The 57,671-nt window shown below is 58.6% G+C and carries 43 protein-coding genes and 1 tRNA gene (1 of these 44 running past the window's edge); 9 read left to right on the top strand and 35 right to left on the bottom strand.

The annotated features are described in order from the left end of the window. Window positions 1-1,526: the end of a hypothetical protein gene (locus FYK55_RS26095; protein WP_235908990.1), read on the top strand. It extends 1,705 nt beyond the left edge of the window; the window shows 1,526 of its 3,231 coding nt (coding positions 1,706-3,231); its start codon lies off the left edge, out of view; the stop codon is at window positions 1,524-1,526. 89 nt (window positions 1,527-1,615) lie between these two features. Here FYK55_RS26095 and FYK55_RS26090 read toward each other — a convergent pair whose 3' ends face one another. The 17 genes from FYK55_RS26090 to FYK55_RS26010 form a co-directional block, all read right to left on the bottom strand. Further along, complete coding sequence (locus FYK55_RS26090; protein ID WP_150079578.1) at window positions 1,616-3,478, bottom strand: heparinase II/III family protein; 1,863 nt, start codon at window positions 3,476-3,478, stop codon at window positions 1,616-1,618. Beyond that, window positions 3,475-4,833, bottom strand: a complete 1,359-nt coding sequence (locus FYK55_RS26085) for a glycosyltransferase family 4 protein (RefSeq protein WP_150079577.1) — start codon at window positions 4,831-4,833, stop codon at window positions 3,475-3,477. Before FYK55_RS26085 ends, FYK55_RS26090 begins: the two co-directional genes overlap by 4 nt. Window positions 4,834-4,854: 21 nt before the next feature. Continuing rightward, on the bottom strand, window positions 4,855-6,879 hold the full coding sequence (locus FYK55_RS26080; RefSeq protein ID WP_201743815.1) for a bi-domain-containing oxidoreductase: 2,025 nt from the start codon (window positions 6,877-6,879) through the stop codon (window positions 4,855-4,857). 184 nt (window positions 6,880-7,063) lie between these two features. Next, window positions 7,064-8,239, bottom strand: a complete 1,176-nt coding sequence (locus FYK55_RS26075) for a glycosyltransferase (protein WP_150079575.1) — start codon at window positions 8,237-8,239, stop codon at window positions 7,064-7,066. 33 nt (window positions 8,240-8,272) lie between these two features. After that, complete coding sequence (locus FYK55_RS26070; protein WP_150079574.1) at window positions 8,273-9,190, bottom strand: O-antigen ligase family protein; 918 nt, start codon at window positions 9,188-9,190, stop codon at window positions 8,273-8,275. Window positions 9,191-9,669: 479 nt separating this feature from the next. Then, window positions 9,670-10,887, bottom strand: coding sequence for a glycosyltransferase (locus tag FYK55_RS26065; protein WP_150079573.1), 1,218 nt, complete (start codon window positions 10,885-10,887; stop codon window positions 9,670-9,672). Then, the gene (locus FYK55_RS26060) at window positions 10,884-11,429 is read right to left on the bottom strand and encodes an acyltransferase (protein ID WP_150079572.1); all 546 of its coding nucleotides are present in this window, start codon (window positions 11,427-11,429) and stop codon (window positions 10,884-10,886) included. The genes FYK55_RS26065 and FYK55_RS26060 overlap by 4 nt, the downstream gene beginning before the upstream one ends. After that, complete coding sequence (locus FYK55_RS26055; protein ID WP_150079571.1) at window positions 11,426-12,316, bottom strand: glycosyltransferase family 2 protein; 891 nt, start codon at window positions 12,314-12,316, stop codon at window positions 11,426-11,428. The genes FYK55_RS26060 and FYK55_RS26055 overlap by 4 nt, the downstream gene beginning before the upstream one ends. A 59-nt stretch (window positions 12,317-12,375) precedes the next feature. Continuing rightward, a complete protein-coding gene (locus tag FYK55_RS26050; protein ID WP_161604760.1) occupies window positions 12,376-13,464 on the bottom strand; it encodes a glycosyltransferase family 4 protein in 1,089 nt (362 codons plus the stop codon). A 40-nt stretch (window positions 13,465-13,504) separates the two neighbouring features. Continuing rightward, entirely contained in the window at window positions 13,505-14,248 is a 744-nt protein-coding gene (locus FYK55_RS26045; RefSeq protein WP_150079569.1) for a class I SAM-dependent methyltransferase, read from the bottom strand. A gap of 107 nt (window positions 14,249-14,355) precedes the next feature. After that, complete coding sequence (locus FYK55_RS26040; protein WP_150079568.1) at window positions 14,356-15,735, bottom strand: oligosaccharide flippase family protein; 1,380 nt, start codon at window positions 15,733-15,735, stop codon at window positions 14,356-14,358. Then, window positions 15,726-17,687: an O-antigen ligase family protein gene (locus FYK55_RS26035; protein WP_235908988.1), complete on the bottom strand. Its 1,962-nt coding sequence runs from the start codon at window positions 17,685-17,687 to the stop codon at window positions 15,726-15,728. Before FYK55_RS26035 ends, FYK55_RS26040 begins: the two co-directional genes overlap by 10 nt. Window positions 17,688-18,533: 846 nt before the next feature. Then, complete coding sequence (gene gmd, locus FYK55_RS26030) at window positions 18,534-19,565, bottom strand: GDP-mannose 4,6-dehydratase (RefSeq protein WP_150079566.1); 1,032 nt, start codon at window positions 19,563-19,565, stop codon at window positions 18,534-18,536. A 295-nt stretch (window positions 19,566-19,860) separates the two neighbouring features. After that, window positions 19,861-20,847 (bottom strand): GDP-L-fucose synthase family protein, encoded by a 987-nt coding sequence (locus tag FYK55_RS26025; protein ID WP_150079565.1) that lies wholly within the window; start codon window positions 20,845-20,847, stop codon window positions 19,861-19,863. A gap of 114 nt (window positions 20,848-20,961) precedes the next feature. Next, entirely contained in the window at window positions 20,962-22,371 is a 1,410-nt protein-coding gene (locus tag FYK55_RS26020; RefSeq protein ID WP_150079564.1) for a UDP-glucose 6-dehydrogenase, read from the bottom strand. A 335-nt stretch (window positions 22,372-22,706) separates the two neighbouring features. Continuing rightward, window positions 22,707-23,291, bottom strand: a complete 585-nt coding sequence (nusG, locus tag FYK55_RS26015) for a transcription termination/antitermination protein NusG (protein WP_390621782.1) — start codon at window positions 23,289-23,291, stop codon at window positions 22,707-22,709. Window positions 23,292-23,906: 615 nt separating this feature from the next. Further along, a complete protein-coding gene (locus tag FYK55_RS26010; protein ID WP_150079562.1) occupies window positions 23,907-25,505 on the bottom strand; it encodes a glycosyltransferase family 4 protein in 1,599 nt (532 codons plus the stop codon). A gap of 626 nt (window positions 25,506-26,131) precedes the next feature. Here FYK55_RS26010 and FYK55_RS26005 point away from each other — a divergent pair. Continuing rightward, window positions 26,132-27,142: a hypothetical protein gene (locus tag FYK55_RS26005; protein WP_150079561.1), complete on the top strand. Its 1,011-nt coding sequence runs from the start codon at window positions 26,132-26,134 to the stop codon at window positions 27,140-27,142. Between the two features lie 160 nt (window positions 27,143-27,302). After that, window positions 27,303-28,712: a polysaccharide biosynthesis/export family protein gene (locus tag FYK55_RS26000; RefSeq protein ID WP_150079560.1), complete on the top strand. Its 1,410-nt coding sequence runs from the start codon at window positions 27,303-27,305 to the stop codon at window positions 28,710-28,712. Between the two features lie 83 nt (window positions 28,713-28,795). Here the strand turns inward: FYK55_RS26000 and FYK55_RS25995 are convergent, their stop codons facing one another. The 6 genes from FYK55_RS25995 to FYK55_RS25970 all read right to left on the bottom strand — a co-directional run bounded on the left by FYK55_RS25995 (window position 28,796) and on the right by FYK55_RS25970 (window position 35,286). Next, window positions 28,796-29,521 carry a class I SAM-dependent methyltransferase gene (locus FYK55_RS25995; RefSeq protein ID WP_161604757.1) on the bottom strand — a complete coding sequence of 242 codons (726 nt, stop codon included), beginning with the start codon at window positions 29,519-29,521 and terminating at the stop codon, window positions 28,796-28,798. Between the two features lie 381 nt (window positions 29,522-29,902). After that, on the bottom strand, window positions 29,903-30,829 hold the full coding sequence (locus FYK55_RS25990; RefSeq protein WP_150079558.1) for a hypothetical protein: 927 nt from the start codon (window positions 30,827-30,829) through the stop codon (window positions 29,903-29,905). 117 nt (window positions 30,830-30,946) lie between these two features. Beyond that, window positions 30,947-31,621 carry a phosphonatase-like hydrolase gene (locus FYK55_RS25985; RefSeq protein ID WP_150079557.1) on the bottom strand — a complete coding sequence of 225 codons (675 nt, stop codon included), beginning with the start codon at window positions 31,619-31,621 and terminating at the stop codon, window positions 30,947-30,949. Next, window positions 31,614-32,786 (bottom strand): TIGR03364 family FAD-dependent oxidoreductase, encoded by a 1,173-nt coding sequence (locus FYK55_RS25980; RefSeq protein WP_150079556.1) that lies wholly within the window; start codon window positions 32,784-32,786, stop codon window positions 31,614-31,616. The genes FYK55_RS25985 and FYK55_RS25980 overlap by 8 nt, the downstream gene beginning before the upstream one ends. Before the next feature lie 12 nt (window positions 32,787-32,798). Then, window positions 32,799-34,100 carry a DUF5690 family protein gene (locus tag FYK55_RS25975; protein WP_150079555.1) on the bottom strand — a complete coding sequence of 434 codons (1,302 nt, stop codon included), beginning with the start codon at window positions 34,098-34,100 and terminating at the stop codon, window positions 32,799-32,801. 22 nt (window positions 34,101-34,122) lie between these two features. After that, window positions 34,123-35,286 (bottom strand): phosphonoacetaldehyde reductase, encoded by a 1,164-nt coding sequence (locus FYK55_RS25970; RefSeq protein WP_150079554.1) that lies wholly within the window; start codon window positions 35,284-35,286, stop codon window positions 34,123-34,125. A 381-nt stretch (window positions 35,287-35,667) separates the two neighbouring features. Between FYK55_RS25970 and FYK55_RS29285 the strand changes: the two genes are divergently transcribed. Then, entirely contained in the window at window positions 35,668-35,874 is a 207-nt protein-coding gene (locus FYK55_RS29285; protein WP_161604756.1) for a hypothetical protein, read from the top strand. A 351-nt stretch (window positions 35,875-36,225) separates the two neighbouring features. Here the strand turns inward: FYK55_RS29285 and FYK55_RS25960 are convergent, their stop codons facing one another. The 7 genes from FYK55_RS25960 to FYK55_RS25930 all read right to left on the bottom strand — a co-directional run bounded on the left by FYK55_RS25960 (window position 36,226) and on the right by FYK55_RS25930 (window position 43,771). Further along, window positions 36,226-37,428, bottom strand: coding sequence for a PepSY-associated TM helix domain-containing protein (locus tag FYK55_RS25960; RefSeq protein WP_150079552.1), 1,203 nt, complete (start codon window positions 37,426-37,428; stop codon window positions 36,226-36,228). Between the two features lie 72 nt (window positions 37,429-37,500). Beyond that, a complete protein-coding gene (locus FYK55_RS25955) occupies window positions 37,501-38,034 on the bottom strand; it encodes a hypothetical protein (RefSeq protein ID WP_150079551.1) in 534 nt (177 codons plus the stop codon). After that, window positions 38,031-38,951 (bottom strand): DUF1559 domain-containing protein, encoded by a 921-nt coding sequence (locus tag FYK55_RS25950; RefSeq protein ID WP_150079608.1) that lies wholly within the window; start codon window positions 38,949-38,951, stop codon window positions 38,031-38,033. The genes FYK55_RS25955 and FYK55_RS25950 overlap by 4 nt, the downstream gene beginning before the upstream one ends. 399 nt (window positions 38,952-39,350) lie before the next feature. Beyond that, the gene (locus FYK55_RS25945; RefSeq protein WP_150079607.1) at window positions 39,351-39,578 is read right to left on the bottom strand and encodes a hypothetical protein; all 228 of its coding nucleotides are present in this window, start codon (window positions 39,576-39,578) and stop codon (window positions 39,351-39,353) included. A 677-nt stretch (window positions 39,579-40,255) separates the two neighbouring features. After that, entirely contained in the window at window positions 40,256-41,521 is a 1,266-nt protein-coding gene (locus FYK55_RS25940) for a hypothetical protein (protein WP_150079550.1), read from the bottom strand. Window positions 41,522-41,976: 455 nt separating this feature from the next. After that, window positions 41,977-42,049, bottom strand: a tRNA-Lys gene (locus FYK55_RS25935). 144 nt (window positions 42,050-42,193) lie between these two features. Continuing rightward, on the bottom strand, window positions 42,194-43,771 hold the full coding sequence (locus FYK55_RS25930) for an anthranilate synthase component I family protein (protein ID WP_235908987.1): 1,578 nt from the start codon (window positions 43,769-43,771) through the stop codon (window positions 42,194-42,196). Window positions 43,772-43,988: 217 nt separating this feature from the next. Between FYK55_RS25930 and FYK55_RS25925 the strand changes: the two genes are divergently transcribed. Next, window positions 43,989-44,567, top strand: a complete 579-nt coding sequence (locus FYK55_RS25925) for a class I SAM-dependent methyltransferase (protein ID WP_235908986.1) — start codon at window positions 43,989-43,991, stop codon at window positions 44,565-44,567. 190 nt (window positions 44,568-44,757) lie between these two features. On the opposite strand, the gene FYK55_RS25920 is transcribed toward FYK55_RS25925, so the two are convergent. From FYK55_RS25920 to efp, 3 genes are all read right to left on the bottom strand, one after another. Then, the gene (locus tag FYK55_RS25920; RefSeq protein ID WP_150079548.1) at window positions 44,758-46,182 is read right to left on the bottom strand and encodes a class II fumarate hydratase; all 1,425 of its coding nucleotides are present in this window, start codon (window positions 46,180-46,182) and stop codon (window positions 44,758-44,760) included. A gap of 180 nt (window positions 46,183-46,362) precedes the next feature. Further along, the gene (gene mgtE / locus FYK55_RS25915; protein ID WP_150079547.1) at window positions 46,363-47,712 is read right to left on the bottom strand and encodes a magnesium transporter; all 1,350 of its coding nucleotides are present in this window, start codon (window positions 47,710-47,712) and stop codon (window positions 46,363-46,365) included. Window positions 47,713-48,078: 366 nt separating this feature from the next. Then, window positions 48,079-48,648, bottom strand: a complete 570-nt coding sequence (gene efp / locus FYK55_RS25910) for an elongation factor P (RefSeq protein WP_150079546.1) — start codon at window positions 48,646-48,648, stop codon at window positions 48,079-48,081. A gap of 176 nt (window positions 48,649-48,824) precedes the next feature. On the opposite strand from efp, the gene epmB reads away from it, so the two are divergent. From epmB to FYK55_RS25895, 3 genes are all read left to right on the top strand, one after another. After that, the gene (epmB, locus tag FYK55_RS25905) at window positions 48,825-49,955 is read left to right on the top strand and encodes an EF-P beta-lysylation protein EpmB (RefSeq protein WP_201743814.1); all 1,131 of its coding nucleotides are present in this window, start codon (window positions 48,825-48,827) and stop codon (window positions 49,953-49,955) included. A gap of 57 nt (window positions 49,956-50,012) precedes the next feature. Then, window positions 50,013-51,647 (top strand): ABC transporter permease subunit, encoded by a 1,635-nt coding sequence (locus tag FYK55_RS25900; RefSeq protein WP_150079545.1) that lies wholly within the window; start codon window positions 50,013-50,015, stop codon window positions 51,645-51,647. A 372-nt stretch (window positions 51,648-52,019) separates the two neighbouring features. After that, window positions 52,020-52,673, top strand: coding sequence for a glycine zipper domain-containing protein (locus tag FYK55_RS25895; protein ID WP_161604755.1), 654 nt, complete (start codon window positions 52,020-52,022; stop codon window positions 52,671-52,673). A 265-nt stretch (window positions 52,674-52,938) separates the two neighbouring features. Here FYK55_RS25895 and nadB read toward each other — a convergent pair whose 3' ends face one another. Both nadB and FYK55_RS25885 read right to left on the bottom strand, forming a co-directional pair. After that, on the bottom strand, window positions 52,939-54,594 hold the full coding sequence (gene nadB / locus FYK55_RS25890) for an L-aspartate oxidase (RefSeq protein WP_150079543.1): 1,656 nt from the start codon (window positions 54,592-54,594) through the stop codon (window positions 52,939-52,941). A 326-nt stretch (window positions 54,595-54,920) separates the two neighbouring features. Next, window positions 54,921-56,030 carry a DUF1570 domain-containing protein gene (locus FYK55_RS25885; protein ID WP_150079542.1) on the bottom strand — a complete coding sequence of 370 codons (1,110 nt, stop codon included), beginning with the start codon at window positions 56,028-56,030 and terminating at the stop codon, window positions 54,921-54,923. A 204-nt stretch (window positions 56,031-56,234) separates the two neighbouring features. Between FYK55_RS25885 and FYK55_RS25880 the strand changes: the two genes are divergently transcribed. Continuing rightward, window positions 56,235-57,566 carry a hypothetical protein gene (locus tag FYK55_RS25880; protein WP_150079541.1) on the top strand — a complete coding sequence of 444 codons (1,332 nt, stop codon included), beginning with the start codon at window positions 56,235-56,237 and terminating at the stop codon, window positions 57,564-57,566. Window positions 57,567-57,671 lie beyond the last annotated feature (105 nt).

Here is a 57,671-nt window from a genome sequence, read left to right as displayed (position 1 = left end):
TATTACGAGCGAGTGACCAGCAACCCATTCATTCGATCCCACCGCAACTGGCCCGACTGCATCGGGTAACCGTCGTGCGAGGCGATTGGCATCGTCCTGCGCCAGGCTATTCGTTCGAAGTGGATCAGCCCGTGACGGTCTTTTTGGCCGTCGACAAGCGGGGCGGTCCAGAACTTGACGACAAGTGGGAAGCGACCGATTTAGAAATCACCTGGGGCAAGAACCATGCGGACAACGTGTACTCGAGGGAGTTTGCCGCCGGTGTCGTGACGATTCCGGGCAATGCGACGGAACACACACCGGGTGCCTTCGGCATGCCACACACGGCCTTCGTTGACACCGCCACGGGGTCGCCATTGAACATTGTCCCGCGCGACAATGCGTCCATCGCCGCTCCTGAGGTCGTCGCAACCGATGCAACGCCAGTGACATTCACGATCGAAGTCGATCGGCAAGGCGACGGACGATGGACATCGATGCAGACGGTTGCCGTCCCCGGTGGCGGCTACGTCGCCGATGAATTGCCCGAAGATTTTCAGGCGGTGTGGCTACGGTTGAAGACCGATCGCGATTGCATCGCTACGGCATTCCTGCACCAAACCACCGCCAGTTACGCCGACGGAGACGCGAAACAGAACCGTGACCTGTTCGCTGGGCTGGCCGAGGTGGGCGATTCCGATGTGGTGGGCGGCTTGGTCTATGCGGCCAAACGCAATCGGAATCTCAGGGTCGTGACTTCACCAGAGAAGGCTTACGAGTTCACCAAGGCACAGTTCGAGTTTGAATCTGTTCAACCGGAATCGGAACTGACGGAACGGTTGCAGGTCGAACCCGAGTTCACGGTCGATCGCGCTTCGGTGGTGCTGAAGAGCGGCGGGTTCACGTTACGGCTTCCCAAAGGCGAATCGGGTTTCGACCAGCCCTTTGCGTCAGGATGGCCGAGAGCTTCGCGGGAAGTCGAGTCGGAGCGACATCTCGCAAATATTCACGGGACCTTTTATGAGGTCCCGCTGATCACCAACGGTAGCCCGCCGGCATTTCATTTGATGCGTCCAATTTCCAGTCATTCAAAGCAGATCACGGATTTCTGTTCCTGGAACGGATTGCTGGTGTTGGCGGGAATCCGCAAGTCGGCGAAGAACGATGGTCACATCTTCACGGACACCGACAAACAGGTCGGGCTGTGGTTCGGAGGCATTGATGATTTGTGGAAATTGGGGAAGCCGATTGGTCGGGGCGGACCGTGGCTGGATAGCGACGTGCAAGCCGACGTGCCGTCGGATCCCTATTTGATGCGTGGCTATGACCAGAAGTCTTTGGAGATTTCGCACCGTTCGTCCGAGCCTGTCACGATCACGGTGCAGGTGGACATCGACGGCAACGGGCTTTGGGTCGACTATTGGGAGTTCAAGGTTGCACCTGGTCAAACGGTGCAGCACGCCTTTCCCACGGCCTTTTCGGCGTGCTGGGTGCGGGGCGTCAGCGACCACGACACGACTGCGACGATGATGTTGGACTACAAGTAGCTCGCTGAGGCGGCGTTGCTGTCGCCGCTTCACGGCTGCAGTCAAGGAATCGCAGAGAAAGCGAAGAATGCCCGTGTCGAGCGGGAAAGCTACGCCTGGCGGGGCAGAAAATCTGGCGGCAATGCACCGTTTAGCCGCCAGCCAAGCGTTCGGCCATCGCGAAGTTCGATGGAGAGTTCGTGTTGGAGGAGCTGGATCTTTGGTAGCGAGATTTGCGGCTGCGACCGCAAATTGAGGAAGAGACCAAGAACGCCGGAGCGAGTTGGCGAGCCGCTGTAAACCAGAACCTGGTTTTCATGGCGAACTCCGAAGTCGGGGCAGTACCAACCGCTCTCGATTGCAAGGCTTCCATCGATCCCCAGTGGGTGCACCAGCGAGTGACAATCGGGCATGTGACGCACAGACGCACGGACGGCGTCCGGCTGGCCGTCCAGGCTGAGCACCCAGTCGGGGTGCCAATGAAGACGCGTCACCGCTCGAGCGGGTTTGTTCGCCCCGTCGAACCAGTCCACAAAGATCCAACCATCCTCGCAAGCGACGATCAAGCGACCCGCCGGAAAGCGGTGTACATCGTGAGCCGCGATGCACCACTTCAAGTCGGAGTCCGTGCCAGATTGACGCCAGACGGGATGACCACGTCGCCCCATCCGAAAGCTGGACCAAACGTCACAGTGATCGACCGAATCGATCATCATCACGTTGTGCGCCGCCGAACGCCGGCAATGTTGCCGCATGGAGGTGGGGGCATATTCGAAGTTCCCCGTATCGACGATGGCGTCGCGTCCTTTGAGCGTCGCAACGACTTGAAACAGGTCGGCGTGACCATGCGCCGGCAGATGGTCACACGCCAAGGGCCCCGTGTCGAGAATCAATCGGTCACCCGACGAGCTCTCGAATACCGAATAGTCCGACGAGGGATCCGCGGTGCAGTGACCGTGGAATTCGTCGGCCCATTCCAGCAGGTGATCGACATTCGGAGTTTCCTGAACCGTCGAATCGGCAAGCAGCGGAATTTTGCCGTCAGGCTGGCGAATCCATTTTAAAAACCCTGCCATTGACGTCGCCGCCTCCTCGAGATCGGTCGAAGGCCGACGGCAGAATCGATCGGCTTCAAGGCAGTGCAAAACGCACTGAAGCATCAATGCGTGATACGTCGGCGTTCGTTCGAAATGCTCGCCCGACGGAAGAACTTGCTGCCGGAGTTGTTGCCGAAGTTGCTGGTCAACGAATCGAAGATCGATCGAAGGTGTGATCGCCACGAAACTGTCGATGACTTGCAACGTGGCCAGGTTTTCAAGCAGATGGTTTCCTCCGAGGTCCCATTCGCAGTTTCTCGCCAGCCAAGCGGTTTGGTCGGCGATCGATTTCCAAAATGCAACGTGGATTTCTGACGGAGGGTCGGCCAGAGCTGCCAGGGTCAGCCAAATCGGCAATCGGCGTGAGATGCAGAACGGGTGCCAGGCGTCCGGATCAAGCGTCGGATGGGCATGAACCGGGACGCTCAACCACTGTTGCACAAAGTGCCACGCATCGCTGTGTTGATCTCGATTGACGAGTTCAATCAGCCATTCATGACACTGCAGATGAAAACGCCACAGGCGAGGCGCCTCGAGATTCCACCGCAGCGGCGATCCATTCGAGGGGCCTTCGCGGAGACTTTTGCGTTGATTGAGAAAGCAGAAGGTCGCTCCGTCGACATCCAGGACCTGCGGCTTGCGACCGCTGGCGAGGGAAGATCGATGTCGTGCGACGGTCAAGAAGGCATCACGCGCACCCGGATTCCAATCGGCGGTGTGCTTCTGTGTTTCGAAAGCCCAGCGTTTGGGGATCCGACGTCGCAGTTCGCGTTCGGCGAGTCGCCTCAAACGCCAAGCGAACTGAGACGGGCGATGGTAGCGTGCCAGCGACGCGATGCGGGAGATTCGCCCGCCGGAAGGGGCGATCAAATTCATCGCAACGGCTGGCCGGCAGTCTTGCGAGCGTTCTTGGTGCCGGCTTCGCCGTCTGGTTCGACCGAATGGTCGGGACTGTTCCAATCGCGGTCGGGCAGAGCACGTGAATCTCCTGCGGCGGTCCGTTGGATCACCGTCAGCATGTCCGCGGCGAGCGTGTCACGATTGAAATGCCGAACCACGAACTGACGCCCGCATTGGCCCATCCGCCGTGTCGCTTGCGGATCAGATTCCATCTGGTCCAGGATCTGGATCAGTTGTTCGTCGTTTTCCGGTTCAAGGGCGACGCCACATCCGGCTTCCAACACGATGTCACGTGCCCGGCCACGGACACCCATGATGATGGGCCGTTCCATCGCCATCGTTTCGAAGATCTTGGACGGGATAACGTGTTGAAACAAATCGACTTTGTTCAAATGCACCAGACAAACATCCGACGCAGCGAGCACGTCAGGAATCAAAGATTTGTCGACGCGTCCGGTCAGTTTCAAGAAATGACCGAGGTTCTGAGATTCGACTTGGGAACGCAACTCCTCCAGACGCGCGCCTCCGCCCGCGATCAGAAAGACGACGTCATCGCGCCCAGCCTGCTGATAGCGCTTCGCGGCTCGAACCAGAATGTCCAAGCCGTGGGCCATGCCGACGGTACCGACGTAGGAGCAAACAAACCGCTTTCCCAAGTCGTAACGTTGCCGAACATTCTCGCAATCGGCGCGGGGCAGAAACGCGGTCGGATCAACGCCGTTGGTGACGACCGACAGGTGGTCGGCGACGTCGGCTTTGGAGAGGATGTTGTCGCGATATCCGGGGCCGACGGCAACGATGTGATTCGCCTGTCGGTACATCCAGCGTTCCATCGATTCAAGCGCTTTGACGATCCAGCCGCGTCGGAGGGCCCCGACGGTCACAATCGATTCCGGCCAGATGTCACGGACCTCCAGAACCAACGGTCGCCACTTCAGCCAACTGGCAAGGACGCCCGCGATGCCACAGAAAAACTGAGGCGTGGTGGCAACGATCACGTCGGGACGACGGACGAAGAACACGAAGGCGAACAGTGAGGAAACGAGGTACGACAGGTAATTGACGATCAATCCAACGCGACCTGGGTTTGGACGAATGTACGTCCAGACGCGCACAACTTGAACACCATCGACGACTTCACGCCGCGGCCAAAGAGGGTTTCGATAGCCGTCGTAAACCTGCCCGTCGGGAACGTTGGGAGCGCACGTCACCACCGTCACCGACACGTTGCGTTCCGGATCGTTGACCCACCGGACGCAGTGGTCGTACGTGCGCGACGCAGGCGCGTTGCCTTCCGGTGGAAAATAGTGCGAAAAAAATACGATGCGCATGACTGGCGTGGGGGACGCGAATTATCGCTCCAGATTGCTCGGAGTGAATGCGCGTAGTTGCGATTGAATTTGATCATTTGCTTCAATCGTGATGCGCGAAACTTCTACCAGCTCGTCCAGCGGAATGGGGGGTGAAGTCGGTTCTGTTAGGCTGTCGAGAAACCTCTGGATTTCGTTGTGATGTCCCTTATCTTGACGACGTGTTCTTAGGTTTCTTCGTTGCCCCAGCACGCGAGATCGGCGGAAATTCTCGATGCAATGCACCTGGCCTCCGGCGAAAATCTCAACCCGTTCCTTGGGAAATGACTTATTCCCGTTTGCAAGGTAGTGAATCGTCGCGATCGATCCATCTTCGAATTTCAGGTGGATTGAGGCGCAATCGCCCTGCGCCCCCTCACCGCCGAGCATCGCGATAGAGGAGACCTGCGTGATGGGACGGGCAATCAGAAACCGCGACAGATCGATGAAGTGACACGCTTCGCCGAGGATTCGGCCGCCGCCCAATTCACGATTCTGCGTCCAGTGTTCCGGTGGTATCGAGCCGGCATTGACCGTGATGATGACCGCTTTTGATCCTGGAGTGGCTTTCATCCCGTCGACGATCGACTCAGTGTGGGGAGAGAATCGCCGATTGAATCCGACCATCAGGCTGAGGCCAGAGTGTTGTTCGGCACACTCCCTGACGCGTGTCAATTCGTCCTGATTCAGGGCCAGCGGCTTTTCGACGAACACGTGCTTGCCACGTTCCAAAGCCGCACAGACGAGATCGGCGTGCGTATTGTGGGGCGTGGTGATGAAGACGGCGTCGACGCCGGAATCGTCCAGCAGCGCGTCCACATCGGTGCCGCATCGAGCAAATCCGAATTTATTTGCCGCGTGCGCAGCCGAGACGCCTCGCTGGCTGACAATCCACTCACGAACAACGCCATTTCCGGTCAGAGCCGGCAGCAGTGTTCGCGTGGTAAATGATCCTGCCCCGATGATTCCAATTCTTGGGACCGCGTCGGATCGCACTGCTCGTGAGGTGGTGCTCTGGAGCGTGAGTGTTCGTTCCTGGACGGGGCGGTTGCCAGTGGAATCGTATTCCAACAGCATGCCCATTGCGTGCTGGCCGTTCATCGTTTGGTAGGCGCCCAACGCGTCATCGAATCGGAACCGGTGTGTGGTCAGGGTTTCCGTCTGGATCAGTCCCCGCTCCATCAAACTCAGCACGGCTTCAAAATTTCGCTTTTCAGTCCAGCGAACGAATCCGATCGGATAGTCCAAACCGTGCTTTTCGTAAGTCGGATCGTATCGCCCCGGACCGTAGGAGCACGAAACTTGGAAGGACAGTTCTTTTTTGTAGAAGTCGTCTCGTCTGAGTTTCAACCCGGCGACGCCAACCAGAACGATTCGGCCCCGTTTCCGGCACATGTCGGCGGATTGATGCATCAATACGTCACTTTGTGTCGATGCCGTGATCAAAACGCCATCGACGCCGTGGCCACAGGTCCAATGGAGTGACGAGCGGACCGGGTCTTCTCCGCTGGTCAAGTCAACCGTTCTGGCGCCGAACGAGCGTGCAAGCTCCAGTTTTTTCGGGTCGAAATCCATCCCCAGCACTTCGCAACCGTTGGCTCGCAGGATCTGGACACAGAGTTGCCCGATCAGTCCCAACCCCGCGACAACCACGCGTTCACCCAGCGTGGGGTTCAGCAGCCGAATGCCCTGCAATCCGATCGCGGAGGTAACACCGTACGCGGCGACTTCAGAAGAGACGGCCTGCGGGATCTTGGCGACCAGGTTTTTCGGAACGCTGACGATCTCGGCGTGGGGTCCATTGCTGACGACGCGATCGCCGACCATCAAGTCGGATCGCGTCGGAGCGTCGATCACCGTCCCCACGTTGCAATAACCAAGCGGAATCGGCGTCTCCAGTTTTGCCCGGACGGCGTCGATCGTCGTCCAGATGCCGTCGGTTTTGATTTTCTGTAGGACTTGTTTGACTTTGTCTGGTTGCGACCGCGCCTTCGCCAGATAGCCTTTGCGTCCGAAATCAACGAGCATTTTTTCGGTTCCAAGGGAAACGAGCGAATGCGTGGTTCGGATCAAAACCTCTCCGACGCCGCGATGCGGACAAGGCGTCTCCGCGAGCAGTGTCTCGCCGGAGCCCAAATTCTGCAGTACCTGTTTCACCCGATTCTCGATGTGGCTTGACGAAAATTTTGAATTGATTGAAGCACAGCCAGTATCAATCCATGATGACGTGGTCTGGACGCTCGGTTTCACCTTGCAACCACGCATAAGTCTCAAGCAGCTTTTGCGCAATCATTTTCCAGCTGAAAGTTTGCATGATCCACGTCCTGCCGCGTTTTCCCATCTCGGCCAGCTTCTCAGGAGAGCATCCGAATGCTTCGGATAGAACCTCCGACAATCCGTCGACGTCCGGCCGGCAGGTCCATCCGCAACCGACCTCCGCAAGCTCCGACCATGGTGTTCGGGTGGTCGCAATGGCAGGGCATCCGCAAATCAATGCCTCACCCACCGTGTTGCCAAAGTTCTCTGAAAAGGACGGAAGAACGTAAAGATCCGAATCCGTGTACACACGAAACCGATCGTCTCCGAAAACAGGACCTTCGAAGACCACGTTTTTGATATCACGCGATTCGACAAGGCTCTCCAGTTCGGACCGATGTCCACCGTCGTCGACTCCGCAGATTCTCAGTCTCCAGTCCGGATGACGAGCCTGGAGCCGAGACCACGCCTCAATGAGATTGACAAGACCTTTGATCGGGTGAATGCGTCCAAAGTACAACAAAGTCTTCTTCTTGTTGGATTGCTTCGATTGCCAATCCGGATTCCATTGTGGGATGTCAATGCCGTTCGGCAACAACGCGACGGGAACGCGAACTCCTCGGTTGCGGACATCCTGATACTCCGATCGCGATGTCACGTGCACACAGTCGGCAGACGCTAGCAGCTGCCGTCGGCTCAGTTGCCACACGATCGCTTTTCGGACCGGTTTGATCTTCAAAGCTTCCGCCGACAGAGTGCCTCTGGGTGAGACGACGAAGGGCTTACCGGCGCTTTTGGCCGCGGAAAACGCGTAGGAACAGGACATCGTCCAGAGATCATGTGCGTGAAAGACGTCCGCACGCGGGGCGATCGAACAGAGTTCGCGGTGCAAGCCGGGGCAGAATCCAAGTTTCTGAAACGCTTTTGGGGTTGAGACCTCGAGCAGTTCAAACGTGTTGTCTCGCCACTCGTCGCGAGCACAGTTCACAGCCAGAGTGACCGAGCGTCCAAGGTCAGCCTGGGCTCGACAAAGCGCGGGGACGGACTCTGTGATTCCGCTTCCGTACAGATTTCGAAAGTTGAGTACATGGACAATCACGATGGGAGCGGCCAGTCTCGATGCGTGGTCCATTGACGGACGGATGGAAACAACGACGTCAACACTTTAAGCAGCGGCGGGCTCCGCCAAGGCTAGATCGGATTCGCAATCCTGCGATGCCGCCGAAAAGTCGGCGAACTGATGTGACGCCATGTAGAGGGCGATCATTTGCCACTCCCATGCCCCGACGCCCGAAGGTGAGAAGAAGGCCGCCTCTGTGACATTGGTAAACAGAACCGCGATCAACAGCACATTGGCCGGGTCGTCTCGCCGCCGAAAAACGGGGCCAATCAGGATCGCAAAGAAAAGGAAGACGGGGATCGAACCGATCAGGCCCAGTTCGACGAAAATCGATGTGTAGAGGAATCCGTTTTCAACACTCGCAGAAATGGGAATTTTTTTCCAAATGGGGTCATAGGTGACCTCTGGCAATGCGTCTGAACGGGAGTTGATGACCTGGAAACCCCGTCCGAACGCGACATTTCTGCGAAGCGACCGCATATGGTATGCGATCGCGCCACCGCGAGACTTGCGGAAATTTGCGACCAATCCGCTTTCGGAGGTCCGCCCTGACTTCGAAACAAAGTACGAAACGGATTCTTGCACTGTAGAGGAACTGGCAATGATCACCGGAGTCGCGATCGCGATCAGAATGATGCCTCGACCAACGACCCGCGCGCTACGACCACTGAAGCGGGTGAATAGGCATCCGCCCCACACAACCAACGCCAGCAGGAGGCTGAACATTCCTCCGCGGGCTTCAGTAAGGTACAACTCGATCAATCCCAGACTGATCGTGATTAGTTTCCATCTCTCGATCCTATGACTCGCCAAGGCATGAGCGATCATTGCCGCTAATGCAATTCCCAGAAACACGCCTAAGAGGTTCGGGTGCGAGAGGATCCCGTTGAAGCCGGTCGCATTTCGCGTTCGCCCGAGGCCAGAAAATATCAGGGGAGCGCTGGCAAAAATGATCAGTGCCACAAAATGTTCGTACCATCGCGCAATCGTATTCAGTTCCTCCGCGGAAACGCTGGAGACCGCCAGAACACAACTGAGGGCATAGATGACGAATCCGATCGATTTGAGCAACGAAATCGCCGGCAGCACGCTCACCAGATAGCTGTGCAGCGTCAACCATGCGCCCACCAACAAGAGTGATCCGACAAGTGGCCGAATCGTTGGCGTGATGTTGATTCGCCGATCGTAAAACAGACGCGCCAGTACGGCACACGGGAGGATGTGATGCAATCCTACCGTGCTGACGGAACCGAACACCTCCGGATTCAGATTCATTAACCCGAATTGGAGGGTTAGCGCCGCGGCATGGCGGAAACCGGATCCCGAAAGGCTCCATCCGATCAGCGCGAGAAAAACCAGTGCATCCAGCGATCCCGGTAGCACCGCAACCGCTGCCAGCGACGCGACGATGATCGAGAGATGAATCAAGGTTTGATGACGATTCACGACCCGTCACCGATGCCATCAGGTGGCGATTGAGTATCCAACGAGCTGCTCGACGAAATCCAAGGCGGTTCTGTGGAATTCCCGGAAAGGATTTCAATCAAGTAGTCCGCCCCTGCCGCGGGGGCCAATGCTTGTCGGTACCAGTTCTGTAAGCATTCCCGGTGCTTCTTGGTGGGTGGGCCCTGCCGGATTTGACGCAGCAAAGAATCCGTCAAAGACTGTTCACAGCCGCTCCGGAATACTGCACCATGAATCGGTTTGCAAACGGTGGTGGCCGCTCCGCAAGCACCGCTAACGACAACCGGTGTCCCGACGGAGAATGCTTCGTTGATGACGGCGCCCCAACCGTCATAGTCGCTGGGTAGAACAAGAAGATCGCTGCCCTGTACGATCGACTGCACGTCATTGTGAGAAAGCGTTCCTGTCCAATGCACGCGGTCCGACAGTCCGAGCGAGGCTGCCAGCTTCTTGTTTTGGCCGAGCAGCGGACCATCGCCGACAATGGAAGCCTGCCAGTCGAATTCGGAAAGGTGACGAAGGGAATGAATCAGGAGGTCAATTCGCTTGAGCGGTACCTGTCTCGCAACGCACGCAATTTGAAAACACTTCGAAACAGTTTTTTGGGGCGATGACGCGGCGCAATCATGGAAATAGCCAAAGGTGCGAACCTGTTCACGTGCAAATCCGATTTGCCGGTAGTATTGGTTCGCCAAATCACCGACGGCCAGAACTCGATGGATTCGATTTCGCCAACGTCGAGCATTGACACGTCCGCGAATCTGGGAGTGCATTCGTCTCACCAGTGTCCGGGCATCGGGGCGCTCCGCGTAGACATTCAAACGGGCTTCGGTCTGACTCGCGGTTTTCAAACCGTGATAGACGCCGCGATACGCATCGATCCCGCTGAAAACGTGGTGGCAGTCCGCTGTGGAGTAGTTTTGGCAGATTGTGGCAATCTCATGATTATCCGGACTGACAATCAGGTCCACGCCCGAGGGCGTTTCCACGCTCCAACCCTGGTCGATGCGTTTCTGGTTGAACGCTTGATCAACGATCAATGAAACTCGTCCTGGCAGGCGTTTCGCAGCAGCTTCCAGCAGCCCCACCTGGTGAAGGCTGACGACGTTCTGCCAAAACACCAGTTGGCGAATGCTATTGGGCTCTCCCGTCCGGGGAGCGAAACGACGGGAGCCGGTCGTGGGGGCGGTTGTCATTCTTTTTGCAAAGGCAATTCAGCCTCTGCGTCGGCATGATCGGAAAAACTGCGAATCAACCTCGCGGGAACGCCTCCCACCATCGACCTTGCCGGGATCGAACGAGTGACGGTCGCCCCGGCCGCCACGAACGATCTTGGCCCGATGGTTACACCCGCCAGAATGGTCGAATTGGCGCCGATCCAGCATCCGTCTCCGATGACGATGTTCTCCGACCGCCCTGGGCCCGCGACCTTTTCGTTCTGGGGTGTCAGTTCATGAGTCCCCGCGATGATCAGTACGCGTGTCGAGATATCGCAGGACGCGCCGATCAGAATCTCACAATCGCCGCCGGTGATAAGCGTTTCGTGACCAATGAACGTGTTTGCACCGACTTTCAGTCTAAAGGTTCCTAGGATCTGGGCGGATCCACACAGCCGCGCCGTCGGATCAACGTCAAAACCCGCCTTTCTAATCAGCCAACTACGTTGCCGATAGCAACGTGTTGCAGGAAGAAGACGTGCCAACCTGAGAAAGATGGCTTTGCGGAAGGACCTCATCATGGCCGTCTCGAAGTCCGTGACAGCTTCTCGACGGTAGCTTGCACCAGATTCCCCGATTGAGCCAATTCGAATAGTCGGCGAATCGTGAACACGTGCTTCTTCCACCGGTGATTCTTTAGCTCGATTCCTTCGCGTCTCAAGACTGAATGCCACTCCGCTCTTGAGTCCTCCGAGTGGGCAATTGTCTTCGCGTCTTCATGGCGGCGATAGGCTCCGAGAAACTTATTGACCAAGTAGAACGGGAATCCCGCTCGCGAAATCGAAAGAATGAACTCTCCGTCCATCGCATACGTCAACGACCTGTCAATCCGGTGCGTCTTGGCGATCTCGTGTCCGAAAAAGAGAGCTTGGGTTGCAAAGTTGATTCCTCGATAGATCAAACTATCGCGTGAGAATCGACAAAAATACTTGCGACCAATCACCCGCGAATCTTCGACGACCGCGATGTGGCCCAGGAAAACGGATGATGAGAGGGCCGGTACCTGCAACGCGCGTTGGGCGACGTGCCAGAACGCGTTTGGCAGATAGAAGTCATCGGCATTTTGCCAACCCACGAGATCGCCTGTCGCGATATCGAGCCCTTTGTTCAACGCATCGCTTTGCCCTTCATCGGGCTCACTGATCCAGTAGTCGATGAACTGGGAGTATTTCTTCAATATCTCCGTGGTCTCGTCACTGCTGCCGCCATCGATGATGACAAGTTCCACATTGGGATAGCGTTGAAACACCACGGACCGGATGAAGTCTTCAATGAATGCCCCTTGCTGGAAGCTTGGACAAACAATCGATATCCGGGGCAGTTCACTCGCGGGGAGGTCTGCGGCGAATGACGCGATGCCCGGCGGCTGTTCTGGCCAACCGGGAAGTGCTTTGTATTCGATTGACACGGGTAAGGATTAGTTCGAGATCATCAGCGCTTGGGCGTCCTCAGCAAACGATCGCCCTGTCATGCGACGAGCGATGAATACAGTTCCAAGTGTTTCTCCACGCATCGGTCCCAGGTGAACAAGCGGACCCGATGGTCGCCGGCTTCGATCAGGCGTCCGCGGTACTCGCGATCTTCCCAAACTCGCTCCATCGAATGAGCAACGGCTTCGCTATCCGTCGGGTCAACAAGGACCGCGGCGTCGCCGGTCACTTCGGGAATCGAACTGGTGTCAGACGCAATGACCGGACATCCACAGGCCATTGCTTCGAGCGGCGGAATGCCGAAACCCTCATATTTCGAAACGTAAATCAGCATCTCGGCATGCCCATAAAGCATCGCCAATTCCTGCTCCGACGGTTGAACATGCGTCATGCGATCGGGATTTAAACGATGTTGATTCCAGTGTTCAAGCTCGTGGGGTTGCAAAGGAGGGCCGCCGGCGCAAACAACCTGAAGATCCGCCCGGACATTCCGTGTCATCGCGAACCCCTCGACAAACGTTTTAAAATTCTTGTAACCGTTTCGATTGCCCACCCACAAGATATAGGGGGCGTTTGAGTCCAGCGGGAAACGCTGCGATTGTCGTTTCATGTCGGTCGCGAGATAAATGACTTCGATTTTTTGAGGATCGATCGAAAGGAGATCGACCATGTCACGCTTGGTTGACTCTGAAATTGCAATCAATTTGTCGGATTCCTGTACCGTTTGCAGTTTCGCATCCCGCATCGACAAATCGTTCATGAACTTTTCGCTGATCATGTCGTAGAACGATGCCACGCGTGGGATCGATTTCTTTTGAAGGTTGCCGGATTCAAAAAAGCCTTCGTGGATGATGTCCGGTGCGGTGCGGACGGTCGAATTTGCCAGGCGACAAGCGATGTGATTGATTTGACTCAGCCCACGCGGACGTCGGTTCACATGGACTCCCGGATGCTGTAAAGCCTTTGCCGCGTCTCTCAAATAGGCATTGCTGTACAGGAGTGCGTCAAGTTGAACATTCCAGTCGGCAGTCGCCGCAACCCCCTTGGCCAGTTCGACAAGATAACGCGAGACTCCGCCGTAGCGCTGATTCGCGAAAACGGATCCGCAGAGTCGGAGAGTCTTCAATTGTGAATGGATTGTTGAGTGAGAGGTCTGGTGCGGCGTGTTAGGCACGACTCGCGCGGAGCACGGCGCGTCGAATCTTGGAAATCATTCCGGGGCGAGCCGCCGAAAACGAGAGCGGTCGTTTCGAAATCGCGTGCAGAGTGGAACCGTTCGAATAAAGACTGCAATCGAACTGCCTTGCCAAGCTTTGCAGACTTGCGAGGTTGAAAAATGAGATGTGCTGTCCGATTTCCGGATGAAAGTAGTACCACGAATCGATCGACTCGGGTGGCGGCGATGGCTGAAGGACAGTTGAAAAGAAGACGACGTCCGTACTGTCGAGCAACTCGCGAAGGACTTCCCTCGGCTGGGACAAGTGTTCGAAGACTTCAAATGCCGTGATGGCCGCGTAACGTCTCGACAGGTCGGCTCCGAAGTCGGTGGCGAAAAGATTCTGGCACATCGGATCGTAGTGATGAAAGGCGTAGCCGTCGTCTCGCATCAAACGCGTGAAAACTCCGTAGCCTCCGCCATAATCCAAGAATTCATCATTCGGTTCGAAGTTGTCCTTGATCAGCAGGGATGTCACGGTTCGGAAGGCAAGGCAACGTGCAAGCAAACCTGAATCCTGTTGGGCGATCACATCCGCATAAGCTTCCTCCAGCCAATAGGGTTCTTCCGTTTGAATGAATCCCGTTTCGTCGCAGCGGTAGAAGTTGACGTCATACTTCCCCAGTATGCGACCTGTGAACAGGAATGATGCGGTGCAGTCGGCGACGCGACTCCTTGGTTCACTGGGGTTCACGCGAACGGATTCCTTTGAGTATCGCGAATGAACACGGAGATCTGCTCCACATGCAGTCGGTCAGCGGTGGCCATCAGTCTCTTGATTCCTTCTATGATGCACGTCACTTAGTTCAGCGCCGGTGGGTCGGGAACCAGATGAGTCTTGGAGTCCATCAAACCAGGGAGCAGCCAAAGATACGGGACGACAATAACGATCGTGTAAGAGACAATGGAGCCGATCACCACGCCCGGTGCTCCGAGAGAACGCGTGAGCCAGATTGAAAGAAACACGTTAAGGATTGCCATGGCTGTGGAACAAATCACTTGCAGCCGAATGACATGCAAGCCGTTTAGCAACATTGCCATAATTCGGCCGAGTACCTGAAGATTGCTCCATATGCAGACTGACAGGATCAACAGGATGCTCGGTTTGCATTCTCCTCCGGTCCACAATTGGTTGATCGGATTAAAGAACACGGCCAAGATTCCTGTCAGCACAATCGAAACCGCCAGGCAACGCGTTGTCGCTTTGTAGTAGGTCTTTTTGACCCACTCGGTATCGCCCAACAAACTGGCTTCGCGGAATGCCGGCCACAACGGTCCGGTCAGCAGCACCGTCGCTGAATTCACAAAGAGGAACAATCGGCTGGTCAGGCCGAGTTTGGCGGCCGCCTCCAGCCCTGAAAAATGGGAAACGATGATCGCGTCGGTCTGGTAAGCGGCTGCAGCGCACAATTGCAGTACGAAGAAAAGGCTTCCTGCCGAGAGCAGCGTCGAAACCTGTTTGCGGCTCGCGACCGAGAAGTCGGGACGGAATCTGCCGCCCTCGCTTGTGAACACGATCGCGGTGTTGATCAATCCCGACAGGATGGGTTGCGCCGCGAAGCACAAGACGAATACCACCAGACTGGCACCAAAATACCAGGCCAAGACCGTAGCGAACACCGTAAGTACATGGGCGATGGAATTGGACGTCGCGACGATGTGAGTACGCTGCAATCCGACTAAGATTCTGGAAGCAAGTGACAGCGGCATTGCGGCGAAATAGCTGGTGCAAGCTGCGATCGTCACGACAGCAACCTCCTCCGCGGGAATCGCGTCCGGCAGTGACAGTAGCCATTTCCAGTCGATGATTGGAATGACAACGAACTGAAGACAAAAGCAGGCGGCGGCCATCGCACCGACAAACACGTAGCCGCTGGCGATGAGGGACCGCATCCGCGTTGCCCTCGTCTCTTGCGCCAACTCCGCCACCATGTTGATGATCGCGTTTCCGACTCCGCCATCCAGGATTCCGAAAAGGCTGAGCAGGGTTGTCAGCGTGATCCAAATCCCAAATCGCTCTGCACCGAGGGCGTCGATGGCTAGTGGGACACAAACGAGCGTGACGAGGAGGGCGGGGAACTTGCTAAGAAATCCCGCGGCTGCTCCCAGCACTAGGTAACGATCACGCCGCCCGCGTTGACCCTCCAGGGTTGAGGCTTTGTCCCCGTGGGCTAGCACCATGGGTGAGCAAACCTGGCGTGATTTGCCGTCGACGGTAACATCTGGCTCACGTTCGCGACACGGTCCCCGCCTGTCACCGGCCCAGCGTTATCGTTCGGTGTTCCGGATGCGGAATTTTGGTCGATTTGATGTTCAATGTGTCGGATCAATTGCTCCAGTTGTGAATCTTCCGGTAGTGCCTCCTCCGCAGCGGTTGCGGCCTCCATCGCGGCGGCGAACTTTCCGTGTTTGATCAGGCCGAGGATCAGGCCGATGTGGTAAGTGCGTTCTGTTGGCACCAGTTCGATCGCCAATCGATTTGCTTTCTCAGCTTGCATGGGCAAATCAATCTCGAACAACGCGCGGCTCTTCAAATAATGACATTTTGCTCGTGCGGCTCGCGAGGGCTCGGCATCGCAATCAAGGAAGTCGATGGAATGTTTGATGAACGAATGATACCGATCGGAAGAATTCGGAGTCTGTTTTAGCAGTGCGAGAACGTGATGGACGCTGCGACGTCTGGAAGCGGGCGAAAGGCTGATGCATCGATCAAGTTCGAGCGTTGGGCTACGGATCGCCAAATTGATCGCGTCGGGGACGTTCGCAGCCCGAAGCGTCGTTGCCTGGTGTAAAAAGCTCTCGGCTAGTCGAGGCGCGTTCCGGACGACCGCCAATTCGGCTAGCCTCAAATGCAGGTCACTGTTTCGCGTTTGGAGCGTGCTGATTTGCCTGAGCAAGTCCAGCGACGTTTGTTCTCGGTTTGGAAGGAAATCGGTTTGGATGAGCACGAGGCGTGCTTCGACGGAAAGCGGGTTTTCCTGTAGAGCTCGCACGGCCGTCGAAGCGGCGAGCGTGTAGGTGTCAATTGCCGGTGGTTCGGGAAGAAGGCCAGTCGACCGGCGTCCAAGGCGAGTCGCATTCGTCGCTTGCTCCAAATCAGCAAGCGTGTCGAGTTTCATTGATTCGATTTCTTCCACGCGTGCGAGGTGGACCAGGCACCTCGCCCTAGAAAGGTCAAGGTCGGCGTTAGAATCCGATCGAGCGAGTTGGTTCAGCAGCTGAAGTGTCGGCTCGAGTTGATCTCTGCTCCACGGATCGCTTCGAAGCACCATCCGTCCCTTCGCGACCGCATGATCGATGAGGGCGTCCGAACGGAGGGGCCCGAGTGCAAAAAGACTGGCCGCAAGACCAACAGCGCAGAAGGTGACGCGCATCCAGGGGGATGATTCTTGAGCCGTAGCGAGATCATCGGGGTGTTCGAAAGTTGCATGAGAATCGACACAAGGGCACAGGGCCGCTCGCGCCACAATCACCGAAACGAGAATGGCGAAGAAGTATGCGTTGGAAGATAGCAGCAGACCGAAGTCAACGATTGCGTTGGTGCCGACGACGGCGACAGCAAACCAACCGGTTGCGCAGAGTGCACGATCGATCGGGAAGATCGAATGGCGGAGGCGGGACAGCGAGAAGACGACGGTGCCAAAAAGCATTGCAGCTAGGAGTATGCCTGGTACTCCTTGTTCGACCATCAGCTCCAGATAGAGATTGTCTGCATTCGCAAATGTCTGATTGTCACCCAGGTCTTGATAGGGAAGATATGCGTAGCGATAAGTGCCTCCGCCGCTACCGAAGGGTAGATAATCGACTGCGGCCGCCCACGAGTCGTGCCAATGCCGGATGCGAGTTGATTCGGAGATTTCGCGCAGGAACTGCCGAGGAGTTACTTGGCTGATCCGACGGATTGTCGTGAGCTCCATGCCAAAGGAAAACACGGTCGCCAACGCGAATACCAGGCAGGCAACGATGACGCCGCCAGCTGTGGCCAGTTTTTTCCTCGCTGAAACCAACGGGATCAAAACACAGAAACCGAACACCGTTGAGAGGATCCCGCCGCGGGATCCGCAGAAGAATAGAGCGGCAATATTGGCGGCGATGCAACACGCCGCAATTGTCGTTGCCGGATCGCGAATCAAGTCACCGAGATCGGACGTGTCAACCATGTCGTCATCGTCGGGCAGGCTCATCGAAAACAACCGCCACGTGATCAGCCCGATGCCGCAGGCAATGCCCAGGTTTAAAAACAGGGCCGCGTTGTTCCGATTCACAAATCGTCCAAAGCTGGTCGTAATTGTGGAAACAACCAGTCGCTCTCCAGCGATCTCCAGATCGGTGAATACGCCGTAGAGGGCATGGATGGTCGTTCCGAACATCAGCAATGCCAACAGCATTGCGATTCGGCGTTGACGCGAGATCGATAGCGCGACCAACACGAGCAGCGGAAGCAGGCTCAAGAGAAAGTGAAGACGATGCCGCGTGCTGTCGGGATGAATCGAAATAGGATGATCGTTCGGTGCAGGTTGCCCCAAGATCATCCAAATGGGTTGCATCCAATCATGATAGGCGCGGTTGGCCCCCTTGCTGAGCCATTCCACCCAATTGCCGGGTAGAGACGCATTTTGGAATGCGAGAATCGAACAACCCAAAAGCCACAGCACGACCAGCGAAATCGGGACTCGGGTGGCAATCCAGTCCGTATTCTGAGCGGGAGGCCGTCCCGCGAATCTCAATGCCGTAGCAATGACGAACAGCAAGTAACCGCCGCAAAGCACGGCAATTGCGAAAGCGGAGACGAACTGCGTCCAAGGGAGGACGCCGCCGAAATCGAAGCTGGTCGCAATCGGTAGGAGTGCCAGGATCAACACCACGAACGTGTCGATCAATGACGCGACGTCGCGTCGGAGAAAAGACTGCTTCTTAAGATCACGCACGTGGCGGGAAAGGCTTGTGTGAGTGAACAGCCAGCGATCACCACTTGGCGGCTACGCCGGGGCGCGTCGCGCCGCTTCGTCGCGGGCCAGTTCCAGATCGTGGTCGACCATCAGTTCGGCCAGTTCTTTGCAGCTCGTTTCGGGCTCCCAGCCCAGGACGTTCTTGGCTTTGCTGTAATCACCGAGCAACAAGTCCACTTCCGTCGGGCGAAAGTACCGGGGATCCGTTTCAACGTACTCGCTCCAGTCCAGATCCAGGTAACCGAAGGTGTAATCCAGGAACTGACGAATCGTGTACGTCTCACCGGTCGCCAAGACGTAATCGTCCGGGGTGTCATGCTGAAGCATCATCCACATGCCTCGGACGTAGTCCTTCGCATAGCCCCAGTCACGCTTGGCATCCAGATTGCCCAAGTACAGTTTGTCTTGCAGCCCGGTCTTGATACGGGTCGCTGCCCGAGTGATCTTCCGTGTCACAAACGTTTCACCGCGACGCGGCGATTCGTGGTTGAACAGGATGCCGTTGCAGGCGAACAGATCGTAGGCGTTGCGGTAGTTGACAGTTTGGTGAAACGCGTAGACTTTCGCACAGGCGTAGGGACTTTGCGGCTGGAACGGTGTCTTTTCGGTTTGAGGCGTTTCGACCACGTCGCCAAACATTTCGCTGCTGGACGCCTGGTAGACACGAACGGCTTGCTTGCGATTCAGTTGACGTGCCGCTTCCAAAACGTTCAGGGCGCCAACCGCCGTGGTCTGCACCGTGTACACCGGCGAATCGAACGAAACGCGGACGTGCGACTGCGCGCCCAGGTTGTAAATCTCTTCCGGTTCGATGTTCAGCACCAGGTTGGTCAGGTTCTGACCGTCTGTCAGGTCCCCGTAGTGCAGGAACAACCGAGCATTCTCATCGTGAGGGTCGATGTAAATGTGGTCGATCCGGTCGGTATTGAACGTGCTGCTGCGACGAACAATTCCATGGACTTCGTAGCCCTTTTCCAGCAACAGTTCGGCAAGGTAGGAACCGTCTTGTCCGGTGATTCCCGTGATCAGAGCTTTTTTCAATGGACGTGATGAATCAGTCATGTCTAAATGACCCGCCGAAGCAAGTGAAGGTAGGCTGGAAGGTGGAAAGGTCAGCGGCAATCTGAGCGACGAGGCCCGATCACAGCGAACGGTCGCAGGGACCATCGCGGGGAGCGACGTCCCACTTTAGGTTGCAAATAGTGAACGCCGGTCGAGACGTGACGGTGTGAAAACCGTCAAGCCATGGAGCACCGGAGAGCTCTTGGTTTGATCGCGTCGTGGAAGACGCTGCACATCGATTTCCGTTTGTTGCTCGTTCGCCGAAACCCGATTCACGGGCGCAGTTCGGCCCGCGCTACACGGAGCGTAGGGAACCTTCCTGGATCGACGCAAGATAATCCTGGTAAGTCCGCTCGATCCCGGACTCCAAGTCGATGGTCGGCTGCCAGCCGGTTGACCGGATCAAGGTCGTGTCGGTTCGCTTGACCGGCGTACCGTCGGGGCGACTGGTGTCATGTCCAATTTTACCCCTGAAGCCCGTGACGCGGGCTACCAATTCCGCCAGCTCGCGGATCGAAATGTCCGTTCCGGTTCCGACGTTCGCCAGATTGGGCGGATCGTTCAGACCCAGCAAATGGACAAGCCCCCGGGCCAGGTCGTCCACGTGCAGGAATTCACGCCGGGGCGTGCCCGTTCCCCAGATCACCACTTCCTCGCTGCCGTCGCGGACCGCTTCATGAAAACGGCGGAGCATCGCCGGCAAAACGTGTGAATTCTCGGGATGATAATTGTCTCCGGGACCGTACAGGTTCGTCGGCATCGCGGAGTGGAACGTCACGCCGTACTGGGTGCGATAATGTTGGCACAGCTTCAAACCGCTGATTTTCGCCAGCGCGTACGCTTCGTTGGTTTCTTCCAACGGGCCGGACAACAGGCAATCTTCCGGCATCGGCTGGGGGGCCATGCGGGGATAAATGCAGGTGCTGCCCAGGAACAGAAAACGCCGGGTCCCTGACAGGTACGCGGCATGGATGGCGTTGGCTGCCATCATCAGGTTGTCGTAAATGAAGTCTGCCGGAAAGGTGTGGTTGGCATGGATACCACCGACCTTCGCCGCAGCGAAAATCACCGCATCGGGACGCTCGGTTTGGAAAAAGGACTCCACCTCGGCTTGGCGAAGCAGGTCCAATTCGCTCCGCGTGCGAACGAGGATCTGGTCGTCGGAGCATCCCAGGTCGCGAAGGTGACGCACGACGGCGCTGCCGACCATTCCCTGGTGCCCGGCGACGTAAATGGTGCCCGGCGGGGTGGTCGATTTGAGGGTCGTGTCTTGGCGTGTCATTTCAAACAGCCCGGTATCCTTTCGGGCAACAAACGCATGGTGAGTCAGGTGGCACCGCCAGGGCGGAGTCCTGACGGTTGCAATTCGGAGAGATGCCCGCGAGGGGCGATCGGGTCAAAAACCGATGCCGTGGTATTCGAATCCCTTGCCTTGAAGATCCATCGCTTTCAGCTTGTTGCGGCCATCGAAGACGAACGCGGGCTTCTTCATGGAATCGAAGATGGCGTCAAAATCGGCGTCGGCGAATTCATCCCATTCCGTCAGGACCGCGATCGCATGCGCGTCGGCGGACGCTTCTTCGCAGCTGGATGCGAACGAGACATGCTCGTCGATCAGTTTCTGTTTGGCGTCGCTGATCACGCCGTCGCCTTCGGTGAAGATCGATCGTAAGTCTCGCAGGATGTGTTCGCGGCTCACCTGCGGGTCGTAGATGCACAGTCGGGCTTTTTCCAACAGCAGATCACGGCAGACATAGATCGCTGCGGACTCACGCGTGTCGTTGGTGTCTTTTTTGAAGGCGAATCCCCAGATGCCAATCTTCTTATCCGAGACCGTGTTGAACATGGTTCGGACCATGCGGGTGACAAACCGCTGCTTTTGGTAGTCGTTCATCTTGACGACTTGTTCCCAGTATTCGGCCACTTGAGGCAAGCCGAAGTACTCGCACAGGTACACCAGGTTCAGGATGTCCTTCTGGAAGCAACTGCCCCCGAATCCGACGGAAGCTTTCAGGAATTTGGGCCCGATTCGCGAATCGGTTCCGATCGCCGAGGCGACTTCGTCGACATCGGCTTCGGTTGCCTCGCACAGAGCGCTGATGGCGTTGATCGACGAAACACGCTGGGCCAGAAACGCGTTGGCCGTCAGCTTTGACAACTCACTGCTCCACAGGTTGGTCGTAAGCAAGCGGTCACGGGAAACCCAGTTCGCGTAAACCGAAACCAGGGCTTCGATCGCTTCGGCGCGTTCGCCGCCGATCAACACGCGGTCGGGAGCCAGCAGGTCTTCGATGGCAGTGCCTTCCGCCAGGAACTCCGGGTTGCTCAGCACATCGAAAGTGGCTGCGTTGTCGGAATTGGCCAGGATGCGTTTGACGGCTTCGGCGGTGCGAACCGGCAGGGTGGACTTTTCGACCACGATCTTGTGGCCTTCGGAGACCTCGGCAATGCGGCGGGCGCACTTCTCGACGAACTCCAGGTTCGCTGCCCGACCGGCGCCGACGCCGAACATCTTCGTGGGCGTGTTGACGGAGATGAAAACCATGTCGGCCGCACGAATCGAATCATCGATGGCCGTGGTGAACGACAGGTTCTTGCCGCGGCATTGTTGAACGATGTCGTCCAGGCCGGGTTCATAGACCGGTAATTGGTCGGAATTCCATTGTGCGATCCGGTCCGCGTTGATGTCGACCACTTTCACGTCGATGTGCGGGCACTTATGAGCGATCATCGCCATCGTTGGACCGCCGACGTAGCCGGCACCGATACAACAGATTTTTGATACAGCGAGGGTCTGGTCTGGCATGCGTGAAATTGGTTTGGTGTTCAAAGACGGGGCGTCGATCGGCGGGGCCGAGGCGACTGCGAGACTTATACGTTTTCCGGCCATCCCGGCGTCAAGGAGACTTTAGATCGCCAAAATCGACCGCCCTACCCGGCGATCAGCTTGGGTGCCCCGCGGAACCGCTATCGCGGTTTAAGGGACCCGCCGGTGTGGGGGACGTGGGACCGGTCGCCACACTGTAGGTTGCTGTCAGAACGATGATACTCGTGACGCAAAAATTCGATTGACGGCCAACGGGCAACAGCGGTTGCCTCCGGAGTGATTGGCAGAACCGTGAAGATCGGTCCGATGCTCGATCAGCTTTCTTCGACCGGCGCCGCGCCCAGCGGTTCCAATTGGCAATCATCCAATTTCACGCTGACGCCCTGGTCCATGAAACGGACCGAAACCAGCAACCGCGTTTCCTGATCACGCCGCAGCACAACCCCTTCGAATCCAGCAAACGCACCGTTCTTGACCCGAACCTGTTGTCCCGGCACCAGTCGGCCTTCGACCGACAATGGCACGTGCATGTCCACCAGGTCGCTGATCTGCGTCAGGTCCGTGATCAGCGGTCCGGTGTCGGTGATCTCCGATACTTGCTGCACGCACCCGGTGCAGACGGCCTGGTAGCGGGCGTCGTCGTTGCCGCACAGGAAAACGTAGTTGTTAAAAAGCGGCACGTAACTGGTGCGGACACGACCATTGGGCGAACGTCGACGTTGCTCGATCTGTGGCCCATAGTGCGGGACTTCCAGTTCCCGGAGTCGCCGCATCAGTTGCTTCTCTTGACGAGATTTGGTGTACAGCAGCCACCAGGATTGCTGCTCGGCCAGTTCAGACTGCAGCAGGTTTTCGGGGTACCGGTCGGGTTCTTGGGGCAGAATCGGCAATGGTCTCACCCTGGAAAAGTATGACAAGCGATCGGGTAAATCGTAACCAATCCCGGATCGGGGAAAGCCCAGCGACCGGTCTGGTGGAGGGCCGATCTTACCGGACCGCGAGGACCACGGGCCAGCCAGATCTTCGGGAGGCCAAATCCTCGGGCCGATCGTCAGGCGAATCGGGTCGATGCAAATTCGGTTCCGATCGTTCTCACGATTCTGGGGCTTTGCTTGTTGGCAAGTTGGGGTGAATGGGTGACTGGCTTTACTTGTGAAGACTGGATTGGCTTGAATGGGACCGACGTTCGATCGGCGCGGACTTCGTCCACGTGGGTGACATCCGGATTCAGAAATCGGAGTGGCACACCAGGCGGATGGTGATGGAATGCGATCATCTGCGGCACGTGCCAAAGCGGCTTGGCCAGGGGGCGGGGCTGGACCCAAGCGTCTCTGGCCGTCGGACCTTCGTTCTGCGAGCAGAGCAAAGGATGCACCATCCGAAAAACTTGGACAAGCTTGGACGTCGCATTCGGCGGCGGATGCTTGGGAAGCATACCGGCCGGACGGCGAGACAGGAGGGTCGGGTTGCAGCGTCTGACGAAAGAGGTGGGACGGCAGCCCAACGAGCAATACTTATTGGCGTCCGGAAACCAACGCAGGGACCTCGTTGATGAGTTCTTTTCGCGAGATCGCCGGCTTGGCCGGGGAGGGCGAGTTGACCCCCCAGCGAGGCGCCGCGATGTGTTCGCGTTCCAGGTCGTTGATGACGTGCTGAATCTGTGGCTCCAGATCCGCAAGCATCAGACTGAGTTCGGCAAATTTTTCATGAATCCCGGGAGTGTCCGCTTTGGCGACGATCAACAGCGTTCCGATGTTCAGCGGTGCGCCGGGAGTGCCGCTGGCGGTCAGCAAAGGCCAGCGCAGTTGAATTTGGTTGGTCCGCTCCGGCATCCGTCGCTCGGCCCAACTGGCGTGGTAGCCTTCGTGCAACCAGGAGAGGTTCAGATCGATGCTGATCTTGGCCATGTCGTGCGCCTTGGCAAAGTGAACCAGGGGTTCCCAGACCAGGTGCCACTTGCCGTCGCCCTGCAGCGGGACGCAATCGTGGTGCTCGTCTTCCGCGGTGTCCATCTGGCTTCGAGGCGCCTTGAAAAATGAACGGGTCATGTTGGTCGCCTTGATCACCACCAGGCGGCACTCCGCGTGCCCGAACGAACGCGTCAACACCAGGAAGCTGCCGGCGACGATGATGCCCAGCAGAGCCAACCAGGGCATTTCGTAATGAGCCGACGCGACGGCCAGCGTGGTCGTTAGGACGCACAGGGAGGCGACGATGATCAACATCCCCCGGTGGCCATACTTCTTTTGCAGCAAGTGATGCAGGTGGGCGCGATCGGTGGTGTAAATACTGCGTCCGGTCAACAATCGGCGGGCGATTGCCGCAGCCGAATCAAACAGCGGAATGGCCAGGATGCCGATCGGTGCCGATGCCAACAGCGTCGAGCCTTTGACGCTGGCCCACACCGACAGGACGCCGACGAGCAGTCCGATGACCATGCTGCCCGCGTCGCCCAGGAAGATGGATGCCGGCGGTTTGTTGTAAACCAGAAATCCGATCAGGCTGCCGGCCAAGCAAAAGGCCATCATGCATCCCAGTGGCGATCCGTACTCCCAACTCAGCACCGCCAGTCCAAAGCTGATGAAGCATCCGGTGGTGGTTGCTACCCCGTCCGCTCCATCGATCAAATTCAACGCGTTGACGCACACCAGCAGCCACAGCACGGTGACCGGAAAAGCCAGCGATCCCAGGTGAACTTCGATCCCCAGTAGCCCGATTTTTTGGACCAGCGTTCCGCTCCCCACCAAAACGCTGATGATCAGGATTTGCAACAACAACTTCTGGCGACCGCGGAGCGCCCACTTGTCGTCGATCAAGCCGATCGCAAGCATCGCCAGGGTGCAAAAAATCAGGCTGTACCATTGCGGCGTGACCGTTCCCAAAATCGATTCGCTCTGGAACCGGTCCAGCATGATGACCGAGAAGAATCCGACCAGCAGGGAGGCCAGGACGGCGACGCCTCCGCCAAGTGCGATCGGGGCGTCATGCAGTTTTCGCTCGCTGTCGGGCTGGTCAACGATGCCGATACGTCGGGCCACCGAACGCACCACGGGAACGAGCGCAAGAGCGGCAACGATTGAGGCAGCAATGGAAACGAAACTCAACCAAATCATTGGCGTGCGCGTCACGTAGCAGGGAGATCTGATTCGAAGGGGTTGTGATCGGATCGCCAGATCTAGGGGCCTGGATGCCACGCATGAAGTTCCCCCGGTTATTCGACGTTCCGAAATAGTCTACCCGAAAAATAGCTGGACTCTGGAGAAAATTCCGCCTGCCAGGCAATTCAGGAAGAGTTGCGCGATTAGTAAAAATATTACCGATTGGCGAACGTCTGAAGGGCTGGGACGAACCCAGGGAGGTCGCGATTTCCCTACGTTCGTTAGAGCTCCCCAGAATGTCAAAACCGGTACAGCTGGTGTTTCCGTCAGTTTTGGTTAAATCCGTTGAACCGTTAAGGCGATAAACCTGGTACCGCGGTGTGCCCTCAGGGGGCGGACCGCCTGATGAAAGCCAGACAAGACTTCGGATTCCGCCAGCAGCCAAGGGGGGCCAAATGGCGATTCGTTCATACCGTGCGGCCGACGCACTCGAACAACGCCCGACCCGGTCGGCAACTCCCGTTTCAGCAGCACCTGCATCGCACGCTGCGGCCGATCATCGATCCGCCGCCGCGGCCCCGCTTCGGCTGCCAACGCGACGCGCACGCCTGCGGTCCCTGATTCTGAGCGGCGCCGCCGCCATGATATTGTCCAACGCGACTGGTTGCATGGTCGTCGACGGTGTTCACCGCTACGTCAAGCAAGCGAACTGCCTGGACGATTTCGTGATCTCCCATCGCAACCGGGCGATGGCGGCCAAGGCCTGGTACCGCGAAAAGGAATGCCACTGCAACCAAGCCTACCTGGCTGAGTTCAAGGAAGGTTTTCTGCAGGGCTACATCGACGTCGCTACCGGCGCCGACGGATGTGTTCCCGCGATTGCCCCCAGCCAGTATTGGGGTTGGCGATACCAGTCTGCCGACGGGCAAGCCGCCGTCAACGCCTGGTTCGCCGGGTATCCCCTAGGGGCGAAAGCCGCCGAAGAAGACGGGGTCGCTCACTGGGGGCAAATCGTCACCATGGATCGACACGTCCCAACTGCGGCAGATGCCTACCAGCAGCAACCGGTCGCCCCGACACCGGCACCGTACATGATCGGTCCCGACGGACAGCCGATCACGGAGGAAGTGATTGTGCCGGGTTCCGAAAGGATCGTTCCTGACGGCGAAGCGTTGGAGGAGTTGGACCTGGACCAGACGATTGAATCGCTGGCGCCGCCCGCGGGGGAAGCGCTGCAGGAAATCATTCCCGAAGCCTCGATTCAACCGGTCGAACGGCCGCTCAGCCAATCTCAGAACTTTCGTTCCGGAGAAATCGATGGTTCCGATGCGGGAATCGCCGACTACAACGCGACGCGGGCCGAAATGCCCGAAGGTCTGAATCGACCGGTTCTGGAGAACGTGGTCGACATTTCCCAAACGACATCCAACGCCGGATCGGCGTCGGCCAACGGTGTCGAACTGAGTCTTTCGGATGCGGGCGATTTACCGGCCACCGAGAAGAGTTCCATTCCCTTCGGATTCAATGATCTGGGGGACGATGCGATCGAAGGCATCTTCGGCGCGCAGAATCGTTCGGGACTTCCGCCCGGCTCAGATGCGGTGACCGAAACGGCCAATGCATCCGGTGAGATTCCATTCAAATTTGATTGACGGCAGATCGGATTGTCAGCCTCGCCGAGAATCCTGTTGGGTCAACGGTGACGGAAACGATCAGCCAGCGCCTCCGTGCGGCGTGCACCCGGTGGACACCGTGTTGAACCGCCGTTGGACGTTTTAACCAACGCCAAAACCTACTGTGATGAGTTCAGGGATGAATAACACGACTTCACTCTCGAGTGACTGCCCGGGTGCGGTTCAGCCGCAGCCCTGCCGCGGTACCATCTTCTCGGGGATCCTGCGGCTTGGTACCAAGGCGTTCGCTGCGGCCTTGCTGGCCGGATCACTCAGCGGTTGCACGGCGCTGACGCAACCGATCGATGGCGTTCCGGCGGAACGCTTGCCGCAACAATTCTTTGCCGAGCCAAAGAACGATTTGGTTCCCGTCGACATCTCGCTCCTGACGCTTGAGCCGCCACGCGAGTACTTGATCGGGCCCGGCGATATTCTGGGCGTCTACATCGAAGGGGTGTTGCCGTTCAATCCGCCCAATGCTCCGCCGGAACCGCCGCCGGTGAACTTCCCGGATGCCGAAAGCACCCTGCCGCCATCGATCGGTTACCCGATCGCCGTGCAGGAAGACGGGACGCTGGCGCTGCCGCTGGTGGAACCGTTGCAGGTGGACGGGCTGACGCTGGATCAAGTTCGCGATGCGATCCGCAATGCCTACATCGAAACCGACATCCTGAGATCGGAAAAGGCACGTCCGATCGTCACCGTGATCCAGGAACGGACCTACGATGTGATCGTCGTCCGCGAGGACGGCGGGGGTATCGGCGGTGGCGCCGGAGGCGGAGGCGGCGGTGGATACATCCGCGGTAGCGATCGGTCGGCAAGCGGCGGACTGGTGAAACTGCGGGCCTACCAAAACGACATCCTGCACGCCTTGGTGGAAACCGGGGGGCTTCCCGGCTTGAACGCCAAGAACCAGGTGAAGGTGTTGCGTAACACCGCCCAGAACAAAGAGCTGCGGATGCAGTTCCTGGAATCCTTCCGACGGCAACAGAAAGCGGCCATGCTGGATCCCTGTGCCTGCCCGCCCCGACTGCCGGAAGACCCGACCGTGCTGCGAATCCCGCTGCGATTGCCGCCAGGCGTGGTGCCGGAATTGACCGTGGAAGACATCACCCTGGAAGACGGCGACATCGTGTACATCGAATCGCGTGAGACCGAGGTCTTCTACACCGGCGGACTGTTGCCCGGCGGCGAGTTCCCGCTGCCTCGCGATTACGACCTGGACGTGCTGGGCGCCATGGCTTTGGCCGGAACGGGAGTGTACGGGCAAGCTCGGGGCGGCGGCGGCAGCCGCGGGATTGGAGGCTTGGGTTCGGCCATCGCAACCATTCCTCCCGGAAAACTGTACATCCTCCGCAAGACCGACTGCAACGGCCAGGTGGCAATCGAAGTCGACCTGACCAAGGCCATCAACGACCCAAGGGCACGTCCTTTGGTCCAGGCCGGCGATACCTTGATCTTGCAGTACAAGTGCGAGGAAGAGATCCTGAACTTCGGACTGGGGACCTTCTTCACCTACGGCATCCAAGAGTTGCTGAGGAATAACTGACCACGCGTTACCGGATCATCAACGCGAAACGCCGCGGGGCACACGACCCGCGGCGTTTATTTTTTTGCGCTGGCGATCATTGTCTATTCTGAAGAGATTCTGCGCGAGCAATCGGACGCGTTGGGCTTCTCGGCGAAGGAATACAAAGACGATGTGATCCAACGCGTGCGATTCTGTTGAAAGCAGCGCGGTTCAAGTCCGGATGACTTCAGAATGGAATCAGCGTGAACCAGTCGCCGGGTCGGAAGATCGGTTTGCCAACGGAAGAACGCATGCATCACCGCCAGCCATCCGCCGGCCCAGTGCTTTGCCAGGCCGCGGTCTGGCTGCGTGAAATCGACGACGTACCACAGCCCTTCCGGAGCCAACGCTGTGGTCAGTTGGCTGACCAATCGCCGCAGTTGGGGCTCGGCAAAACAGTCCAGAAAGAACGCGGTGACGATCAGATCATATTGCCGTGTCGGCCATTGGGCGTTCAAAACGTCGCCGTGTTCCAGCTGGACCTTGTGCCGAAGCGGATGGCGTGCAATGCGTTTCCGCTGGCACTGAAGCATCTTGGCGCTAAAGTCGACGCTGCGGATGTTTTCAACCAAATTGCTGGAGGTTGGCCCACGGTTGAGAAGTTGGTCCAGGAATGATTTGAGCAGTCGGCCGTCGCCGTCACCCAGAAACAGAACCTGGCGACACGGTGGGATCTCGTCCAGCAAACGTTCACGCCAACGTTGCAGCCCGCCGGCAAACCGCAACCGTTCGATCGTCTGATACCACGGCGCGAGTCGGTCATATCCCCGGGGCGACGAATCAGACATGCGTTCGCGGTGTGAGAGCATGAAAACGGCAATAAGAGCGTATCGCAAATGAAACCACGCGCAAGGGGCGCCAGCCGGCCCGTCCGCCCCGGCATGATTCCGCCGACGGGGCAGCGTCCTGGCAAACGGCGGGCCTTCAGCCCTGCGTTTTTTGGGGTGACGATTCCCCAGCCCTGTCGGGCTGGGCTGGGCAAACGGTTGGGCCTTCGGCCCGAGGGCAATTGTGCAGGGCCGATGATGAAAACGATCCGGTGTGCAGTTGACGATTTCGCGGCGGGGCAACGCCCCGGCATTTGCCCAGCCCGGCCCAACGGGCCGGGGATCACAATCCCCAATCCCACGGTAGGGCCGACGGCCCGGCCCTTTGTTCCCGATCGACCGCTAGGCCCAACCTGCCGCAAGCAGCGTCAAGGCGGCCGGGGCGATCAAGGCATAGTCGGCCAGCAGGCAAACCCGGTTGGTTGCCGTTTGATCCGACGTGTCTTTCAGCTGTTGAGCCAATGAAGCGAGAATCAATGCGCTGCCGATCAGCGGGGCAGAAACCGTGACCGGAAGAACTCCGGTGGCCCCATTGATCGCGGCGAACAGCGCGATGCCGATGCTGATGGGGGTCAGCCTGCGACGAATGTTCGTTCGCCGTTTCAACCAACTGGGATCGCCCTGCTGGTCGTCCGCGTGCTGTTGTCCGACCGAAACGATCAGGCAATTGACAATGCACAGCGCGATCAATGCGATCGTTGCGACCGCCGCGGCGAATGTCAGTCCGTGGCACCACGCGGGCAGACCGGTGCCCACGGCAAAGATCAGCCCGACCCACAACTCCTTCGGATGGTCGGTCTTCAAGACCGACCGGTGCACGGCGACGAAATACAGCACAACCAGCAGAACCACCGCCCAGCCGGCGCGACGCGTGGCGTCATCTAACAACGTCAGGGTCATCCAAAGGTCGATCGCCAATCCGACGATCCAGGCCGCCACCATCGGAACGGCAACGCGGCGGACGAATCGGTGACGGTCCGCCGTCGCGGCGCTAAAATCCAGCCGCCGCACATCCAGCAATCGGTCGGCCACGTAGATCAACCAAACCGTCAGTGCCAGGACAGCTTCCGAGGCGGTCACCGGCCCCAAGCCAGGCCAAACGCTGTTCACCGCTGTGCCGGAACTCGTGCCTCCAGTCCAGTGCAACAGCAGGGAGGACCAAACCAACGCCACCAGCGGAGCATCCAGCGACAGCCCGTTTGCCCTCGCCAGCCAGGTGAAGACAAGACTTCTTGGTCGTTCGGTCGTTTCCAGCAGAATCGAGGACATGCCACGGCGTGGAGTCGAATTCGGGACGGTCGCCGTCGATCACCTTACCACGGCGAGAGCCGATTCCAAACCGAGCCGACGCACCCCTGCGGCGTCGGACCGCAGTCTCTCCCCTTCCTAGCCGTCAACGTACGCGTAGATTTCCGCCAAACGCTCGAGCACCTCGGTGGGGTTTGCCTGGCGGAGTTGGCTTTCCGTTTGAGCGCCCGTGGTGATCCCAAACGTCATCCCGCACCCGGCGTTTTTGCCTTCGTCGATGTCGATCTGTGAGTCGCCAATTTTTACGACGGATGCGGCTTGCCGGACTCCGGTCAATTGCATGGCTTTGTGGATCATGTCCGCCGCGGGGCGACCGTTTTCGACGTCGCTGGCGGTCACCAGAGCGTCGATCTCTCGCCCAACGCTCCAGCCCAGTTTCCGGATCAACCGTTCGGCGGTGCCACGGTCGTAGCCCGTGTTCAGAACAACCTTGATTCCGCGCTTGTGCAGTCCTTTGAAGACACTGGACGCACCCGGTTGCTCGCGGACATGCAATTCCCCGTACGCGGTTTCGAGCCGCTTTTTGAAGTCGGCAAAAATTGTGGAAACTTCGTCGTCGCTGTGGTCACGGCCGTCGAGGGCCAGGACATCGCGGATCGCTTGAGATTTTTCCTTGCCCGCTCCGGCGGCTTGAACCTGTTCTTGGGTGAATTCATACCCGGCCGCGTTGATGGCCGTGCGCACCGTTTTGTAGACCACATTGTCTTCGTCGACCGTCGTGCCGGCCATGTCAAAAACGACCAGTTCAATCATCGTAAATCTCTCCCAGATGGTGTAACGCGTAACCCGGGCTGCTGGTCATCCCCTTGCCGCCAATGCCGGTCACGATGTGAATCCGGTCATCAATCGTTTTGGTATAGATGCCCGACGTGGCATTGGACTGACAGTAAAGGCCGTACCAGGATTGTTCGACATCCCACCGGGAGAGAGCAAAAATCTTGCTTCCTTCACGGATGAAGTAATCGTTGACCTCCTGACGAATGTCGAAGCTCAGGTCGTTCATCCGGGCCACCGGTGCATACTCATGGGAGTCGCCGAGAATGATGCCGCCATCGACTTCTTGTTTAAACAACACGTGAACACCCCAGCGTTTCCAGAACGCATCAACCGGCTCGCGTGATTTGACGGCCTTCCACGACGGACACTCGGCAAAGCTCTCATAGCGACGAATGGACAGCCCGGTCAGGATGTTCCCTGGGATGGACACGTTGCCCTGCGGTTTCAGTCGCAACATTTGAAGCTTGACGACTTCCATCCCGCTGGATCGAAATACTCCGGGGAAGAGTCCCTGCAGCTCGGTGCCGCAACAAAGGATCGCGTTCTCGGCGGTGAACAGGCTGCCGTCATGGGTCACGGCCCGCACACGGTCTGACGAATCCGTGGTCAGTTCGCGCACGCCGTTCTGGAAGCATCCGCGAAAGCGGTCCTGCTCCGAAAGGAACGCGTGGACTCGGTGGATCATGACGCGGGGGTTGACGGATATTTCTTCGGAAAAGAACAGTCCGCCGCGGCAGTAATCTGAGCGCAGATTGGGATACCGTTCCCGACATTGCTTGGCGGTCCAGAGCTCCGAACGATATCCCGTGGCCGCATTGATTGTCCGCAGCTCTTCAATCAGCTGCAGTTCATCGTCGTCGGATGCGATGTACAGGCTTCCGTGTTGTCGAACGGAGATATCGAACCGCGCCTGCAGGTCTTTGTAAATCGCCAGGCTCTCGCGGCCCAGCGGTTGCCAGTGCCGGTCCAAACCCGAGGGAACGACCTGACCGAAGTTGCGCACCGTTGCTCCACGAGGAGCGGGGTGGCGTTCGAGCAGTGTCACACTTAACCCTCGACGCAACGCATGGTACGCGTGAAATGCTCCCAGGACGCCTCCACCGATAATCAGCAAGTCCGATGTGTTTTGGGAATTCGCCATTGAAAAGAGTTTTCAACTGTCGGGAAGCGTTCGGTGGTAATGAATGCCCAGCAGCACGGAGATGATGGACGATGCAACAGCAACCAGGACCGATGCCCAAAGAAGGAGCCCCAGAAAGCTCACTTCGCCGGAGACGGTATTGCGAAACACCATCACCGCAACATACCCCAGGTATCCGATCGCATCGGCCAGGTACATCAGGTAACCGATCGTCCCGGGTTCGCGAAACGCAGCCAGCATTCGCTCAAAGACCGTGGTGTGGAAGGCGACGTAGGGAATGTACATCCCGGTCCCCAGCAGAACCATGAAGACCATCGGCGACAAGGCACCGGAACGCTGCCCGGCGACCGCCAGCAGGACGATCGAGAAACCGACGCACAACAGTGCGATCGATGATAGAAAAGCCAAGCGGTTGTTTTTTAACAGGAACGCGCATCCGTTGATCATGACGACGCCAATCATCACCCAAAACTCCGATCGGGCGAAGACGTTCGGTTTGTCGTCGACGCCGAGCTCCTGCCAGACTTCGACCGCAAAGTCGTCTCGCATGCTTCGGACAATCGTCAACAGCACGTAGATCGATAACAACCCGATCATCCCGGCAGCGTGCCGTCGAAAGAATGCATGGCGGTCCATGCGACCCATTGGCGCCCGCTTGGACCGGGAAGCTTCATCCATGGCGGTGGGCGGCGGAATCTGAGAAAGGAGCGAAACAAATAAAAGCAGGGGAAAGACAAACAGCAGCCCACTCAAAAAGGGCATCCAGTAGGGATCAACTTGGTAGTCTTGGATCAAGCTTCGCCCAACGGTTTTGACGAAGCCGGACGAAACAATGAAGCTGGCGCAAAGTCCTGCGGACAACGCTTCGGTGACCTTTCGGCCCTCCAGAAAGCCGAGCACCAGGCCAAAAACCATTCCCAGTGGCAGTCCGTTGACAAACAACCAAATAAAATTCCAAGGTACCGGTGTCACGGCAAACAAGAATAAGGCCGTCTCGGCAATCGCGATCAGTACCAGAATCGAAACGGCCCGGTAACGAGGACGCATCTCCGAGACGATTTTGATTCCGATGAATTTTGACAGCGTGTACCCGGCAACTTGGGCCGCGATCAGAATCGTCTTGAACCCGATGCCCAGCCATTGCGTGTCGGCGTATGTCGCCGCGGTGAAGGGCTTGCGGAAACCGTACATGCAAAAGTACGTGCCGAACGCCGCGATGATGCAATAAGCCGAGAACGCGAACGGACCGGCCTCGGCGAGCCGCATGCTGATCGAACTGTCGCTCGATAACGGAAGATCGTCGCTGCGACTCATCTCGGCACCCCTCGGTAAAACCTCATCGGACGCCGAGCCCGTGGTGGGGCTTTTTCAGCAACGTCGCGAGCGAAGCCGCGGTGGTCTGCCGCGGATTGTTTGACATTCGCTCGACGTTCACGCTGTCGACGATCTTCGTCACCTGTTCGTTTCCCGAGATTCCGGCTTCCGCGATGCTGCGGGGACAACCGAGATTGAACAACAGGGTTTCCAATTTCTCACAGGCTTCGGGCACGTTCCGCGTGCCCAGCAGATGGACAATCCTGTCGATGCGGGATCGAACGTCGTCGGGACCGCGTGGGTCATTGCAATCTTTCTCGGTGACTTCGGCGTTGTAGGCCAGGACTGCGGTGAGCGTCATTGCAACGGCGATCCCGTGCGGAAAACCGTGGCGCGATGTCAGTGAGTAGGAGATCGCGTGACACGCGGTGGTCTTGCTGATGTTAATGGCCTGACCGGCCAAATGCGAGGCACGACACATCGCCAGTCTCGCTTCCTTGGTGGGACTCAACGCCGCAATTTGCAAGTTATCGACTGCCAGGCGGCATGCTTCGCTGGCAAAACGCTCGGACTCTGATGTGGCTCCCACGGCCCAAATGGATTCAATGGCCTGGCACAATGCGTCCAAGCCCGTGGCCGTCGTGATCTCCGGCGGCAAACTGTCGGTCAGCGACGGATCGACGATGGCGTAGTCGGGAAGCAAGCGAGGGTCAGCGACAGAATGCTTTGTCGGTCCCACATAGGCGACGGCGAAATGGGTTGCTTCACTGCCCGTGCCGGCTGTCGTTGGGATGGCGACCAGCGGAGGAATCGGTTCGCTGAGTTTCGCTTGTCCGGTCACAACGTCGACCGCCTTGTCGGGTTGCACCGAAAGGGCGCCGATTAATTTTCCCAGATCGATCGCGGTTCCGCCCCCGAGCGCGATGACCAGATCGGGTCGCTGTCCGTCGAGGGCCTCGATCCCTCGCTGGACGTCGTCGAGTTTGGGGTTGAGTTCAAACTGTGAAAAGCGAACCACGCGCCGAGATGCCAGGATCGGTTCCACGATCGCTTCGGCGCCGGAGGCGGCATAGGCTGTGGGATCCACCACAAACAGGACAAGCCGATCGGGAACACTGGCAGCGATCGATTCCAGTTCATGCAGCGCGCCCGGGTACAGGTGGACCATCGATTGATTGCTGGCCATGAAACCTCGCAACGTGGCGGGATTGCGGAGCAATGCTCCAGGGTCGAAGGAGCTCGCGGCCTGGCAACGCAACAACCTGAACGTTCTTTGCAGGCCACCGAAAAAGCTAATCTCTTTCAGGAACGCTTGGTTATTTGGCTTGTCACGCGAGGAATTCGACCACGCTCATTCAACTGCTTCCGGAGTGAAGTATTCAGCGAGTTCAGTTCGTGATCGGAGTTCGACGGGGTAGTTTCGCATTTGCTTGAATGAAGTTCCCATTGATCTAGCTGTTGACCGCGAGACATCCTCTGATGACCACACAAAGATTCCCGGGTCAGCGTCTTTAACTCGGTTGCAAACACCAACAATGACCCAGCCGCGGTTGTCGATGTCGAACTCATGGAATCCAACCATTCGCAAGGTAATTGGTTGCCTGCTGCCAGTCTGGAGAGTCCGAAGCAACGGCAACAAATGGGCGGTGTCCGTGCCATCGCAGTAAGTGATCTCAGTGCGATCGCCGAACAATTGCACGGCAATCACGTGATTGTCATGCCCCGTCTTTTCGTCGATTTCATTCAACAGCGTAATGTGCTGTTCCCCAAATAAGTGTGCGGGCGAGATTGTGTAACAGCACAAGAAAGCCACGGCAAACATAATGAGACGCATGGAATCCTCCGTGAAGTTCAAGGAATCTCTTTGCCAAATAAAACAAGATTTTCAGTGCTCAGGTGTTACGAACGACAGGATATTCTGCACCTGCAATGTCCATCATTGGAGCCCCCCGAAAGCAATCGTCTCGGACGTCGAACGCTGATCGCCAGAGACTGCCGCACATTGTACCTGATGCAATCGCTGCGATGCGTTCCGTCGAGGTGGCTTGCCAATTCAAAGCCCGCCGCTATCGAGGCCGTGCTGACGCGGCCGAGATGCTTCCTGTCAGCGAGTTGAATCGGTTGCCTAACTTTCAAAGTCCGCCCCCACAGGTTCGGGGACGGGATGATTCTTCCGCCGTGCCGGAAGCACCGTGGATTCGCTACCCACCTTCAGCCGGGTCTTTCGACGACGCGCCTTTCCACGACGCCACCATAGGAGAAGGCCCGTGATGTAGAAGAGCGCTGGGGTGATTCCCATCAGGAAGACGACCCAACGCCCGAACAGTCCGAACGCTTCGCCATTGTGAAGGGGAAACTGCCAAGCGAAGAACGCATCGGCTGCGGTGAAGTCCTGCGGGCTGCGGATTGCCAGCACTTCGCCGCTGTACTGATCGAGGAACACCTGGGAACGGCCGAATGACTTTTGCGTTTCCCCCGATTGCCGAAATGCCACCTCGTAAAATCCTTCCGGCCCTGTCGGCGGGTGTAGATGATCAAACGTGGCTTTCGGGAAAATCGGCTGGGCAATTGTGACGGCCTGATCGGGGGTCAATCGCGTCGCCGTTTTGGGTGTCGTCGAGGTGAAATCGTCCGCTGGTTCACTTACCTCTGCGAACGTCGAAACGGCGGCATGGAACCATTCATGAAACTCCATGTAGACGCCGGTAAAGGCAATCACCATCAGGAAGACCGCGCTAAGAATTCCGGTCGTTTTGTGCAGGTCGAAGTTGAACCTTGCCCCCTTGCGAACTGCAAAGCCAGCACGCCAGCCGTTCTTCCACAGCGGCCACCACAGGACGATCCCAGAAGCGATCGAGATCATCGCGATGATTCCGACCATGCCGACAAGCACCGCTCCCGGCGCCCCGGCCAACAAGCGAAAATGCAGCCGGTAGATCAGCGACATCAAGTCTTCGCCCCAGGTCCGTTGGCCGGTCACGTGCGCCGTGTAGGGGTCAATGTGAACGGCAACGAACTTGGGATTGTCCTCGGTTCCGGCCCGGAACCACACGGTCCAGACGCCGTTGGCGATGCGCGGACGCGACACCGACAGAGCCCTCTCCGCCGAACCGGAGAAAGCTTCCTCGGCCGCTGCGATGATTTCCGCAATTGGTTGTCGATCGCCGCTGCCGTTCGTGAGCAGCAGGTCAGGGTTTAGTCGTTCGTCGATGGCATGATCGAACACCAGCAGGCTTCCGGTCAGGCCGATCAGCACCAGCAGCAAGCCAACCGTCAGGCCGAGCCAGCGATGCACGGCGAGCCAGCGTTTTCGGAGCGTCTGTCTCATGCGAGCAGTTTGCGAGAGTTGTGGAGGTGGTGGGCCGCACGCGGCGGCCGCTAAGAAACGTCTGCCGTGGGGTCAGTTGCCGACGGCAGGACCGGGAGGAGCCTTTTGCGGCGGTCGGGCGTCGTCCTTGGACTGAACGTTCACGCCCACAATTTCGATCGGAGGCAATTGGTTTTCACCCTCCGTGATCGTGAAGTCCCACTCCGATTTTTGGGCGGTCGAGTAGGCACCTCCTAGCCGGTCCGCAAACGAAGGCTGGGAAGCGTCGGGAGGCCAACGGATCACCACCGCGTACTCACCCGCTGGGGCGCCGTCGCCAGATTCGTACGTTGACAGCACGAAGGACCCATCCGGCTGGACGAGTCCCCACGGACGTGAATTGCGTACATCGGGCTGCTGACCCTTGGAGTGCAATTCGATGACGGCACCTTCGGGCGGTTCGCCGTTGATCGTGATCTGTCCCCTGGCCGGATACGTTTCCGCTTGCCATGCCTCGCCGCCGCAGCCCTGCAGAAGCAGGACGATGGGAACCAGTGGCAGGACGGTTGCGGGCGATCCGTCCAGGCGACTCGCGTGCAACCGCGTACCGAGGTCGCGCAAGTTCATTGAAGCTCTCCTGCAACTTCATGGCCGTCGATGGAGGTGTGGGCGCTGAGGGTGTCTAGATCGACGAACTCGGTCAGGAAACGCACCGAGCCGTCGGCCAGGCTGACGTGGACACCGCCCGGATGAAACGAATAGGGGCTTCCCCAGTTGGCGACGTTGATCACGTCGGACCCGACGAAGTACGTCACGCTTGGTGGGCCGCTGGCGGGATCAACCGTTACCTGAAACGGATACATCCAACTGGAATCAAAATGCCCGGCCCACGCACGGTACTCGCCCGACCACCACGCCGGCGCGGTCGTCTGCCGTCCGTGGACATAAAGCGTCGTGCGTCCCGCCGATTCATACTGCATGATCGTGTTCGACAGCCCGTCGAGCACGTCGCGAAACTTCCGAAACTCATTCTGTTCGAACATGGAATGGTTCGGAGTCGGATCGGTGACCCAGCCGGTGTCGCTGCGGATGTACGTGTAGTCGGAGGTTTGGAACTGGCTATTGGGTTCGATCTCTCCTGCTCCGGGCGTGGAGGGGCACTGGTAGGTGACGGGCATCAGGTTCGCCAACGGGGCGTTGTTGGCATGATCCCAACGCACGTCGTAGTCGTACCGATCCTCGACACTGCTGCCTTCTAGAAACGGCAGGATGGCAGCGTTGGCATGTGCGGTGTGTAGCGGCGTTGCCCACAGGCCATCCCAATCGGCCCAAGCCGGGGGCAGCGATCGGAACGTGTCGTGGTAGTTGTGCAGAGCCAGTCCAACCTGCTTGAGGTTGTTACTGCACTGCATCCTGCGTGCGGCCTCGCGGGCCGATTGGACGGCGGGGAGCAGCAATCCGACCAGGATGCCGATGATCGCGATGACCACCAGCAGTTCGACGAGCGTGAAGGCGGCACGGCGCCGACGGATAGACAGAAGCATGAAAGCCTCCTCCTGAAATGGGTCTTCGAAGTGAATCCGACCTGTCAGCGAGGATGGCTGGCTGAGCCGAGCGTGGAGCGCTTCGGCGGTTGCTGGCTGGGGGAGCAGCAGGTGGGCGATATTGAGAATCGTTATCAGTAAGGTCTGTTTTAGTCATCCCGCACTGAGAGTCAAGTGGTGCCGGCGGACGAGGCGATTAGCGGCCCGGGGATGAATCTGATTGCGAAAGTCCGACCGTTCGGCTCCTGGCTCGCGAAGTCAACCGCCGGCAGTCCTGTGTGATGGCTAGCATCACTGCAGCGGAGGAGATACTCCGGGCACCGCCGAAAACCTGGTTTTCCAAGATAGCGCCGTCGGTGGCTACCGTTCGCCGCAATGTTCTGCGTCGATTGGTTGTATTCAGCGGGGGCTTCGGTTTCGCTGCCATGGTTGGCCGACCGCATCCCGCACCGCGTGCCACCCCAGCGGCAGGTCGGCCAACTGCTTGATTGTCGGATCATGATCAGTGACATTCCGGAGCGAGACCACCATGGCGTTCTCTAAGGTGGCGTCACCACCGTCAAGGAATTGCCAGCCACCATCGTCTTCATCGTGGGTGACATGCAGACTTGGATTCGTGCCATCCATGATTCGATCGAGCGTAATCACGGCGAGGTTTCCTGGCTCTCGAATGGCCAATTGGCTTCCATGGCTTCTGAATCCATTGCTGTTGCTTCTGGAGTCCTTCGTGGCGTGTTGCTCGGGCTGTCGGGTGTATCGCACCCGGTGAACAGAGCGACGAACGCCAGACCGAACCACTTGCCGTATTTCATGTGCATGCCGAGTTGCTGTGCGGCGTCAACCGAACGGCAGGCATCACCGAGCAGGCGGTTGATAGTCCATGTTCCAAACCCCCGACTCGCGCGATTCGGTGGAGGTCTTCGTTCTGCGATGCTCCGAGCCTCGCTCAGACTCAGTCGCGAACCATCACGAAGTATACGACTGGCTTGTCATCGTCGTGCTTCTGCGGCGGCCTCTGGAGATTCCGAGATCATTGTCTCGAATTGCTATCACCTATAGCAGGCTTTAACCGCGACGGTTCGGATCAACTCGGCAAACGTCGTTTTTCAACAGGCTGATAGCACGGCAACGAGATGGCGGCAGGGTTGAGCTAAGGCCAACACCTTTGGAAGTTCGAAAACTTAGTTGGTGGATTTCGAGATTTCGCGGCACGCTCCGTCGACTTGCACCGGTCGGGTTATGCAACTGGCTACTTGTCATTGACGCACGTCCGATTTCGCATGCCGAGCTGAATCGCATGCGGATCAGTTTGCGACTTCTACGCTGAGGGCAATTCCGTACAAGAAAAGGTTGTTGTCACGGTAGGGAGAGGGACCGGTGTCGGCTGCGGAGATTAATCCGACCCCGCCCCAAACCTGTCCAACCGCAGCGAGGCGGATCTTGAGGTCTGTCTTTACGTCGTCGCGTAGTGCCGTGGCGTAGAGGACACTTCCCACTTCGAAGTCCACGAATGGAATGTTTTGTTCTCGATTGTCTACTACGTTAATGGGAGCCACGCTGTTGGGAGGATTTCCGGTGGCAGGATCGGAGGTGAATGTGCTTTCTCGTCGGTTCGTTCCGGTCAACAGGCTCCCTCGCGCTGATGCGAAAGGTTGCAATGACAGCGGGCCATGCTCAAATTCATCCAACTGGTAATACAGTGACGTGGTGAGCCCCAATCCTTCGAATTCCTGCTTGGACGTTAGCATCGCCGTATTGCTTCCACTGGTCAGCGTTGACGTGTATGTTTGATCAACACTGGCCCAAGTCACTCCCAGTCCAAAGTTTAATTTGTGAGCCGGTGACAGTCGGGTACTATTCTGGAGCAATGAGGAGGAAGCGCTCTCAAAGCATTTATGCAGAGGAAACAGGTATTCGACTCCCTTGATGGCAGCGATAGAGAGATCGTAGTCAACATTTAGCGTTGCCGGAATTGTCTGTGTGGTGAACGATCGTTGGGCATCAGCTTCAACGTCCAACCTGTACCCGGAGACCGATACCGATGAGCCGTTATCTGCTATTTGCGTGAACACTAACACGCTGAAAGCTGACGTATAAGTGTCGATCAAGTCGTCGGTGGACCCTAAGAAGGACTCTGTTCCTCCCGTTCCAGTCGGCACTGAAATCGATAGGTCGGCGCTACTCATCGATGGGCGCAACAGCAGCCAGTTGATTTCAGCATCGTAAAGAGAAGGGTCTAGACTGAACGCAAGGTCCTCCTGCTGAATGGACAACTCGTAGCCGGACAGCCCCGTTGGATACTGTTGAAAAGCGTACGGAGTCGCCTCGGAAGCCAAGTCGATCCCTTGGGTTGAAACCACCGCTGGTGCGGATGAATCGGTATTCTGTTCAAGCAACTCTTCAAACGTTGGCTCGTCGACGGTCGACCTAAAGATGTCATTAGGCAAGAGTTCTGGTGACGATGAAGCATCTTCCGTCAATTGCGTCGACTCCGGCACCTGCATTGCGAGGAGAGGGCTTTTAGAAAGCGCGAACAAGCACAACAGATAGGTGATTGATTTGGTGATCATAAAAAGACCGCACGATCTGTTGCTGGAACGACAGTAGTACTATCGAAGTATTCCGGCACCAAGCATTAGAAAGCTGTAGCGGTTTTTCTGGTTTTTCGGGCACAACTGTCGAGAGCGTGCTGACCGAAGTCCCGGTCTTCGTCCACGCTCGGTTGGGCCAGTCGCCGAATTGTAGGCATTGCTCGCACTCCGCTTCGGTCTACACCGCCAGCGTAACTATTGCAGCCCTCGCAAACACGCTCCCGTGGCCGACACGGGAGCAAGATCGCGTCGAAGACGCGCACTGAAGCTAGAATGCTTTCGATAAGCCGGAATAGATTTTTTTGGTCGAGGCATGAGCATCACTCCCAAGGTTTGGAGTTTTCGGGAAAGTTCCCAAAAACTCGGGTTGGAAAATGTGCTCTGCCGACATCCGGCAGGTAACGTTTGATCAACGAATGACGGGATAAAAGCAGTGCCCCCACTAGGGATCGAACCTAGGACCCACGGATTAAGAGTCCGTTGCTCTGCCAGCTGAGCTATAGGGGCGGGTGAGGCGATGGGACGACGCTGTCGTCTCGCTTTCGCGTCTGGCGAGCAGAATATCGCACATCGATCGGACGCACAAGTCGCTTCGGTAGCGCCCTCGATTTGCCGGAATCGCTTCGCCTTTCCGCTGCGGCGCCCGCGAAATCACTCGGGTCCGCGGGGCGTGTTCGATTCGCGGGGCAGGACCGGTGGGGGCAACGCTCGCAACATCCCCACCGCCTTGGCCCAGGTTTCCGCCTCCTCCTCGGACGGCTGACTTTGGGCTGTGATCCCACCGCCAACAGGGATTTGCCAATAGCCGCCTGCCGCCGTGATCGTTCGGATCAGAATGTTGAAGTCGGACCGTCCGCCACACCCGATGTAACCCAGCGAGCCGCAATAGGGGCCACGCGGGTGGGGTTCCAGTTCGGCGATCGTTCGCATCGCTTCGATCTTCGGCGCCCCGGTCACGCTTCCGCCCGGAAAGCAGGCGCGCAACGCATCAACCGCACCCTGCCCAGGGCGCAAGCGGCCCTCGACGACCGACACCAAGTGTTGGACAAACTGGTACCGTTCGACGCGGCAAAGTTGCCGCACGATCACCGAGTCGTCTTCGCAAACCCGCGACAAGTCGTTGCGCATCAAATCGACGATCATGATGTTCTCAGCGCGGTCCTTGCCGCTGGCGGCCAGCTGTTCGGCCAATCGAGCATCCTGATCGCGATCTCCCGTCCTGGGCACCGTTCCCTTGATGGGGCGGGTTTGCAGCACTCCGTCCCGCAACTGTAAAAAACCTTCCGGAGAAGAACTGAGGACCTGGAAGGTGCCGCCATCCAGATAGCCGGCGTAGGGGGCTGGGTTCGCTTCTCGCAGTCGACGGTAAAGTTCGGGTGCGGCCAATGTCGCTTCAGCCAGCAGGCGTTGCGACAAGTTCACTTGAAAGGAGTCTCCGTTGCGAATCCGCCGCACGATGTCGGCGACCGCGGCCCGGAACGCTTCGCTGGAAAAGCTGCTGACGATTCCGTGCCAAGTCGTCGCCGCGCCTTTCAAAGGGCTCGGCGGCCCTCCGCCAATCGACCCCGGTAAACCGTCGCTATCCTGCGACGTGGTCACGCCATCCTGCGATTTGGTCGTGTTGGAACATCCCCGCAATCTGGCCAAGACCTCGTCGGCCCGGCTATTCGCTTGATGCCAACGTGCGTCGTGGTCTGGCGGGGACGAACCGTGCAGGTCCGCCGCGGTGAAGCCTTGGCTGACTAGCCATCCCCGCCGCTGGACGTGGTCAAAGGCGATCACCCAGTCGTACAGCCCCATCCACAATGCGGGCGTCGGCAGGTCGTCGGTTTGCCCCGCGTCGCAACCGCTCAAGGCAAGCGGCTCCAGCCATCGCGAAGCTTCATAGCCGATCAGGCCCGCGATGCCGCCTTGAAATGGTGGCAAGTCCGTATCGACCGATTTTGGCAAGCGGCTTTCCAGGCGAGCCAATTCGTCCCAAGGATCAGCATCCTTCAGGTTGGCCACCAAACGGTGAACGGGATCGCAGCTGAGAAAGGAATAGCGGGCCAGCTGCGTCAGCACCGATTCGGCATCGGGATCTGGTGCGTGGTCACCGGTCGCTGTGGATTTCGGATGCAGGAAACGGCTGCTTGCCGAGTCCAGCCACATCAATCCCGGGCTGCCGGCCAAAATGCCGAAGACTTCCTCCGCCGTCATCCCTTCGGGAAGCGGGTGGACGACGGGCAATTCTGAAGTCGGAAAACGGGCAGGCAAGGTGCTGGTGCAATTCCAGGGAAGACCGGACGATTTTGAAGTCTGTTCTATCGTTCCGCCGCGGAGGCGCCGAGTCACCCGGGCGAGACCGGATGGGTTTACCGGCGTCGCGGTTTCGGCGATGATCGACCACCATGGGTGTCCGACAGACGATCGGGCAGGGCTTGAATTCAAATCGGCGAGGCGACCTTTGCGAGAAACCGCAACATTTTTCAAGGAGTTTGTCCGACGTCCCGCCAGCGTCGGGGCAATCGCTCCGAGCAGTCCTGGATTGGTCGACGCGATGGTGCAGTGGTTCGATTGGGACCGGGTCCGCAATGTCGTTGAATTTGGCCCCGGGACCGGAGTGTTTACCGAAGCGATTCTGAGCAAGCTGCACGCAGACGCAAAGTTTTTCGCCGTCGAACGCAGCCCCGAAATGGTCAACATGACTCGGCAACGTTGTCCGACCGCGACCGTCTATGAGGACAGCGCGACCAATTTGCACGCCTTGTGCGACCGTGAGGGGATGCAGTCGATTGACGCAGTGATCTGCGGATTACCTTGGGCTTCGTTTCCCGAATCGCTGCAGACGGAGATTCTGGACACGATGTTGCAGCGGATGGCGCCCGAGGGACGTTTTGCAACCTTCGCGTACTGGCAGGGAGTTTTCTTGCCGGCGGGGCGCCGGTTCTCAAAACGTTTGAAGACCAGCTTCGGCAGCATTCAACGCAGTCACACCGTCTGGAAAAACGTTCCGCCGGCCTTCGTCTATCGGTGCCAGCGTTAGCTGGACCGCGCCACTTTTTATCAAAAACACCGTGATTTGCAGTGCAATGAGCGGCAACGGGCTAGTCGCCGGTTGAGACGAGAAAACCCGCGGCTAGCGCCACGCGGCTCACCCGCCGTTTCCGTCGGCTTACGCCGACGGCAGGGGCTGTCGTCACTTCGTGACGAATGTCGGATCGCTCCGTCGAGCGCTATTCCTGTGGCTCAGTCATCTTCCAAGGGTCCAGTGCATCCTTCAACGTTTCCTCGGGAAGGATCTTCTTCTCCAGGCACAACTCCCGGATGGTCTGGCCGGTTGCAAACGCTTCCTTGGCAAGTTTGGCAGCCTGTTCATAGCCGATCAGCGGATTCAGGCTGGTGCACATCGACAGACTCTGTTCGACGGCGTCGTTGCAAGACTCTTCATTGGCTTCCATCTCGGCAACGCAGAATTCAACGAACGCGTCGCACCCACGCTGCAGCAGGTGAATCGATTCCAGGATCGTGTGGGCCATCACCGGCATCATGATGTTCAATTGGAAATTGCCGCCCGCGGCACCGCAGACGGTCATGGTGGAATCGTTACCGATCACTCGAGCGGTCAATTGCATCATCGATTCGCACATCACCGGATTGACCTTGCCCGGCATGATGGAGCTTCCAGGCTGTCGCGACGGCAGCTTGACCTCATAGAAGCCGCAACGCGGTCCGCTGCCCAACCAGCGAATGTTGTTGGACAGATTGAACAAGGTTTGTGCGACACACTTCAGCTCGCCGTGCGATTGCACCAACGCATCGCGTTGGGCGTTGGCTTCAAAGTGATTGACGGCTTCGGTGAATTCCAGTCCGGTGCGTTCGGCAAGTGCGGCGGCAACGCGGGCACCAAACTCGGGGTGCGTGTTGATGCCGCTGCCGACGGCTGTTCCACCGACGGGCAACTCCAGCACCGCGTCCCGCGCGATCTCGGCCCGGCGGATGGACAATTCGACCTGGCGGGCGAAACCTCCGAACTCCTGACCGAGACGAAGCGGAGTCGCGTCCATCAGGTGGGTGCGTCCGATCTTGATCACCTGGTCCCATTGCTTGGCCTTGTCGGCCAGCGATCGGTGTAGACGGCGGAGGGCGGGAAGCAACGCGGCGTCAATTTGGACTGCCGTGGCGACATGGATGGCGGTCGGGAACGTGTCATTGGTGCTTTGCCCCATGTTGACGTGGTCATTGGGGTGAATCGCTTTGGTCGTCGCGGTGCGGTCTCCACCGGCAATCTCGATGGCTCGATTGCTGATGACCTCGTTGACGTTCATGTTGCTGCTGGTGCCGCTGCCGGTCTGGAAAACATCGACCGGGAATTGGTCGGCAAGTTTTCCCTCGACCAGCTCCTCCGCCGCGTCCAACATCGCCTGCACTTGGGAATCATCCAGCGGATTCTTGCCGCTGCCGGTCAGCTTGCCGAGATCGCGGTTGGCAATCCCGCAGGCATGCTTGACCATGCCCATGGCACGGATCATCGACGAGGGCAGTTCCCAAGCGCTGATCGGGAAGTTGTCGACGGCGCGTTGCGTTTGGGCGCCGTAGTAAGCGTCGGCCGGAACGTTGACGTCACCCATCGAGTCGTGTTCGGTTCGGTAATCAGTCATGATCCACTGCGCGAAGGTGGGGAGGGGCAAAGACAGTTTTCGGGCAGTTTAACGAGGCGGCGACGAGGTGCCCATCGGTGGCCGATCGCCGCACAACCAGCGGCGGGGCGACCGGAACGACGGCGCGCGGTTCGCCCGGGGCCGCCAGCGACGCGAGAACGTCGTGGCGGGAATCGGAAGTCAACCCAGCATCAGCTGGGCGATGTTGATGTAAATCACGATACCCAGAATGTCCACAATTCCCGCGACGAACGGGTTGCTCATCATGGCCGGATCCAAGCCCAGGCGTTGGAACAACATCGGCAGCGCAGCCCCGAAAAAGCAGCCGACGATGATCACGGCGACCAAAGTCAGCGGGATGACCATGGCCGCCAGCGGTGTGGGTGCCATGAACAGCGCGGTCGCGTAGCCGATCGTCGCCAGGAAGATGCCCAGGACCATTGAGACGATGACTTCTCGCGACAGGACTTTCTTCCAATCGGCCAGTTCCACTTCACCGGCGGTCAGCGCCGTGATGACCAGCGTCGCCGACTGGCTGCCGGAGTTGCCGCCGGCGCTGATGATCAGCGGGATGAAGCTGACCAGCCAGACGTACTTGCTGATTTCATCGTGGTAGTGCTCCAACGCAAACGCGGTCAGCAGTGCGGCGAAAAACAAAATGATCAGCCAGATCCCGCGTTTGTAGGACAATGTCCAGAGTGCGATCCGCAGGTAATCTTGCTCCAGCGGCGCGACCGCAGCGATCCGCTGAGCGTCTTCGGTCAGCTCGTCACGCACGACGTCGATGACATCGTCGTGCGTGATGATTCCCAGCAGTTGGTGGCTCTGGTCGACGACGGGGATGGCCAGCAAATTGTATCGCTCCACCTTTTCCGCCACGGATTCCTGGTCTTCATCGACCTGGGCCACGACCACGTCGGTTTCCATCAGATCGCCCAGCGTGCGATCGGGTCGCCGCAACGACGACACCAGCTGGCGAGTCGACACGATTCCGCGAAGGCGGCTGTCATCATCAACAACATACAGGTAGTAAATCGTCTCCAGGTCCGATGCCTGCTTGGCCAGTTCATCGAGCGCCGCGCGGACGTTCAACGACTCGCTGAGCATGGCAACCTCGGAGGTCATCAGCGCCCCGGCGGTCTCCTCCTCGTAGGACCGCAGCCGTTGGATGTCGCGGCGGTCGCCAGCGGGAAGCAGCGGCAGAATCGCCTGGAATCGTTCCGGGGTCACTTGCTGCAGCAAGTCCACCCGGTCATCCGACGGCATGCGTTCGATCAGGGCCGCCACTTCGGCCGCGTCCTGGGTCTGCAGCAGATCGACTTGGCGAGGCTCTTCGAAGTAGCCGAAAATCTCAACCCGGCGATCCGGCGGCGCGAACTGGAGCACCCGCCACATTTCGTCTTCGGTCAACCCCTCCATGAATTCCGCGGTCCGCCCCGCATTGAGCGCGGTGCAGAACTCGAGCAATTCGGCCGAATTGTCTTCGGCCAGCATTTCGCGAAGTTCCGGCAGGAAGAGTGTGTTGACCATGGGCCGTCTTGTTCGTCTTGGTGTGGCGGCGGAGCCGGACGGGTCAAGGTCAGCGTTGCGACGCCGCCGGGCTGGTCGAGTCGACGTGGACCGAATCGATCCAAAGCAGTCGGCTGACGTGCGGCAACGGGCCGTGTCCAAACAGCACCGCATTGCGCTGTGTCTGCCTAAGCCGCGTCAGCCTGAGCAACGCGTCAGCGGCCGAGGCTACTTTTGATTCAAAGCCAGCGTTTCGCAAAGCCAACGCTGAACACGGCTGCCAACGTCACCGGACTTTCGATGGCGTGCATCAAGCGTGACGTCCGGCGGAAACTTGGACAAATTCCGAGACGTCCATTTCGTGTTCAAGACGCTTTCAGACGCCAGTTAGTTGCTGACGCGTTCGCTGTATTCCCCGGTTCGCGTGTCCACCTTAATGATATTTCCGGTCTTGATGAACCCGGGAACGGTGAACTCGGCCCCGGTTTCGACGGTTGCCGGCTTGGTGACGTTGGTGGCCGTGTCGCCTTTGGCGCCGGGAGCACATTCGGTGACCTCCAGCTCCACCATGGTTGGCGGTTCGACAATGATGGCGTTGCCGTTGTACAGGGTCATCGTGCAGATCATGCCATCCTTGAGGTACTTCCAGATATCACCGGCGACTTTCTCGGGCACTTCGTATTGCTCGAACGTCTCCTGGTGCATGAAGACATACTCATCCGCCTGTCGATACAAGAAGGACACGTCGGTCGTTTCAACGTCGGCCGATTCCAGCGAATCGCCGCCTTTGTAAGTCCGGTCCAGCGTGGTGCCGCGAATCAGGTTCTTCAGTTTGCATTTGTAGAGCGCGTTGCCTTTGCCCGGTTTGACGAACTGCATGTCGGTCATCAAATAGGGTTCGCCATCGATCTGGACCTTCAGCCCTTTTCGGAAATCGCTGGTATTGTAAGTTGCCATCGGTCGATTCGGCTCCGTGAGCGGTATCTTGCGGGGTCGAGAGAGGAGGGATGATTTTCGCCTTGAAACGGGCCGAGAGTTTACCGAGATGCATCGGGTTTGTCCCGACCGGGTCGATGCCAGTTTTTGGGGAAAACTTCCCCGGCCTTCATGCGAGATTTCTCCCGAGCTTGTCCGTGAGCAGCACGCCAGCAAAACCGCCGGTCCGCACCACCGATGGCAGCACCTTGATGGGTGGTCCGGCACCCGAAGACACGTCAGCCGAACCGCCGACGCCCGAACATACGGAATGCTCTGAGCTCTCGTGGTCCCCGGTGCGGGGGGAGTCGCCGACCGAGCCGGTGCCCTGGACCGTGGCGATGAAGCGGGCGATTCGCTGTGGGAGACGGCTGCGGAAACTGCTGCAACTTCCGCCCGATCCGGCGGCCGATGCGGCTGAGTCTTTTCCCACCTTCGTCCCGTTGGAACTTCTGGAGCGGATTCGGCCGGGGGACCCAAACGATCCGATTTTGCGGCAGGTCCTTCCGTCAGCCGACGAATTGCGGCAGCGACCGGGCTACACCAGCGATCCGGTCGGTGACCTGCAAAGCGATGCCGGAGGCGGGATCCTGCACAAGTACCACGGCCGGGCGTTGATCGTCACCAACGGAGCCTGCGCCGTGCACTGCCGGTACTGCTTCCGCCGCGAATTCCCTTATTCCGAAAAGGCCGCCCAGGGTGATCGATGGTCGACCGCCCTGGATTACGTTCGCTCCGATCGCACGATCGAGGAAGTGCTGCTCAGCGGCGGAGATCCGCTGACGTTGACCGATCGGGTGCTGGCGGATCTGGTCAGCAAATTGGAGGGGGTTGAGCATGTTCGCCGGTTGCGGGTGCACACGCGACTGCCGATCGTGATACCGCAGCGGATCACGACGGAATTGGTGCGCCGTCTGTCTGATTCTCCGTTGCGAGTCTGGTTTGTTGTCCACGTCAACCACGCCCGCGAGATCGATGCGGCGGTCGAGCAATCGCTGGGCAAACTGATCGGGGCCGGGATCCCGGTTTTGAATCAAGCGGTGCTGTTGGCCGGCGTGAATGACGATGCGACGCAGATGGAGGCGTTGTGCCGGAAGCTGATCAATGTGGGAGTCCAGCCCTATTACTTGCATCACTTGGATCAGGTTCGCGGGGCCTCTCACTTTTGGGTTGCTGCCCAGCGGGGGCGGGCGATTGTGGAGTCCCTGCGCGAGCGATTGCCAGGTTACGCGGTTCCAGAATACGTCTTCGAACAAGCCGGGGCCAAAAGCAAGACGCCGATCGCGTAGAATGACGCCGTCCGTGATGACGAGTCGCCTTGATCGTGTCCCGCCGAATACTCATCGATGTATCTTTTCGAAAACCCGGTGCTCCAGCGCGAATTGCTGGTCAACCTGCGTACCAAACGCGCTTTCGTCTTGCTGGCGGTGTACCAGTTGCTGTTGGCAACGGTGGTGGTCGCCGCCTGGCCGAATGATCAGCGACTGGATCTGACCACCAATCCGCCGTCGGCGACCAAGTTGGTCAATCTGTTTTTCTTGGGCCAGTACGTGATCGCGTCGTTGATGGCGCCCAGCTTTGCGGCCGGAACCATCGCCGGGGAGAAGGAACGCCGGACGTACGAAATGTTGCTTGCCAGCCCGATGCGGCCGGGAGCAATCGTCCTGGGAAAAATCGTGGCTTCGCTGACGCACATCGGGATGCTGATCATCGGTTCGCTGCCGATCATCGTGTTGTGTTTGCCGTTGGGCGGCGTCAGCGTTTACGAGGTGTTGGCGGCCTACCTGGGATTGATCATTTCGGTCGTCCTGTTCGGAGCGATCGGGGTGCTGTGCAGCAGCTACTTTCCTCGGACCAGCAGCGCGCTGGTGGTCAGCTACCTGGCGATCCTGCCGCTGGTGATCGGGGCCTGCGTGTTTTGGGCTTCGCTGGCTACCGAAGGAGATTTGCGGTTGAAGCTTTCGGTGATCGTGCTTCCGGCTTTCGGGTTGGCGGCGGTTTTGTTGATGGGGGCCAATGCGGCAGGTCGCATGCTGTACCCGCCAGATGTTGGCAGCGAAGGCAAGGAGGTGATCGACCTGGAGCGGGAGACGAACGAAGCGGTCGGTTTGGTGATCCAGCCGGACCAGTTCCCGGACCGTCTGTTCGCTCCGCCCCGCAAGGACGAGATGATGGCCGACGGCGCCAACCCCGTCTACGACAAGGAATTGCACAGCGAGATCTTTAGCCAGGGGACGTTGATGCTTCGTCTGGTGATCCAGATCAGCATCCTGTTGGCGATTCCGATGATGGGCGTTTTCCTGTTCTTCCAGCAACAGCACGCTCCCTGGTTTGCCGTCTACGTGATCGTCTTCAACATGTTGGTCGGCCCATCCTTTCTGGCGGGCAGCATCACCAGTGAACGAGAACGTCAAACCTTGGACCTGTTGTTGACCACGCCGCTGTCGCCGATGCAAATCCTGTGGGGCAAGTTTGTCGTCCGCTTTCGGATCAGCTTGGTTTTGACTTCGTTTTTGTTGTGGCCACTGGTCCTCGGGGCCGGCCTGAACACCCATTTCTGGTCCAACTGGCCGTCAGTGCTGGGGATGTTCCTGATCGTCGGGATGGTGTGCCTGGTAAATTGTGTGATCGCGTTGGCGTGTTCGCTGTTCAGCTCGAAAACGTCGATCGCTCTATTAACCACCTATGCCGTGTTGTTGCTGCTGTATGTGGTGCCGCCGGCCTTGTCCACGCTGGCGCGGACGCTGGAAATGTCGCCGGAGACGGTTGTCATGGCTGACTGGACGGGTGTGGCCAGTCCGTTCTCCGCCCTGTTCTCCCTGCCACTGAACGAGCAGATCGCGCCCGAGAATCCGGAAGTGAACGTCGGTAATGTTCCAGCAGTGTTGGGGTATTTCGCGTTCAGCACGCTGTTGTTGGCCGCCGCGACGGCCGCCATGTTCCTGCGGCTGAAGATCCGGCAGGGACTTTCCGAGGGGTAATGCTCCGGATCTGGCTGGTCCCGTTCTGAAATTCACCCTCCCTCCGGGAGGATCAAAGGCGAGGCACGAGCCTTTGGGGAGGGTGTCTTCGTGAAGCCGCTGAAATCCATCGTGCCGGACAGCCCTCCCCGCGTCGTCGCGGGGCTCCTCCGCGACCCTCCCGGAGAGAGGGTGAAGTAAAGCTGCGCGACCGCCATCGGTGGGGGTGTGTCGATCCCCGTAGTTCCCCGGTTCTCCCAAATTTCCCTCGTTATCGCGTTTGGCATTGCGAGAAGTTGGCGACAGCCGCTATTTCAGCCGATGAAAGATTTGGTGCGCTATCGCGCGCCCAGAGACCGGCAAGAGATTGTTTACAGGACCTCGATCATGATCGTGACAAAACGCATTGGCGTGATTCTGTTGTTGGCAGCTTCGCATTTGGCGGTCTTACCCAGCGTCGGTGCTCAAAACAACCAGCAACGTGGTGCAACGTTCGGCGGCCTGGCCGGCGCGATCGCGGGCGGATTGATCGGCGACCACAACGACGAAGCGGGCGCCGGAGCCGTGATCGGCGGTGTCGTGGGAGCCGTCGCCGGTGGCGTGCTGGGAAATGCTGCCGATAAAGACCAAGCCATCGCTCAGCAACGGGCCGCATACGCCCGGGCGCAACAGCAACAGTACCTGCAACAGCAACATGCCGCGGCGATCCAATCGGCGGTCACCATTCAAGACGTCATCTCGATGACGCGGAGCGGGCTGAGCGATCAGGTGATTTTGAACCAGGTCCGCCAACGTGGCTATGTTGGCAAGCTGGCGGTCAATGACATCATCGCTCTGCACCAACAGGGCGTCAGCGAAAACGTGATCACGGGCATCCAAAACATGGGCGAGGGTCCGGTGGCCGTGGCGACACCCGCGCCCGCGGTCGTTGAACATCACATTCACCGTCCCGCACCGGTGATTATCGAAGAGCATGTGGTGCCCCGCTACTACCATCCCCATCCGCACTACCGTCGCGCCCGACACACGTTCTACTTCGGGCATTAGGGTTAGGCTGAAACCGTGTCGCCACGTTCGCCAGAGCGTGGAGATCGCGGATGAGAAGGTGACGCGCCCAGGTAGCCACGCTCGCCAGAGCGTGGGGATCGCAGCATCGCCGCCGTCTGGAAACGGCAGCTACGGATGAGAAGGAGATGTGCCCAGGTAGCCACGTTCGCCAGAGCGTGGAGATTGCGGATGAAAAGGTGACGCGCGCAGGTAGCCACGCTCGCCAGAGCGTGGAGTTTGCCGTCTGGCGGCAGCGACGCGAAGCTCACCCGGTGGGCAGTTGAGCCGGTTCCAACAGTTCGCCGCGTCTCGGGTATCCGGCGTCGTCGTCGATCTTGACGATCAGGTGTCGCCGCCAGGCTTCGTCATCTGGCGCCGGATAGTCACTGCGGAAATGCACTCCGCGGGATTCACAACGGACACGCGCCGAGGCAACCATGATGGCGGCGGTGGTCAGCAGGTTTTGCAATTCCCAGCCGGGCAAGCCCTGGAACTGGTGACCCATCACGTACGCCGCATAGGAATGGATGGTGTCGGCCGCTTTTTGCAGTCCGGCGGCGTCGCGTTCGACGCCGACCAGCCGCGTCATCAGACTTTTCAGCGAGATGCGGACGTCGTCGATGTCAAAGGATTCCGTCGAGGAAGAAACGGACTGACGGATCGGCAACGCCCGCATTTCCGATCCACCCTCGCTGGCCGACCGGGACGCTCCTTCCCCGGCGGCCGCTCCGTAAACCAAGCCTTCCAGCAGGCTGTTGCTGGCCAGACGGTTGGCACCGTGCAGCCCACTGCTGGTGACCTCACCCGCCGCCCACAAACCGGGCAAGCTGGTCCGTCCTTGGCGATCGACCGTGACCCCGCCGAGCATGTAGTGAGCTCCGGGGCGGACGGGAATCCGATCGCTGGTGATGTCCAGCCCGAATTTGGCGCAAACCGCGGCGATGCCTGGAAATCGCGACAGAACCCGCTGGCCGTCCAGGTGCGACAAATCCAGGTAGACACACGGGTGGGCCGTTTTCTGCATCTGCCGAATGATGCACTGGCTGACCACGTCACGTGGAGCCAGTTCGGCCCGCGGGTCGCACTCGGGCATAAAACGATGGCCCGTCGAATCGACCAGGTGCGCCCCTTCGCCTCGGAGTGCCTCGGTGATCAGCGACCGCGAGGATCCTGCGATGTACAGGACCGTCGGATGAAACTGCATGAATTCCATGTCACGCAATTCAACGCCCGCGCGATACGCCAGGGACGTTCCGTCGGCGGTGGCGACCGCGGGGTTGGTGGATTCGCGAAACACTTGCCCCGCACCTCCGGTGCACAGCAGAATCTCCTTGGCCCAGACCATCACGGGGACCCCGTTTTCCTCCACCACCACGGCGCCGCGGCATCGGCCTTCGTGGGTCAGCAAGTCCACGGTGAAAGCGTTTTCAAGAATCCGAACGTTCTTGAGGGCGCGGGTGCGTTGGATCATCGCACGCATGATCTCGGCCCCGGTGGCGTCACCTTGGGCGTGCACGATTCGCTCATGGGAGTGGCCGCCTTCCCGCCCCAACTCCAGTTCGCCGTCTTCGGAGTCGAATTGGGTGCCCCAGCGAACCAACTCTTCGATTCGACGGGGCGCCTCGCGGATCACCATGTTGACGACTTCTTCGTCACACAGGTTTGCCCCGGCGACCAAGGTATCTCGGATGTGGTTTTCAAAGCGGTCATCGGGGTCCAACACACCGGCAATGCCGCCTTGAGCGTAATGGCTGTTGGACTCGCGCAGCTGGCCTTTCGTCACGATCAGCACACGCAGGTGGGGGGCGACCGCGTTGGCGGCACGCTGGCCCGCCAGGCCGCCGCCGATGATCAAGATGTCGGTGAACCGATGGACCGCGTGGCGGGTGTCAAACGGAATCAAGTAGCGCGGAGTCATCATCGGCTGAACCCTGAGGGCGCAAAGCAAGAACTGGCGGCCCCACCGCCTTGGCGGAAATCTACGGGACAGACCGTAATCGGCCAGTTTACGCCGATCCCGTCGGTTGTGAAACAAGCGTCTTCACGCCGGACCGGAGATCAAATGATTCTGGGCCCCGTGGAAAAGCACCCTCGACGACGCTCTGGCCGCGCCGTGGCCGAAAAGTTTTCCCTTCTGGAAAAGCTTTCCATTAGCCGGAGAGGGGACATCCAGGCCTTGATTCTGACCGGGAACGATGACGCATTCGCGGCAGCCAACCCCAACCGATTCCTGCGAGGCCGGTAGATTCAAAGAGATTTCAGAAACCAGGCGACCTTCTTGGCGAAGGTATCGACATCGCTACCCACCCAGCGTTCGAAATCGTTCAGGCGGGCAAAGCGATCGTACGGTTGATAAGTCCCGCGTCCATTGGTGCCGGTCAGCAAACGGGCGAAATTCTTTGGTTCCCGTTCCGCCAGGTAGAACATCATCGCCCAGGCCACCGCGTAGGCATCCGCGGTGGTTTGTGCATTGTTGAACATTTCGTCGGTGCCGATCAGGTCACGCACCGCTTGGGAGAACTGGTCGCTTTGTCCTCCGTCAAAGTTCTCTTTCAGCTTGCGCAGGCTGTCGCGGTTGACCCGGTCACGGAGCGTCAAGCCGGCCTGGTTCATGACCATTGCCTCAGGTTCAAACAACTGACCAATGCCTTCGGTGACCCAACGCGGGGTAATCACGACTCGACTGTGCACGTTGTAGTTGTATGCCGATTGGTGGGCCGCCTCGTGACGCACGGTCGCGGCAATGAACTCCAAGTGTCCGCCGTCGTGAGTGATCACCCGGTTGCTCTCGCGCTCGTAGACACCCGCGACACTGGTCGCCTGGATTCCGGCGCGTTCCATTTCGGCATACATGGCCGACGCATCGGGCATGACGACGGCAACCATCGGGAACCGTCCGCGGCGAATCTTGACGCCTCTTCGGCTCATATAATTGACGAAGGAGCGGTGGCTGCGTTCGAACAGATCGGGCCACCGATCACCGCGTCCTCGGGGCTGAACCACCAGGAAATGCTGCGTCGCGACAATCTCGAAGTCACGGCCAAACTCGGACTGCAGGCGATCGCGGGTTTCGATCGGGTTGGCCGGTTCGTAAGGCAATTTCAAATCACGGACGTTTTCTTTCGCCGCCCCCCGCAAGGCGTGAATCTGGCCGTCCCGATCCAGCACGACCAGTTCGCTCGCGAAATCCATGATCGGCAGCCCCCTTCGCGGCTCGTCATCGACGTAGAACTCGATCACCGTCGGGCCCACGGCGACGCTCCGCTGCGGGTTTCCGCCCGCGGCCAGCAGCAGGGCCAGCACGGATCCGGTGATGATCGAGCTTTTGCCGTGGGGGCAGTCGATGGAAGATATCATGGACGGGAGATGGATCTTGGAGTCAGTCTGGTCAGTCGAGCCGCCGAACGGCGCGGTAGCGGGGGCACGGCGGCGTTAAGATGGTGACGGAAGCCACCGCGCCGAACGTTGGCGACGTCCATCACGCCGGAAAAGTGGCCCCACACAAAGAAAACTAGCTCAGGAAATCCCGGGGGCGCAATGTTGCAAAATACAGAAACTCAAATGAATCGAACGATTGAACCGGTTTTGCGGGCTAGCTTTGCGGCGGCACTCGGCTGCGTCACCGCGTTGCTGACAGGTTCGCAAATTAGCGCCCAGCCGCCGACCGAGCCGGCCGCCGCGACCGATCAAGCGAGCGAGACGCCTTCGGTCACGAAAGGACAGGTGCTGGAGTGGGTCGATCAACTGGATGCCGCTCGAGCCAGTGATCGGCTGGCCGCCGAAAAGGCCCTGATCGATGCCGGACTGGATGCGCTCCCCTATTTGCCGGAACAAAAGGCGGACTTTTCCATCGAAGCGGCCGAACGTTTGGAACGCGTGCACGCGGCCCTGACCAAGCTGAAATCCAAATCGCAATCGTCCGCCATTCGAATCCGATTGGACCAGGCCGCGACGCTGGGCGAGGCGCTGGAAGTCATCAGCCGCGAAAGCCAGATCGAATTCCAACATTCGGCTGATCCTTCGTTGCCCATCCAAGGTCCCGCGACCCCGTTGGCGTTCTGGCATGCCGTGGATCTCGTGCTGGACCAGACCGATCTGGATGTCAACCACTACGGGGGCAGCCGCGACACCTTGCAACTGATCCCGCGCGACAAGGATCGGCAATCACGCGTCGACTCGGCCGCCTACAGCGGCGTGTATCGAATCGAACCGACCTCGGTCAATTCCCGCCGCGTGTTCAATCATCCCCAGCAAAGTGGACTGAACCTGTCGATGGAAATCACTTGGCAGCCCGGTTTGACGCCCATCGGTTTGACGATTCCGGTGGAGCAGTTGTCCGGGCGGCTGAGCAATGGACGGGCAATCAAGCCTCAGGAAACGGAGGGCACCATCGACATCTCCGCCAACAGCGAACTGGCTTTCAGCGAGTTCTATTTGCCCCTGCAATTGCCGATCGACCGGCCAGAAAAGATTGAATCGCTGCGAGGCACCATTGAATCGCTGTTGCCGGGAAAACGACACCAATTCGAACTGTCGGTGACCGAGCCGGGCGCCAAAGAAACGGTCGATTCGATGACCGTCCGATTGGAGCAGGTGCAACCCAACGGGGACCTGTATGAAGTCCGGTTGGCAATCGACATCGAGAATGCCGGCAACGCTTTGGAAAGCCACCGGCAATGGATCTTTCAGAACCCGGTTCACATCCTTGATGCCGACGGCAGCCGCGTCGATCACCTCGGATATGAGCTGTACCGCAAGACCGACAGCAGCATTGGTATCGGATACTTGTTCGACCTTCAGAAATTGGAGGGCGCCAAATTGATTTATGAATCGCCCACGTCGGTGGTGAAGAACAAAGTCAATTTCGTCTTGCAGGACATCGTGTTGCCGTAAACACGCCCTGGTTCCAAGGCTCCAGCCTTGAAACCGGCTGGACGGAAGGCTCTGCCTTCGGAACATCGCTGATCGTCGAGAAAGCACGGGGCGATCGGAGGGCGT

This window comes from Roseiconus nitratireducens, assembly GCF_008629675.1.
Classification (GTDB): domain Bacteria; phylum Planctomycetota; class Planctomycetia; order Pirellulales; family Pirellulaceae; genus Stieleria; species Stieleria nitratireducens.
The sequence above is the reverse complement of the archived record's forward strand: the minus strand, read 5'-3'. Positions and strand labels throughout refer to the sequence as shown.

Bases quoted from the DNA above. Each gene is read 5' to 3' on its own strand.
- FYK55_RS26090 (WP_150079578.1), bottom strand. From the start codon at position 3,478: ATGAATTTGATCGCCCCTTCCGGCGGGCGAATCTCCCGCATCGCGTCG.
- FYK55_RS26085 (WP_150079577.1), bottom strand. From the start codon at position 4,833: ATGCGCATCGTATTTTTTTCGCACTATTTTCCACCGGAAGGCAACGCG.
- FYK55_RS26080 (WP_201743815.1), bottom strand. From the start codon at position 6,879: ATGCTCGTTGATTTCGGACGCAAAGGCTATCTGGCGAAGGCGCGGTCG.
- FYK55_RS26075 (WP_150079575.1), bottom strand. From the start codon at position 8,239: ATGGACCACGCATCGAGACTGGCCGCTCCCATCGTGATTGTCCATGTA.
- FYK55_RS26065 (WP_150079573.1), bottom strand. From the start codon at position 10,887: ATGACAACCGCCCCCACGACCGGCTCCCGTCGTTTCGCTCCCCGGACG.
- FYK55_RS26060 (WP_150079572.1), bottom strand. From the start codon at position 11,429: ATGATGAGGTCCTTCCGCAAAGCCATCTTTCTCAGGTTGGCACGTCTT.
- FYK55_RS26040 (WP_150079568.1), bottom strand. From the start codon at position 15,735: ATGGTGCTAGCCCACGGGGACAAAGCCTCAACCCTGGAGGGTCAACGC.
- gmd (WP_150079566.1), bottom strand. From the start codon at position 19,565: ATGACTGATTCATCACGTCCATTGAAAAAAGCTCTGATCACGGGAATC.
- FYK55_RS26025 (WP_150079565.1), bottom strand. From the start codon at position 20,847: ATGACACGCCAAGACACGACCCTCAAATCGACCACCCCGCCGGGCACC.
- FYK55_RS26020 (WP_150079564.1), bottom strand. From the start codon at position 22,371: ATGCCAGACCAGACCCTCGCTGTATCAAAAATCTGTTGTATCGGTGCC.
- FYK55_RS26010 (WP_150079562.1), bottom strand. From the start codon at position 25,505: ATGATTTGGTTGAGTTTCGTTTCCATTGCTGCCTCAATCGTTGCCGCT.
- FYK55_RS26005 (WP_150079561.1), top strand. From the start codon at position 26,132: ATGATATTGTCCAACGCGACTGGTTGCATGGTCGTCGACGGTGTTCAC.
- FYK55_RS26000 (WP_150079560.1), top strand. From the start codon at position 27,303: ATGAATAACACGACTTCACTCTCGAGTGACTGCCCGGGTGCGGTTCAG.
- FYK55_RS25995 (WP_161604757.1), bottom strand. From the start codon at position 29,521: ATGTCTGATTCGTCGCCCCGGGGATATGACCGACTCGCGCCGTGGTAT.
- FYK55_RS25990 (WP_150079558.1), bottom strand. From the start codon at position 30,829: ATGTCCTCGATTCTGCTGGAAACGACCGAACGACCAAGAAGTCTTGTC.
- FYK55_RS25985 (WP_150079557.1), bottom strand. From the start codon at position 31,621: ATGATTGAACTGGTCGTTTTTGACATGGCCGGCACGACGGTCGACGAA.
- FYK55_RS25980 (WP_150079556.1), bottom strand. From the start codon at position 32,786: ATGGCGAATTCCCAAAACACATCGGACTTGCTGATTATCGGTGGAGGC.
- FYK55_RS25975 (WP_150079555.1), bottom strand. From the start codon at position 34,100: ATGAGTCGCAGCGACGATCTTCCGTTATCGAGCGACAGTTCGATCAGC.
- FYK55_RS25970 (WP_150079554.1), bottom strand. From the start codon at position 35,286: ATGGCCAGCAATCAATCGATGGTCCACCTGTACCCGGGCGCGCTGCAT.
- FYK55_RS29285 (WP_161604756.1), top strand. From the start codon at position 35,668: ATGGAATCCAACCATTCGCAAGGTAATTGGTTGCCTGCTGCCAGTCTG.
- FYK55_RS25960 (WP_150079552.1), bottom strand. From the start codon at position 37,428: ATGAGACAGACGCTCCGAAAACGCTGGCTCGCCGTGCATCGCTGGCTC.
- FYK55_RS25955 (WP_150079551.1), bottom strand. From the start codon at position 38,034: ATGAACTTGCGCGACCTCGGTACGCGGTTGCACGCGAGTCGCCTGGAC.
- FYK55_RS25950 (WP_150079608.1), bottom strand. From the start codon at position 38,951: ATGCTTCTGTCTATCCGTCGGCGCCGTGCCGCCTTCACGCTCGTCGAA.
- FYK55_RS25945 (WP_150079607.1), bottom strand. From the start codon at position 39,578: ATGGATGGCACGAATCCAAGTCTGCATGTCACCCACGATGAAGACGAT.
- FYK55_RS25940 (WP_150079550.1), bottom strand. From the start codon at position 41,521: ATGATCACCAAATCAATCACCTATCTGTTGTGCTTGTTCGCGCTTTCT.
- FYK55_RS25920 (WP_150079548.1), bottom strand. From the start codon at position 46,182: ATGACTGATTACCGAACCGAACACGACTCGATGGGTGACGTCAACGTT.
- mgtE (WP_150079547.1), bottom strand. From the start codon at position 47,712: ATGGTCAACACACTCTTCCTGCCGGAACTTCGCGAAATGCTGGCCGAA.
- efp (WP_150079546.1), bottom strand. From the start codon at position 48,648: ATGGCAACTTACAATACCAGCGATTTCCGAAAAGGGCTGAAGGTCCAG.
- FYK55_RS25900 (WP_150079545.1), top strand. From the start codon at position 50,013: ATGTATCTTTTCGAAAACCCGGTGCTCCAGCGCGAATTGCTGGTCAAC.
- nadB (WP_150079543.1), bottom strand. From the start codon at position 54,594: ATGATGACTCCGCGCTACTTGATTCCGTTTGACACCCGCCACGCGGTC.
- FYK55_RS25885 (WP_150079542.1), bottom strand. From the start codon at position 56,030: ATGATATCTTCCATCGACTGCCCCCACGGCAAAAGCTCGATCATCACC.
- FYK55_RS25880 (WP_150079541.1), top strand. From the start codon at position 56,235: ATGAATCGAACGATTGAACCGGTTTTGCGGGCTAGCTTTGCGGCGGCA.